This is a genomic window from Ralstonia sp. VS2407 (genome assembly GCF_052950655.1).
In genome coordinates, this window is record NZ_JBRFVG010000003.1 from 340878 (window position 1) to 397903 (window position 57026).

Below are 57026 nucleotides of genomic sequence, written 5' to 3' on the forward strand. Positions count from 1 at the left end.
AACACCAGCCAGTGATGATCGTGCCGGCCGCAGAAATCCACGGCGGGCGCGAGTTGGTGGCCAAACACCAGCACGTCGTACGTGTAGCCCCAGAGCTGCAGCAGCGCGATGCCTTGCTCGAATGCCGGGTCCGACAAGAATGCGGCCACGTCCGGTTCGTCCTGCACGGTGTGCCGGAAGCCGACCAGTTTGTGCTCACCGCTCCTTGCCTCGAGGCGCGACTCAAGATCGGTGGCATGCAAGTCTTCCCAACCGACCACGCCGACAATCCAGTCATGCGCAGCGGCAAGGTCGAGCAGGAAATCCGTTTCCTCACGCACGCCGCGCGCCTGCACGGCAATCGCCGCGTCCAGGCGTTGCGCGCGCAGTTGGGGCAGCAGGTCGGCAGGCAGATGGTCTCTGGCCAGGGCTTCCATGCCGGGGCCGATCCAGGAATACGCCTCGGGTTGATAGCGCCAGAAATGCTGGTGCGCGTCGATTCGGGGCACGGGCAGCGCGGGGTCCGTCATCGCATCAGCCCCGGAAGCGGTACTGCTCAAGCGATGCCGGTTTCATCGTGATGGAGAAACCCGGTGCCTGCGGCGGCAGATAGGCGGCGTTGCGCACCACACAAGGGTCGACAAAGTGCTCGTGCAGATGGTCGACGTACTCGACGACGCGGCCCTCGCGCGTGCCCGACACGCAGATGTAGTCGATCATCGAGAGATGCTGCACGTACTCGCACAGGCCCACGCCGCCGGCATGCGGGCACACCGGCAGGCCGTACTTGGCGGCCAGCAGCAACACAGCCAGGATTTCGTTCACGCCGCCCAGGCGGCACGCGTCGATCTGCACAACGTCAATCGCGCCGCGCATGATGAACTGCTTGAAGAGAATGCGGTTCTGACACATCTCGCCGGTGGCGACCTTGACGGGGGCAACGGCTTCGCGCACCTTGCGATGGCCTTCCACATCGTCCGGGCTGGTCGGCTCTTCAATGAACCACGGCTTGGCGAAACCGAGTTCGCGCACCCAGTCGATGGCTTCCTTGACCTCCCAGACCTGGTTGGCATCGATCATCAGTTCGCGGTCCGGCCCAAGCACTTCGCGGGCGATGGAGACGCGGCGAATGTCGTCCTTCAGATCGCGCCCGACCTTGAGCTTGACGTGGCGGAAGCCGCTGTCGACGGCCTCGCGGCAGAGGCGGCGCAGCTTGTCGTCGTCATAGCCGAGCCAGCCGGCGGACGTGGTGTAGCACGGGTAGCCTTCCTGCTCCAGCGTGCGGATCCGCTCGGCCTTGCCCGGCGCCTGCTTGCGCAGCAGGTCCAGTGCTTCTTCGGGCGTGATGCCGTCGGTGATGTAGCGGAAGTCGATGCAGCGCACGAGTTCTTCCGGCGTGAGATCGGCCACCAGGCGCCACAGCGGCTTGCCTTCGGCCTTGGCCCACAGATCCCACGCCGCATTGACGACCGCGCCGGTGGCCAGGTGGATGGCGCCCTTGTCCGGGCCGATCCAGCGCAACTGGCTGTCGGACGTGACATGACGCCAGAAGCGGCCCATGTCTTCACGAATCCAGTCGAGATCCAACCCTTCCACCAGATGGCGCATCGCCGCGATGGCCGCGCAGCAGACCTCGTTGCCGCGCCCGATGGTGAAGGTCAGGCCGTGGCCTTCCAGGCCAGGCTGGTCAGTCTCCAGGATCACGTAGGCCGCGGAGTAGTCCGGGTCCGGGTTCATCGCGTCGGAGCCGTCGAGATGCTGCGAGGTCGGAAAGCGCACGTCCAGCACGCGCAGGGATCGGATGATGGTCATGAGTATCGTGTTCGGGATTGCGGAATGCCTGCCCTTCAGCCTTGTGCGTCCACCGTGCGCTGGCGCTGCTCGCCCAGGCCCTCGATGCCCAGGCGCATGGTCTGGCCCGCGCGCAGATAGACCGGCGGCTTCTGCCCCAGCCCCACGCCCGGCGGCGTGCCGGTGGAAATCACATCGCCCGGCTGCAGGCTCATGAAGCGGCTCAGGTAGCTGACGAGATGCGCCACGCCAAACACCATGGTCGACGTCGATCCGTTCTGGTAACGATGCCCATCCACCTCCAGCCACAGATGCAGCGCCTGCGGATTGGGCACCTCGTCGGCGGTGACGAGCCACGGGCCGATGGGGCCGAAGGTGTCGCAGCCCTTGCCCTTGTCCCACGTGCCGCCGCGCTCGAGCTGGTATTCGCGCTCCGACACATCGTTGATGACGCAATAACCGGCCACATGCGCGAGCGCATCGGCCTCGCTGATGTACCGGCCGCCCTTGCCGATCACCACGCCAAGCTCGACTTCCCAATCGGTCTTGACCGAGCCGCGCGGAATTTCCACGTCGTCGTTGGGGCCGCAGATGGCGCTGGTCCATTTGCCGAAGACGACCGGCTCAGCCGGCACTTCAGCGCCTGTCTCGGCAGCGTGGTCGGAGTAGTTCAGGCCGATGCAGATGAACTTGCCGACGTTGCCCACGCAGGCGCCCAGGCGCAGGCCCGCTTGCGGCGTGCCATCGACGATGGGCAGGCGGCTGATGTCGAGCGTGCGCAGTCGAGCGAGGCTCTCGGGCAGCAGCGCAGCGCCGGCAATGTCGTCAATCACGCCGGACAGGTCGCGCACTTGACCTTGCGCATCGAGCAGGCCGGGCTTTTCCTGGCCCTTGGGGCCGTAGCGGAGGAGTTTCATCGTGTTGTCGTTGTGAACTGCAATCAATCAAGCCAAATCAGTTGGACCAGCCGCCGTCGATCACGCAGCAAGTGCCGGTCGTGAAGCGGGACTCATCCGAAGCCAGGTACGTGGCCAGCGCGGCAATCTCGTCTGCCGTGCCGACACGGCCCATCGGTTGGCGTGCAACGAAGGCCGCACGGATGGTGTCGATCGGCACGTTCTGTTCCTGCGCCTGCGCTGCAATGCGCTGCTCAAGCGACGGAGACTCCACTGTGCCCGGGCAGATGGCGTTGCAGCGGATGCCGCGGGCCACAAAGTCGGCGGCAATCGCCTTGGTCATGCCGATGACGGCGGCCTTGGTCGTGCCATACACGAAGCGGTTCGGCACGCCCTTCACGCTGGACGCGGCGGACGCCATGTTGATGATCGACGCCCCGCCGTTGTCGAGCATCTTCGGCAACAGCGCACGCGTCAGGCGGTACATCGACGTCACGTTGAGCTGCCAAGAGAACGCCCAGTCGTCTTCCGAACATTCGAGGATGCTGCCGGCGTGCACGAAGCCCGCGCAGTTGAACAGCGCATCGAAGGCGGCTTCTTCGCGTGCCAGGACGGCAACGGCGTTGGCGTCCGTCACGTCCAGGCGCAAGGTGCGAACGCCGGCGGTCTCTGCCAGCGTGGCCAGCGCCTGTGCGTTGATGTCGGTGGCGAGCACCTGCGCGCCTTCTTTTGCAAACATCATCGCGCTGGCCCGGCCAATACCCTGCCCAGCCGCCGTCACGAGGATGCGTTTTCCTTGGAGTCTCATTGCGTCTGCGTTCCGGCGCGGGCCACGTTGGCGATGGCCCATTCCGGCAATGGAGTTAAAACACTGCGCCGTTCAGGAAAGGGATTCAGCCGGCATGGCGGCGAACGACGCTCCGCCACGCCCCTTGTTGCGATGATTCGTCAGTACAGGACGTTCTTGGCCTCGGGCGAATCCAGGTTCTGCTTGTTGACCATCATCACGCCGGTGTCGACCTGCTTCTGCACGGGCTTCTTCTCGATCACGCTGACGACCGTTTCGATGCCCTTGTAGCCCATCTGGTACGAGCTTTGGACGGCGATGGCGCGGATCGTGCCGTCGCGCACGAAGCCCTGCAGATCCTGGTTGCCGTCAAAGCCGATGGCGGCCACCTTGCCGCTCTTGCCCGACTGCTGCAGCGCGCGTCCCATGCCGACTGCCGTCGGCTCGTTTGCACCGAAGATACCCTTCAGATCGGGGTTGGCGGCCAGCACGTCGGTCGTCTGGTTCAGCGCCGTTGCCATTTGCGATTGCGAGTAGAACGGCCCAACGATCTGCAGCTTCGAGTGCGCCTCGATGTATTTCTTGAAGCCGCCCACACGGCCGATTTCAGACCCAGCGCCCGGCACGTACGACATGATCGCGATCTTGCCGGTCTGGCCGACAGCGTCGATCATCGCCTTCGCGCACAACTCGCCCGCCTTCGCGTTGTCCGTGGAGAGGAACGATTGGTAGTACTGCTTGCCGGAGTCGGACACCATCGAGTCGATCAGCACCACGGGGATGTGCGCCTCCCATGCCTTCTTCATCGCCGGCACCAGCGCGTCCGGGTCGGACGGCGCCAGCACGATGCCCGCGACATGCCGGTTCACAGCGTTCTCGACCATGTTCACTTCGTCGGCAATGGCCGATTCTGCTGCGGGGCCCTGGAAGGTCATCGTGTAGCCCTTCGCTTTGCCCATGGCGGCCGTCGCGCCCTTCTGAACGTTCTGCCAGTAGTTGGAATTTGCCGATTTCACGATCACGGCAATTTCACCGCCTGCCGCCTGCGCATAGGCAGAGAACAGTGCACACGTTGCTGCAACCACCGCCAGTACGGAAAACTTCTTCATGTCTCACTCCTTGGTTTTGGTTTGAACTGCTCGACTTAGAGCCGCCAACAAAACCGCCCTGGCGTCGTTGCGCCTCCCGAGGTGACGAACATTCGGTACTACATGTACTGTCTGCGTCGGCACGCCTAGCCAGGACAATTTTGTTAGCGGCTCTTACAACTTGCGGTTTCTGAGCTGATCGATCCAGACGGTGCCAAGGATGACCACGCCGATGATGATCTGCTGGATAAAACTCGATACGCCGTTCATGTTGAGCCCGTTGCGCAACACGCCGATCACGAACGCGCCAATGGCCGTGCCCGAGACCGTTCCGACACCGCCCATCAGCGACGTCCCGCCGATCACGGCACTGGCAATCGCGTCAAGTTCGTACATCACGCCTTCGTTCGGTTGTGCGGTCACGAGACGAGACATCAGCACGCACCCCGTCATCCCTGCCAGCAGGCCCGACAGCACATACGTGAACAGCTTCACGCCCTGCACGTTCACACCGGACAGGCGCGCCGCTTCAGCATTCGAACCGACTGCATAGATGTGGCGGCCCAATGACGTGCGCGACAGCAGCACCGAGACAGCGATGAACAGCGCCAGCATGATCACCACCGGGTAAGGAATGCCGGGGAAGACCGTGTCCGGAAAGCCGTCTGCGCCGATGTGCGAGATGCGAAACAGTGCGCCGTTGCCGAGTTCGCCAAAGGCGTCACCCAGGCCCGAGACTGGACGGGCACCCGTGATCTGCAGGGCCAGGCCGCGCGCGACCAGCATCATGCCCAGCGTGGCAATGAATGGTGGCAGGCCCATCCGCGTGATGCAGATACCGTTGACCCATCCGCACATGGCACCGACCACCACGCCGGCCAGCATGGCAAACGGCACCGGTACGCCCATCTTCACGAGCAGCGCGGCCACCACGCCGGAGAGCGCCAGCACCGAGCCCACCGACAGATCGATGCCGCCGGTGATGATCACGCACGTGGCGGCCACGCCCAGGTAGGCAATCGATGTGACTTGCAGTGCGACGGTCATGAAGTTGCCGACCGAAAAGAACGCTGCGCTGGTGGCGGAAAACGCGATCACAAGCGCCACGAGGCTGCCGAGCGCGGCAAACTTCTGGATCAAGTCCCGATGGTGTTGCTTGCGCTGCGTTTTCACGGCCTGCGGCTGATCTGATGTCATTTCAAGCATGTGTTCGTCCTGATGCGTAATGCAGAATTTCTTCCTGGTTGGTCTTCCGTGTTTCCAGGACTGCGGTGATGCGGCCTTCGTGAAAGACGGCAATTCGATCGGTCATGCCCAGCAGTTCCGGTAGCTCCGAGCTGATCAACACGACACCGACACCGTCCGCGGCGAGTTCGTCCATCAGCCCATAGATCGCGTACTTGGCGCCAACGTCGATGCCCCGCGTGGGCTCATCGAAAAACAGGATGCGCGAACCGCGATACAGCCATTTGCCGATCACGATCTTCTGTTGATTGCCGCCCGACAGATTGCGCACGGTCTGCCCGACCGACGGCGTGCGGATGTTCAGCTCGCGCACGTAGCGCTGTGCCACAGCGGTCTCTTCGGAAAAACGCAGAAAGCCATGCGAGGAGATCGCCCGGACATTGGCCAGGGTGATGTTCACGGCCACCGGCATCGACAGCGCCAGACCATCTTTCTTTCTGTCTTCAGACAGGTAGGCAATGCCCTGCCGAATGGCCTCGCGCGGCGAACGGATCGTGACCGGCTGATCGCCCATATGGCCCAGCGTGATCGACCCGGAGTCGAGCCGCTCCGCACCGAAAATGGCCCGTGCCACCTCCGTGCGCCCCGCGCCCATCAAGCCGGCAAAACCGAGAATCTCGCCCTTGCGCAACTCGAACGACACCGGGCCGAAGACGCCAGCGCGGCTCAGTGCGTTCACACGCAACAACACCTCGTCGGTCGGTACCGACTTGCGCGCGGGAAATACATCGTCCAGCGAGCGGCCAACCATCCGCGCGACGATCTCGTTGACGCTGGTGGAAGCAAAATCGCTCGTGGCGATATGGCGGCCGTCACGCAGCACCGTCACGCGATCGACAATCTCGGCCATCTCATCCAGCCGGTGCGAGATATACAGAATCGCCACGCCATCGGCGCGCAACTCCTTGATGATGCGAAACAACTGAACGGTTTCGGATTCCGTGAGCGAAGACGTGGGCTCGTCCATGATCAGCACACGCGCGTTGAGCGAGAGCGCCTTGGCAATCTCCACCATCTGCTGCTGCGCAATCGATAGGGCGCTGACCAGCGTGGTCGGCTCCACGGCCAGGCCGATCCGCTGCAGATAGCTCCGTGCGTTGGTGTTGAGCTTGCGGTAATCGATGAACGGGCCGCGCTTGGGCTCACGCGCCAGGAAGATGTTCTCCGCCACCGACAAGTGCGGCACGAGATTCAGCTCCTGATGGATGATCGCAATGCCGGCCGCCTGCGCCTCGGATGTCGACGCAAAGCGCACCGCCTCACCCCGGTACGAGATGACGCCATCGTCTGCGGTGTACTGGCCACTGATAATCTTCATCAGGGTGGATTTGCCGGCACCGTTTTCGCCGCAGACGGCATGGACTTCGCCCACGCGCAGATCCAGATCCACACCATCCAGCGCAATGACGCCGGGAAAGCGTTTGCCGATGCGCTGCAAGCAAAGAATCTCTTGCGGCATCGACGATCTGGAGCTGCTTACGTGCGTAGGCACGGCATCAGCACTGCTCATCGTGGTCTCCGTTGTGTTGCGAGGCTCCGATCTTCCGCTCGACGCACTGGTAAGTCCAGTTCGGAGCGATTCGATCAGCCCAAGCATTTTTTGGTCAAGCCAATATCACTTACAACACACCTGCCTGACCACTAGTGCAAACCCTGAAGTGTTGCTGACACCAGTCTAGACAACGGCTGGCGGTGCCCATGCTAGACTCGAAACACACCCATGCGCGGCAACGCGCGCGCCAAAAACCACACCACAATGAAGCAGACAGAGCCAAAGCGGCTTTACCAATCTGTAGCCGCGCAAATTCTTGCGCTGATCCAACAGGAAAAGCTCGGACCGGGCACACGCTTACCTCCGGAGCGCGAACTGGCGCAGACGCTGGGCGTATCGCGCCCCTCGTTGCGCGAGGCGTTGATCGCCCTGGAGATTGGCGGCCAGGTTGAGATCCGCATGGGTTCCGGCGTATATGTGCAAGACGCAAGCGCGGCGAGCGAGAGTGCGGCCATTCCGTCGCTGGGCGAAAGCCCTTCCGAACTGATGCAGGCCCGGGCCGTGCTTGAGGGCGACGTGATCACGCTCGCCACAGGGCGGCTGACCGCGGCCACGCTCGATAAGCTCCAGCGCACCATCGACCGCATGAAGAAACTCGCATTGGGTGGAAAGTCGCCCACCGACGCTGACCGTCAGTTCCACATGCTGATTGCGGAGACCGCCGGCAATTCGGTCCTGAGCCGATTCGTGGCGGAGCTGTTCGACAGCCGCCATGACCCGCTCGCCATGGCGATCCGCGACCATGCGGAGGGCGAATCAAGCTGGCATGCGGCCGTGCACGAACACGAAGAGATTCTCAGGGCGCTGCAGGCCGGCGACCCCATCGCCGCGCAAACCGCCATGCGGGCGCACTTAAGGGCGTCGGAAGAGCGCTGGATCGCGGGCGCCATTCAGCAAGACAGCGCGCAGTAGCCGCACTCACCCATGCGCGGTCCGCTCGCGGCCGCGCAACTCCTCCCCGCCACCCACGCCGCTCCCACCCCAATGCGGCCTGACCAAATTTCAGGCCGCATCGCCTTGCCCCCTTGAAAACAAGGGATTTTCTGCATCAGGGTTTCCCCCATCAAGGATTTTCTCTCAAGATGTTAAATTGGTCTGACCAATAGGTGAGGCCTGTTTGGCATGACCAGTTGCCGGAGACGGAGTCCGCTTCCTCCAACTTGGCGCAGTACGCGCGCGCAATCCGACCTCACCTCTTCCACCCAAGGAGACCGGAAGGTGACCTACCGTTTGCCATTGCCACGCGCCCATACACACACGCTTCAACGACCCCATCGAGCCGACATCCGCGGCGCTACTCCGGCTGGAGCCGCATCATGCTGACCGTCGTTTGCGAAACACCGGGCACGCTGCTGGCCCTGGACCGGCCGGTCCCAAGCCCCGCCGAAGGCGAAGTGCTGCTGCGCGTCAAACGCGTCGGCGTGTGCGGCACCGACCTGCACATCTTCACGGGCAATCAGCCTTACCTGAACTACCCGCGCGTAATGGGGCATGAGCTGTCGGGAATCGTCGAGCAGGCACCGGCCGGAAGCGCGCTGGCCAAGGGCGACGTGGTGTACGTGATGCCTTACCTGTCATGCGGACACTGCGTCGCCTGCCGCCAGGGCCGGACAAACTGCTGCGTCAACATCCAGGTGCTGGGCGTGCATCGCGACGGGGCGTTCACGGAATACCTCAGCGTGCCGCAAGCCTTCGTGCACAAGGCGGACGGCGTCAGCCTGGATCAGGCCGCGATGGTGGAATTCCTGGCCATTGGCGCGCATGCCGTGCGCCGGGCGCAGGTGCGCGCCGGGCAGCGCGTGCTGGTGGTCGGCGCCGGCCCGATCGGCATGGCCGCCATGATCTTTGCCAAACTGCGCGGCGCGGTTGTCACGGCGCTGGACTCCCGTGCCGATCGCCTTGCCTTTGCGAAGGAGCAACTTGGTGTGGACGCCAGCGTTGCGCTGGGCGATACCGACGAAGCGCAACTCGCCGCGCTCACCGGCAATGAGTTTTATGACGTCGTGTTCGATGCCACGGGCAATCCGAAAGCCATGGAGCGTGGCTTGCGCTTTGTGGCGCATGCCGGCACCTATGTGCTGATCTCGGTGGTGGCGGCCAACATCTCGTTCTCCGATCCGGAATTCCACAAGCGCGAGACCACGCTGCTCGCCAGCCGCAACGCCACCACGGAAGATTTTGAGACCGTGCTCGACGCCATGCGCGCGGGCAAGATTCCGACCGCGCTGAACACCCACCGCATGGCGCTGGCAGACGTGCCCGAGCACTTCAAGACGCTGCTCGACCCCGCCGCCGGCGTGGTGAAAGCCATCGTGGAGTGCTGAGCGCATGACCGAGCCGATCCTCCAGTTCGGCACGAGCCGCTTCCTGCAGGCGCACGTCGACTTGTTCGTGTCGGAAGCGCTCGATGCAGGACACGCGCTGGGCGGCATCACGGTCGTACAGACCACGTCCAGCCCGGCCAGCGCTGCACGTGTGGCGGCGCTGGCTGGCGGCGCGGGTTACCCGGTGCGCATTCGCGGCTTGCGAGACGGCACACCCGTTGACCAGACCGTCACCTGCCGTGCCGTGCGGCGCGCCCTGCAGGCCGAGGCGGACTGGGAACAACTGCGTGACCTCATGGCAACGGAGGTGCGGGTCGTGGTGTCCAACACCGCCGACCAGGGCTACCAGTTGGACCCACGCGATGACGCCAGCTTGATACAGCAGCCATCGCGCGTGCCGCGCAGCTTCCCCGCGAAACTGGTGGCGCTGCTGCTCGGCCGCTGGCTCCGACAGCCGAAGGCACCGCTCTCGCTGTTTCCGTGCGAACTGATCGAGCGCAATGGCGACACGCTGTGCGCGACGGTCTGCGCGCTGGCGCAACAGTGGGCGCTGCCCGCCGCTTTCATCGATTGGCTGCGCACGCATTGCGTGTGGGCCAACTCGCTCGTAGACCGCATCGTCTCGGAGGCATTGCTCCCCGTGGGCGCCGTGGCGGAGCCGTACGCGCTCTGGGCCATCGAACGCCGCCCGGGATTGGTGCTGCCCTGCACGCACCCGGCCATCGTGCTAACGGACGAACTCGATCATCACGAGCGCCTCAAGCTCTTTCTGCTCAACGCAGGCCACACCTTTCTGGCCGAGCGTTGGCGCGAAGATGCGCATCCCGCCGATATGACCGTCGTGCAGGCCATGGAAGACCCGCACCTGCGCCCGGCGCTGGAAGCACTGTGGCGCGACGAGATCGTTCCCGTATTTGCAGCCCTCGGCAAGCGCGAGGCGGCCGAGGCCTATCTCGTCTCGCTGCGCGAAAGGCTATTGAACCCCTACCTTGCCCACCGCCTTGCCGACATCGCGCAGAACCACGCGCAGAAGAAGCAGCGGCGCCTGGCGCCCATCGTCGCGCTCGCGCGGCAGTTGGGCTTGCACCTCGCCCAGCCGCGCCTGAACGCCGCGCTGGCCAATCCGAATTGAACCTGCAAAGCACCATGTCCGACGCATCCCTCATTCTTCTTGCCCCCGACGACGACGTGGCCGTCGCGCGTGTGGCGCTCGCGCCTGGCGCGGCACTCAACGCCGGATTGACCACCCGCGACGCCATTCCCGCCGGTCACAAGGTCGCATTGCGCGACATCGCAGTGGGCCAGCCGGTGCACAAGTATGGGCAGGTCATTGGCGTGGCCACTGCGCCCATCCGTGCGGGTGAGCACGTGCATGTGCACAACATCGGCATGGCCAACTCCGCCGCCGAGCACGCTGTGGGCCACGCGTATCGCGCCACCATCCCCGTCGACACGCCTGCCACGTTCGAAGGCTACGTGCGGGCGGATGGCCGCGTCGGCACGCGCAATTTCATTGGCGTCATCTCCAGCGTGAACTGCTCGGCCACCGTGTGCCGGCATATCGTGCAAGCGGCGCAGGCAGAGGCGGCCGCGTTTCCCAATGTGGACGGCGTTGTTGCCATCACACACGGCAGCGGCTGCGGCATGGCCGGCAATGGCGAGGGGTTGGAACTGCTGCAGCGCACGCTGCGCGGCTACGCCGACCACCCCAACTTTGCCGGCGTGCTGATCGTTGGCCTCGGTTGCGAAGTCAACCAGGTTGCACCGCTCGTCCAGATGCTGGGCGCCCGCACACCGGGCCTGTTCGCATCGCTCACGATCCAGGAAGAAGGCGGCACGCGCGAGGCGATTGCGGCCGGCCTGTCCATGCTGCGCGACATGCTGCCGATCGCGAATCAGGCACAACGCAGCACCGTCCCGGCAAGCCACCTCACGGTGGGCCTGCAATGCGGCGGGTCGGACGGCTACTCGGGCATCAGCGCCAACCCCGCACTGGGCGCAGCGGTGGATCTGCTGGTGCGACACGGGGGCACCGCAGTGCTATCCGAAACGCCCGAGATCTATGGCGCGGAACACCTGTTGACTGCGCGCGCTGCAACGCCTGCCGTGGCCGACGCGTTGATGCAACGGTTGGCCTGGTGGGAGCACTACACCAGCACGCTGGGCGCCGACATGAACAACAACCCTTCGCCCGGCAACAAGGCCGGCGGCGTCACGACCATCCTGGAGAAATCCCTCGGCGCGGTCGCCAAAGGCGGCAGCAGCGGCCTGATGGCCGTGTATGAATACGCCCAACCAGTGCAGGCGCACGGCCTCGTCTTCATGGACACGCCGGGCTACGACCCCGTGTCCGCCACGGGCCAGGTCGCAGGCGGGGCCAACCTGATCTGCTTCACAACGGGCCGCGGGTCCACCTACGGCTGCAAGCCAGTGCCATCGTTGAAGCTTGCCACCAACAGCACGCTCTATCGGCACATGGAACTCGACATGGACTACGACTGCGGCGGCATCGTCGATGGCCGCCTCAGCATTGCACAAGCCGGCCAGGCGCTGTTCGAACTGATGCTCACTACCGCATCCGGCAGCCGCTCCAAGAGCGAACTCAATGGTCTTGGCGACAACGAGTTCGTACCGTGGCAGCTTGGCGCGGTGATGTAAGGGGGGGTACTCGGCACGCCTCAGGGCAATGCGGCACGCAGCATCAACAGCAATCCTGCCCCGATCGCAACGACGCCAATGTAGCGGGCCATACGCTGTCCCGCAGATGCCAGGCGCTCAAGCGTGATCGCCGCTGACACGACCGCCATTGCACGCAGATCCATGACGCCGGTCACCAACAGAATTGCAGTCAGGCCAGCGCACGACGCGGCGCAGCGCAGGCCGAGGCGCAAGCCAAATCGCCACGCATCGCCCCCAGGCGCTGGCCGTGCGCGGCATATCGCAAGCTGCCGCGCCTTCCATGCGCTGAACTGCAATGTGCCGGCTGCCAAAACCACCGCGCCGCTTGCAACCGGCGCCACACGTGCCAGCACGGGCCATGTCATTTCGAGCTGGGCCAACGCTGCACTCAGCGCAAAGACCATCGCGCCGATCAGCCCCCACACGGCAAAGTACGCCGTGCCTGCCAACGCGGTGTGCGCATCAACATTCGGCTTGCCCGCCACATGAAGCGCAACGCGATACCGCCGCAGCATCGGCAGCAATGACGGCAGCATCATCGCCGTCATCATCACCGTCCACATGCCGATGAACGACGCGGCAAAGCTCTGCCACGTCTGACCGCACATCGGCATCCACGCCATCGGCATCTCCGTCATGGCAGGCATGGCGTTGCACCACACCACCGTCGCCGTTGTGCTGGCGATGAACAGCAGTGCCGAGACGGCCAGGAAGCCGCGCTCGGACACTGCCTGCTCGCGCGACACCTCAACGCTGCTGAGTGTACTCGTCATGGCGACGCCACCAGACACCGGTTTCGTTGCGGCCGAGCGGTGCGCGGTCCAGCCACTGGTATGCACCCCACAAACCGTCGAGCCCACGCGCGTAGGTGGAATACGTGTGGTACACGACGCCATCTTCCAGCACGAAAGCGCTCATGCCGGGCCGGTCGCGCACATAGGTGGGCGCATCGGTGCCGCACATGCTGGCGAACTGCTGCACGGGTTCGGGCAAATCCGATGCATCCATCACGTGGCTGCCGCGCACGTAGTTGTAGTCGGCACTGCCTGCGCGCTGCTGGTCTTCCGTAATCGAGACATTGAAGTCGTAGTTGAAATCGCTGCCGACTGATGACGCCCACGGAAAGCTCCAGCCCATTCGCTCGCGATACTCGATCAACTTGGCCAGCGGCCCGCGCGACACCGCCATCAACGTCACGTCGTGGTTCGCCAGATGCGTGACAAAGCCGTCAAAGCCATCGGCAATCATCGAGCACGAGGGGCAGCCCGCCTTGTAGTCCGGCCCGAACATGAAGTGATAGACCAGCAGTTGCGATCGCCCGCCGAAAAGATCGCTCAACGTGGCGCTTCCGTTCTCCGTTTCAAAGCGATACGTTTTGTCGACGCGAACCCAGGGCAGCGCCTGTCTGCGGCGTGCCAACTCGTCGCTGCGGCGGGTGAGTTCCTTCTCCGCCTTGAGCAGTTCAATGCGCTCTGCCAGCCAGGTTGCGCGGGTTGCTGTGGGGTGTGTTGCACTCATGCTTGCCTCCGTTTTTGGGTGAGTGGTCGTGTGCTAGATTAGGCGCCGACCTCAAACGGCGGGAGTGACAAGTGTGGCGGGATTCGAATGGATTCATTGATCACGGCTGCAGCGCGCGCACTCGCTGCCGGTGACCCATTCGGAGCGCTGAACCGCGTCGCCTTGCGTGACGACGCGCCGGCACTCGCACTGCGCGGCATCGCCATGGCACAGCTCGGTGACCTGGCGCGGGCCAAGCTGTTGCTGCGTCGCGCAGCCCGTGCGTTCGGCTCACGCGAGGCCGTGGCACGCGCTCGCTGCATCGTCGCTGAAGCCGAAGTCGCCCTCGCCTCGCGCGATCTTGGCTGGCCCGAAAAAACCCTCGACACGGCACGCGCCACGCTTGAAGCCCATGGCGATCACATCAACGCTGCGCACGCGCGGTATCTCAGCATCCGCCGTCTTCTGCTAATCGGGCGCCTGGACGATGCAGAGGCCGCCCTCGCGGCGCTCAACCCGGCGCATCTTCCGCCGGTATTGCGGGCGGCTCACGCGCTTGTCGTCGCGGGCATTGCGATCCGGCGCTTGCAGACGACTTCCGCGCGCGCCGCTCTGGCCGACGCCGATCTCGCGGCGCGCCAGGCCGGCATCCCGACGCTCACCGCCGAAGTCGAACGCGCCGCCCTTGCACTGAGCGCACCGGCCGCGCGGCTGGTCTCACGCGGCGAGGAGCGCGTTCTGCGCCTTGAAGATGTCGAGGCCCTCTTTGCATCAGACACATTCGTTGTAGATGCGTGCCGGCTCGCCATCCGGCAGGCCGATACGGTTGTCTCGCTCGCCAAGCGGCCGGTGCTGTTCACGTTGGTACGTGCACTGGCAGAAGCGTGGCCGGAAGACATGCCCAGAGACGCCCTCATCGCCCGAGCATTCCGCACCCGGCATCCAGACGAATCGCACCGCGTGCGCCTGCGCGTAGAGATCGGACGCTTACGCACCGCGCTGGGTGCGTTAGGCACGATCAAAGCAACCCGACACGGATTCGCACTGCAAACGCACGAGACACAGCGCGTGGTCGTGCTCGCGCAACCCGTCGATGAGCAATACGCCGCCGTGTTGGCTTGCCTGGCCGATGGGGAATCGTGGTCCAGCTCCGCATTGGCGCTGGCGCTCGGTGCCAGTCAGCGCACCGTACAGCGCGCGCTCGACGCATTGGCAGCCGCCGGCAAGGTGCAGTTTTTCGGACGCGGCCGCGCGCGCCGATGGGTGACGCCTCCGGTACCTGGATTCGCGACCACCTTGTTACTCCCCGCACCGCTGCCAAGTGACTAGGATGAAGACTCCACAACCGATTCCAGCGAGCCCAACATGAAACGATCCACCGCCGAAGTCGTGCGCGAATACGGCCCCTTCCCTGGCGCAGAGAACGTCGGCGGCGTGACCTACGATGGTCAACACGTCTGGTTTGCTGCCGGCGGCCAGTTGAAGGAACTCGACCCCGACAGCGGCAAGACGCAGCGCGCCATCGACGTGCCCGCCCATGCAGGCACCGCATTCGACGGGCGTCACCTGTTCCAGATTGCCGAAGACCGCATCCAGAAGATCGACCCGCAAACGGGCACCGTGCTCGCCACGATTCCCGCGCCAGGCGCGGGCGGAGATTCAGGCCTCGCCTGGGCCGAAGGGACGCTGTGGGTTGGTCACTACCGGGAGCGCAAGATCCGCCAGATCGATCCGGACACCGGCAAGGTGTTGCGCACCATCGAATCCAACCGGTTCGTCACGGGCGTCACCTGGGTCGACGGTGAACTCTGGCACGCCACCTGGGAAGGCGATACGAGCGAGCTGCGGCATATCGATCCGCAAACCGGCGAAGTGCTGGAGCAGCTTGATATGCCGGCGGGCATCACTGTGTCGGGGCTGGAATCGAACGGTGCCGATCAGTTCTTCTGCGGCGGCGGCACCACCGGAAAGATTCGCGCGGTACGGCGGCCCCGCAAGCAGGCGGCATAGGCGCTCTGCGGAGCACTCGACAGCGCGTGCGTTTGGCCGCGAAAAAAAACCCCGCAGTGCGGGGTTTTTTCTTGGCAGATGCGACCGATCAGATCGCTTCAATCTTCGTAGCAGCCGGACCCTTTTGGCCAACGCCTGCAACGTAGCGAACCTTCTGGCCCTCTTGGAGGGACTTGAACCCGCTGCCCTGAACTTCAGAGAAGTGAGCGAAGAGATCGTTGCCGCCTGCGTCCGGGGTGATGAAGCCGAAGCCCTTGGAGTCGTTGAACCACTTTACTGTGCCGGTTTCCATGTTGGATATCCTAAAAAGTTCTGCATGAGCCTGTGCTCATCAGGCACGACAATCAAGGAAGAAACATGGAGCAAAGGAAGCACCGCTTGGTGTGACAACCCAGAACATCGGAGTAACTGCTTGAAGATCCTGCGAGGATGGTTTCTACAGGTGTTCCGTTCATGTGTCAACAAATATCACATAGCACGCCACCCTCCACCTCCTTGTGCAGGCACTGGAAAGAAAAAAGCCCGCATAACGCGGGCTTCTGTCCATCTTGAGAGAAAACCTCACTCCCACTCGATCGTCGCAGGCGGCTTGCCCGACACGTCATACACGACACGGCTCAAACCACGCACCTCGTTGATGATGCGGTTCGACACGCGGCCGAGCAGCGTGTACGGCAGATGCGCCCAGTGCGCGGTCATGAAGTCAGTGGTCTGCACTGCACGCAGCGCCGTCACGTAGTCATACGTACGGCCATCGCCCATCACGCCGACGGACTTGATCGGCAGGAACACCGCAAACGCCTGGCTGGTCAGGTCGTACCAGCTCTTGCCAACGTCGCCCTCGGCGCAAAGGCCGGCAGCGGCGTCCTGTGCCGTGGCCTTGGTGCCGCGCAATTCCTCGATGAAGATCGCATCGGCACGGCGCAGCAGGTCTGCATATTCGCGCTTGACCTCGCCCAGAATACGCACGCCCAGGCCCGGCCCCGGGAACGGATGGCGATACACCATTTCGTGCGGCAGGCCCAGCGCCACGCCCAGCTCACGGACTTCATCCTTGAACAAGTCGCGCAACGGTTCGAGCAACTTCAGCCCCAGCGTCTCCGGCAGGCCGCCCACGTTGTGGTGGCTCTTGATCGTGGTTGCCTTCTTGGTCTTGGTGCCGCCCGATTCCACCACGTCCGGGTAGATCGTGCCCTGCGCCAGCCACTTGGCATTGCTGAGCTTCTTGGCTTCGGCCTGGAACACCTCAACGAACTCGCGGCCGATGATCTTGCGCTTGGCCTCCGGGTCCGTCACGCCAGCCAGATGGCCGAGGAACTGCTCCGACGCATCCACGTGCACGACCTTGGCGTGCAGGCGGCCGGCGAACATGTCCATGACCATCTTGCCTTCGTCCAACCGCAGCAGGCCGTGGTCGACAAACACGCAGGTCAGCTGATCGCCAATAGCGCGGTGGATCAGCGCCGCTGCCACCGACGAATCAACACCGCCCGACAGGCCGAGGATCACCTCCTCATCGCCCACCTGCTCGCGGATGGCCTTGACGGCTTCGTCGATGTGGTCGCGCATGACCCAGTCGGCCTTGGCACCGGCAATTTCCAGCACAAAGCGCTCGAGCAGCGCGCGGCCCTGCACGGTATGCGTGACTTCCGGGTGGAACTGCACGGCGTAATAGCCGCGCGCCTCATCGGCCATGCCGGCAACCGGGCAGCTCGGCGTCGACGCCATCAGCTTGAAGCCGGGCGGCAGTTCCGTGACCTTGTCGCCGTGGCTCATCCAGACCTTGAGCATGCCGTGGCCTTCCGGCGTGGCGAAGTCCTGGATGTCCTTGAGCAGGCGGGTGTGACCATGCGCGCGCACTTCGGCGTAACCGAATTCGCGGTGGTCGCTCCACTCCACCTTGCCGCCCAGTTGCACGGCCATGGTCTGCATGCCGTAGCAGATGCCGAGCACCGGCACGCCCAGGTCCCACACGGCCTGCGGGGCGCGCAGCTGGTGGTCTTCGTACGTGCTGGCGTGGCTGCCGGACAGGATGATCGCCTTGGGCGCGAACTCGCGCACGAAGGCGTCGGACACGTCGTTCGGGTGAATCTCGCAGTAGACGTGTGCTTCACGCACGCGCCGCGCAATCAGTTGCGTGACCTGCGAGCCGAAATCAAGGATGAGGACTTTGTCGTGCATGTTGTGGAGGAATGGAATCGGCAATCGTGTCGACTTCAGTGCCGGGGCCGTAGCCCGGAGGCGGCATGTAGCCAGGTTCTTTGCGTTGCGCCTTTTCTGCGCGTTCGCGTTCGCGCGCGGCCGCGGCATCTTCACGGGCCTTTTGCGCGCGCACGCGCTCGTTGGTGCGCACGCGGCGCGACGCGGGAATCTGCACGGCAGAAAACGCCGCCAGCACCGCAGCAAACGTCGGCAGCCAGATGCGGCCGGCGCCGTCCACCGGCAAGTGGAAAAACAGCAGCCAAGCAATCACCAGCACGGCGACAGCCAGGTTCACATGACCGACCACCTGTGCCACGGCGGTGGTCAGTTGGCCGTTGACGGTGGCGTGCCACAGCAGCCAGGCCACGCCAATCAGCGTGACGCCGAGCAGTTGGCCGTACATCGCCGGCTCCGGCTGCGGCAATTGCAGCGCGCCAAAGATGGACGTCATCGGTGAAGCCAGCAGGACGAGACCGACGCACAGTGCGACAGCCGCATCCAGAAACAGAACGAGTCGCAAAAGCGCTTTCATCATCGTCTCCAGTTGCGGGCGGCCGCCCGTGCTTCGGCCGCCGGTTGATTCAGCCGGAGCGCCCGCGCACCCCGGCGGCAGTACTGCTTGCCTTCTATCTTGTTTGCGCTGATCAACAACCGATCAGTCGCGGTGATAGTTCGGCGCTTCCTTCGTGATCTGCACGTCGTGCACGTGCGATTCGTTCATGCCAGCGGCGGTGATCTCGACGAACTGCGCCTTCTCGTGCCATTCGGCAATCGAGGCGCAACCGCAGTAGCCCATCGACGAGCGGACGCCGCCCGTGAGCTGATGCACGATCGGCAACGCTGAGCCCTTGTACGGCACGCGGCCCTCGATACCTTCCGGCACCAGCTTGTCGACGTTGGCGGTGTTGTCTTCCTGGAAGTAACGGTCAGCAGCGCCGTCCTTCATCGCGCCCACCGAGCCCATGCCGCGGTAACTCTTGTACGAGCGACCCTGGAACAGGAACACCTCACCCGGAGATTCGTCCGTACCGGCAAACATGCCGCCCATCATCACGGTGTGTGCGCCGGCAGCCAGGGCCTTGGCGACATCGCCCGAGTAACGGATACCGCCGTCAGCGATGAGCGGAACGCCGGTGCCCTTCAGTGCCTCGGCCACATTCGACACGGCAAAGATCTGCGGCACGCCCACGCCCGCGACAATCCGCGTCGTGCAGATCGAGCCCGGGCCAATGCCGACCTTGACGCCATCTGCGCCGTGGTCGACCAGCGCCCTGGCTGCGTCGCCCGTGGCGATGTTGCCGCCGATCACCTGCACTTGCGGGTAGTTGTCCTTGATCCAGCGCACACGGCTCAGCACGCCCTGGCTGTGGCCGTGCGCGGTGTCGACCACGATCACGTCCACGCCGGCCTTGACCAGCAGATCGATACGCAGATCGTTGTCCGGGCCTACGCCCACCGCCGCACCCACGCGCAGCGAGCCGCGTTCGTCCTTCGACGCCAGCGGGTATTCGGTAGCCTTCTGAATATCCTTGACGGTGATCAGGCCGCGCAGCTCGAAGGCCTCGCCCACCACCAGCACGCGCTCCAGGCGGTGCTTGTTCATCAGGCGCTTGGCCTCTTCCAGCGTGGCGCCTTCCTTGACGGTGACGAGCTTCTCACGCGGCGTCATCTTGGCGCGCACCGGGGCGTCCAGTTCTTCTTCGAAACGCAGGTCGCGGTTGGTGATGATGCCCACCACCTTCTTGCCTTCCAGCACCGGGAAACCCGAGATGCCATGCTGCGCCGACAGCGCCATCACGTCGCGGACCTTCATGTCCGGACCAATGGTGATCGGATCGCGCAGCACGCCCGATTCAAAGCGCTTGACCTTGGCGACTTCGCGCGCCTGTTCTTCGGGCTTCAGGTTCTTGTGGACGATACCGATGCCACCTTGCTGCGCCATGGCGATGGCGAGCCGCGCTTCCGTAACCGTATCCATGGCGGCGGAGACGAGCGGAATGGCGAGTTCGATCGAACGGGTGAGCTTGGTGCGAAGGGACGTATCGCGGGGCAAGACGGCCGAATAGGCCGGGACGAGCAGCACATCATCGAACGTGAGTGCTTTCTGGACAAGACGCATAGCAATTTCCTCTAGGCGCAAAATCGGATTATACGGGAATTCGCCCCACGGTTGTAGAGACCCGTGCTATGCTCGATAAATTTTTCTTCGCGCACGCACCTCCAGCGCCCTGTGCCGCCAGTGGCCGCGCAGAATCAGCCTCGCGAGTGTTCGAATGGGAATTGGCGTATTGTGCGCCCTGCTGGCCGGGGCGATGTGGGGCATGGTGTTTATTGCGCCCCGCGCGCTGCCCGCGTTTTCACCGTGGGAACTGACCCTCGGCCGCTATCTCGCCTACGGCGTCATCGCAGCCGTTGCCGCTGCCCCGATCCTTCCCCGCATTGCCCGCAAGATTACCCGCGCCGATTGCCTGGCGCTGGTCACGCAATCCTGCAGCGGCAATCTTGTTTACTTCGTTTTCGTGGCGTTTGGCGTGCAACTGGCTGGCGTTGCCCCCACCTCCCTCATCGTCGGCATCCTACCCATCACAGTGACGATGCTTGGCCGGCGCGATCACGGCGCCGTGCCGCTCTCCCGGCTGATCTGGCCGCTGCTGGTTGTCGCTGCGGGCATCGCCTGCATCAACGTCGACCTGTTCGGCCATGAATCGGCAACGACAGCCACCAACGCCCGGCCGGTCTGGCAACGCATTGCCGGCATCGCTTGTGCCGTGGGCGCGCTTTGCAGCTGGACCTGGTACGCCGTGGACAATGCCCGCTACCTGCAGCGCAATCCGCATTTCTCCAGCAACGAATGGTCTGCGTTGTACGGCATTTCCAGCGGCATTCTGTCGGCGGCCTTGACCTTGGTGGCCCTGCTCACTGTTGGTACGAGCTGGATGCATGCCGGCGGGCGCGCCTGGGGCACGTTCTGGGCGGTCAATGCCGCCGTGGCACTCGGCGCGTCGCTGATCGGCAACAACCTGTGGAACATCGCCTCCCGACGGCTACCGCTCACGCTGTCGGGCCAGATGATCGTGTTCGAGACGCTGTTCGCGCTGGCATATGGCTTCGTGTACGACGGCCGCTGGCCGCGTCCGCTCGAGATCGCCGCAATCGCCTTGCTGGTTGCAGGTGTCGGCTGGTCGGTGCGCTTGCACGCCAACGACAAGTCTGCATAAACTGGGCGCCTTGCCGGGGGGCGAGTCGACAGGCCAAGCCAGGCCGTCGGCCTAAATTGGCGAGTGGCGATCACGCCACCGGGCTCCCGTGCGCGTCGAGGGGCCGTCGTCGGGTCGGCCAGCGCGCCGTCGGCAGTCCACGAATGAGAACTCCATGAAACGACTGCACGTCCTGTTGCCTGCCACCGCTGCCCTGATCGCCCTTGCCTGCCCGGTTGCCCAGGCGCAATGGGCCTGGCAATGGCGCGATGACAAGGGCCACATGGTCTACAGCGACGCCGCACCGCCGCCGTCAGTGCCGCCCAGCCGCATCATCCGCAACCCGAACAGCCGTACGGCTACTGCGTATGAAGCCCTTTCTGCGCCGGCCTCTGGCGTTAAAGCGGTGGACGCGAACGGGGCAGCCAAACCCGGCCAGCCAGCCTCGGGCGTCGCGGCATCCAACCCCGATGAAGAGCTGCGCAAACGTCTGTCCGATCGCGCCAAGAAAGAACAGGACGAAGCCAGGCAGGCAGAGGCTGCCCAGCGCAAACAAGCCGAATGCGCACGCCTGCGCAACGAAACCACGTATATGCAGGATGGCCGCCGCGTCGGCTCAGTGCAGGCCGACGGCTCGATCGCCTATATGGATGACAACCAGCGCGCCGCAGCCGTCCAGCGCAACCAGGCTGCCCTGAGCGCCAACTGCAACTGATTGCCCGCTACTCGAGGACGTCGTCTTTGGGCGGCGCCTCGTTGCGCAGCCACTTCAGCCCCTCGCGCGTGCCGGTGGCTCGCACCTTCTGCACGCGCCGCCGGCGTGCGGTTTTTGGATCGGCGATCAGCGGCCCCAGTATTTCTATCCGGTCACGTGCGTGCAACGGTGCATCGGGCGTCTTGCGCTTGCCGTAGATCCCCAGGCGGCAGGTATCGATCGTCAGCTCCAAGCCATCGAGCAGGCCAGAGGCACGCACAGCGTCAGCCACCGTCGCCTGCGCCGCCACCTGCACGTTGACAAGCCGCGGCGGCGTGACCGTCGCCAGGCAGACCATCACGTCGATCACGTTGTCGGACTCAGGATTCGCCATACACCGTCTCAGCGCGTTTGACGAACGAATCGACGAAGGTGTTGGCAATCATGCTGAACACCGGCCCGATCAGCTTTTCCAGAATCACGCTGGAAAATTCGTAATGCAGGTGGAAGTTGATCTTGCAGGCGTCCGCGCGCAGCGGCGTGAAGACCCAGAAACCGGTAAACGACTTGAAAGGCCCGTCTGCGAACGTCATATCAATGCGAGTGGGCCGCGTTTGCACGTTACGCGTGCGAAAGAACTGGTGGATGCCCTTGAAGGCAATATCCACGCGCGCGTCGAGTGACGTTTCGGTCTGCTCGTAGATTTCCACGCCGCCGCACCACGGCAGGAAGTTCGGATAGTCCTTGACGTCGGTGACCAGGTCGAACATCTGTTCGGCCGAGTAGCCAATCAACACGGTTTTTTCAACGTCTGCCATGCGTCATCCGAAAGCTTTGCGCGCCGCGTCCCGGTTTGGATTGCGGCGGATTTGTTAAACTCGGCATTTTATCGCAGCGCATGCAGGGATCGTCACCCCAAGGCGCGCACCGCATATTCCAACGTATGACCATCGCCGACAACAAGAAGGCCTTTTTCGATTACTTCATCGAAGAGCGCTACGAGGCAGGCATGGCTCTCGAGGGCTGGGAGGTGAAAGCCATCCGGGCCAACCGTGCGCAGATCAAGGAAGGCTACGTCGTCATCCGTAACGCCGAGCTGTTCCTGATCGGGGCCCATATCAGCCCGCTGCAATCGGCCTCCACGCATGTCCATCCAGACCCCGTGCGCACCCGCAAGCTGCTGCTGCACGCCGAAGAGATCAAGAAGCTCATCGGCAAGGTGGAGCAGCGCGGCTACACGCTCGTGCCGCTCAACCTGCACTACACGCGCGGCCGCGTGAAGTGCGAAATCGGTCTCGCCAAAGGCAAGAAGCAGTTCGACAAGCGCGAAACCGAAAAGAACCGCGACTGGCAGCGCGAAAAAGCCCGCCTCATGCGCGAGAAGGCTTGAGCCCTTTCGCTCGCCGAGCTTTTACGCGCTCGGCCGCTGCTGCTTCACAATCGTCAACGCTGACGCAATCATCGTGCTCAGGTCGCCCATGTTGCCCGGCACGATGAGCGTGTTGCCCTGCTTGGCCAGGTTGCCGAACGCACTCACATACTCTTCCGCCACTTTCAGGTTGACGGCATCGACACCGCCCTCGGTGCGAATGGCCTGACCAATCTTCTGGATCGCTTGGGCGTTGGCTTCGGCCACCGCCAGAATCGCCGCCGCTTCGCCCTGCGCCTTGTTGATGGCGGCCTGCTTTTCCCCTTCCGATTTCTGGATGGCCGCCTCGCGCGCACCGGATGCCAGGTTGATCTGCTCTTGGCGCTTGCCTTCGGATGCGGCGATCAGCGCACGCTTTTCGCGCTCTGCCGTGATCTGCGCCTGCATGGCGTGCAGGATTTCCTTCGGCGGCGTCAGATCCTTGATCTCGTAGCGCAGCACCTTCACGCCCCAGTTCGATGCCGCCTCATCCAACGCATTGACCACGCTGTGGTTGATGAAGTCGCGCTCTTCAAACGTCTTGTCCAGTTCCAGTTTGCCGACCACCGAGCGCAGCGTCGTCTGCGCCAGCTGGGTGATGGCGATCACGAAATTGCTCGAGCCATACGAGGCCCGCATCGGGTCGGTCACCTGGAAGTACAGAATGCCGTCCACCTGCAGCTGCGTGTTGTCCTTGGTGATGCAGATCTGGCTCGGCACATCAAGCGGGATTTCCTTGAGCACGTGCTTGTAGGCCACCCGATCGACAAAGGGCAGCACGATATTGAGCCCGGGCGAAAGCGTCGCGTGATACTTGCCCAGCCGCTCCAGAATCCAGGCGTGCTGTTGCGGCACGATCTTGATGCCTTGTGCGATCAGCACAATGGCGGCAAACAGGACGATGATCGCGAGAGTCCCCAGCTCGAACATAGAACCTCCGTGGTTGAGCTTGTTGGTTGTTTTGGATGCTATTTGCGTGCTATTTGGGTGCGACGACGAGCACGTTGCCGCGCACTTCGACGATGCGGAATTCGCCAGCGGTGGCCGGCGCGTGCGGTGCCAGTTCGACATCCCACGCGGCGCCGCGATACTGCACGCGCGCGCGGCGCTCTGGCGACCAGGCATCGACACGCAAAGTCTCGCCGATATCCAGATTGACGTTGCGATTGCGGGCGGCATTCTCGCGCGTGGTCCGCCCGTAGCGCGTGCGCCGCAGCCCGACGATGCCGAACACCGCCACAATCGCGGCCACGATGGCCTGGGCGGGAAACGTAAGGCCGATCAGCGCGCCAAGTCCGCCGGCGACCAAGCCGATGGCCACCATCAGCAGATAGAACGTCCCCGTCATTAGCTCGCCGATGACGAGCAGCACGGCCAGAGAAAACCAGACGGTCTGAGCCGACATACTCCCTCTCCCGAAATCCCATAAAAAAACCCCCGCGACGCTGCACGTCTGCGGGGGCATGTCGCTCGGCCCCCGCCAGCGTTGGACGCCACCGGGCACTTCGCGTTCTTGTTGGCGCATACCCGTCAGGATACGCGCCGTGTCTTACGACACTCTAGGCCGGCATTAAACCGAACCGAGCTTCTGCCACGTGTCAATCACCGAATCCGGGTTCAGCGAGATCGACGAGATGCCTTCCTTGGCCAGCCATTCGGCAAAATCCGGATGGTCGGACGGGCCTTGACCGCAGATACCGACGTACTTGTTCATCGACAGGGCCGTGGAAATGGCACGCTGCAGCATGAACTTGACCGCCGGATCGCGTTCGTCGAAGTCCTTGGCCAGCAGCTCCATGCCGGAGTCGCGGTCCAGACCCAGCGTGAGCTGCGTCAGGTCGTTCGAACCGATCGAGAAACCGTCGAAATGCTGCAGGAACTGCTCGGCCAGGATCGCGTTGGACGGCACTTCGCACATCATGATCAGACGCAGGCCGTTCTCGCCGCGCTTCAGGCCGTACTTGGCCAGCAGCTCGACAACCTTCTCGGCCTGGCCGAGCGTACGCACGAACGGCACCATCACTTCGACGTTGGTCAGGCCCATTTCGTCGCGCACGCGCTTCATGGCGCGGCACTCCATCTCGAAGGCTTCAGCAAAGTCCTCAGCGATGTAGCGCGAGGCGCCACGGAAGCCCAGCATCGGGTTTTCTTCGTCCGGCTCGTAGCGCGAACCGCCGATCAGCTTCTTGTACTCGTTGGACTTGAAGTCCGACAGGCGCACGATCACGGGCTTCGGATAGAACGCCGCCGCGATGGTGGCAATGCCCTCGGCCAGCTTGTCAACGTAGAAAGCACGCGGGCTGGCATGGCCGCGGGCCACGCTTTCCACGGCCTTCTTCAGGTCGCTGTCGACCTGCGGGTAGTCGAGGATCGCCTTCGGATGAACACCGATGTTGTTGTTGATGATGAATTCAAGGCGGGCCAAGCCCACGCCGCCGTTCGGGATCTGGCAGAAGTCGAACGCCAGTTGCGGATTACCGACGTTCATCATGATCTTGGTGCTGATCGTCGGCATTTCGCCACGCTGGACTTCTGTGATTTCGGTTTCCAGCAGGCCATCGTAGATCTTGCCTTCGTCGCCTTCGGCACACGAGACCGTCACCAGCGTCCCGTCCTTCAGCAGGTCGGTCGCATCGCCGCAGCCAACGACCGCCGGCACACCCAGTTCACGCGCGATGATGGCTGCGTGGCAGGTACGGCCGCCACGATTGGTGACGATGGCCGAGGCACGCTTCATCACCGGTTCCCAGTTCGGGTCGGTCATGTCGGCAACCAGCACGTCGCCTGGCTGCACGCGCTCCATTTCAGCCGGGTCGTTGATGACACGCACCGGGCCCGTACCGATCTTCTGGCCGATAGCGCGACCGGTGGTCAGCACCGGCGCCGAACCCTTCAGGCGGAAGCGCTGCTCGACCTTGCCGTGCGCCTGGCTCTTCACCGTCTCCGGGCGGGCCTGCAGGATGTAGATCTTGCCGTCCTTGCCGTCCTTGCCCCATTCGATGTCCATTGGGCGGCCGTAGTGCTTTTCAATGATGACGGCGTACTTCGCCAGCTCTGCCACGTCGGCATCGTTGATGGAGTAGCGGTTGCGGAGTTCGCCCGGCACGTCGACGGTCTTCACGCGGCCTTCTTCGCCCGGCGCGGTGAATTCCATCTTGATCAGCTTGGAACCGATCGAGCGGCGGATGATCGGGTACTTGCCGGCGGCCAGCGTCGGCTTGAAGACGTAGAACTCGTCCGGGTTCACAGCGCCCTGCACCACCGTTTCGCCCAGGCCGTAGCTGGAGGTGATGAAGACGACATCCTGGAAGCCCGATTCGGTGTCAATCGTGAACATCACGCCCGAGGCGCCGCAGTCCGAGCGCACCATGCGCTGGATGCCGGCCGACAGGGCCACCACGTCATGGGCGAAGCCCTTGTGCACGCGGTACGAAATCGCGCGGTCGTTGTACAGGGAGGCAAACACGTGCTTGATCTTATCGAGCACGTCGTCGATGCCGAGAACGTTGAGATAGCTCTCTTGCTGACCGGCGAACGAAGCGTCCGGGAGGTCTTCTGCCGTGGCCGAAGAACGGACCGCGAACGATGCCTCGGCGCCTTCGCGGGCGGCCACGCGAGCGTACGACTCGCGAATCTCCTGCTCCAGACGCGGCTGGAACGGTGCGGTGGCGACCCACTCGCGGATCTCCTTGCCGGCGGCAGCCAGCGCCTTGACGTCGTCGACGTCGAGGCTGGCCAGACGCTGCGAGATGCGTTCCGTCAGATTGTTGTGTGCAAGGAAATCGCGGAATGCCAGTGCCGTGGTGGCAAAACCGCCCGGAACGCGCACGCCGGCGCCATCCAGCTGGGAGATCATCTCGCCCAGCGAAGCGTTTTTACCGCCGACAACCTCGACATCGGTCATCCGCAATTGCTCGAACGGCAGCACATAGGCGCCGTCTTGCGACAGGTTAGTCATACAAGCCCCTAAACTAAGTGAAAAACCGGTCGGATGCGCACGGGGCTTTCTTCTTGTCGTCTGGCCGCGCGAATCGCTTGGCTAAATCATCCGGAAGCCCTGCCAGGACTGCCGCGGTGGCATTGCCTGGCGGGCGATTGGCCCGAATTGCTTAGCTAAACGATCGCCGCTATTCTACCGTGCCGCAGCACGATTTCCTGCCGGCGTGCTGGAAAAACCCCTCGTTTTCGATGACCGACCTCGCCACCGCATCTCCCAACCGCACACCGTTCCGCACCGTTTTCATCGTGTCGGATGGCACCGGGATCACCGCAGAAACCTTCAGTCACTCGATCCTGGCGCAGTTTGAGATGAAATTCCGCCAGGTGCGGATCCCGTTTGTCGACACGATCGACAAGGCGCACGTTGCAGTCGCAAAGATCAACGAGGCCTTCCACGTCGAAGGGGTGAGGCCGATCGTCTTCACCACGTTGGTGGATGCCGAGGCAAACGAGATCGTCCATCGGGCCAAGGCCACCATCCTGGACATGTTCCAGACCTTCATCGAGCCGCTCGAGAGGGAGCTGAACCTCAAGTCGACCCACGCCATCGGCCGGTTTCACCAGAACGCCGACACCGAGGCGTACAAGAACCGCATTGAAGCGATCAATTTTTCACTTGCCCACGATGACGGCCAGTCACACAAGAACCTCGCCGAGGCGGATGTGATCCTGGTGGGGGTATCGCGCAGCGGCAAGACGCCGACCAGCCTGTACCTGGCAATGCAATACGGTGTGAAATCGGCCAATTACCCGCTCATTCCGGACGACTTCGAGCGCGGCAAGCTGCCCACGGTGCTGTACGACTACAAGAACAAGATTTTCGGCTTGTCGATCGATCCACAGCGCCTGTCGGAAATCCGCAATGAACGTCGCCCAGGCAGCAAATACGCCGCGCTGGAAAATTGCCGGTATGAAGTCAACGAAGCCGAATCGATGATGCGGCGCGAGGGCGTCAAGTGGCTGTCGTCGACGCACAAGTCGATCGAGGAAATTGCCACGACGATCCTGCAGGACATCAAGATGGATCACAACAACTACTGAGCGAGCACGCTCAGACCTCAGACACAACGGCCGGCCTTGCACCGGCCGTTTTGCTTTTCTGCGGCCCAGTCAGGCGCGATCGCGCACCCAGTTACCGCCATGCGCCGCGGCTTGCGCAGCCGGCGATGTTTCCAGGTAGGCCAGCGCCTGCTCGGTCGATCCCTCGTGATGCGGCGTATAACTGGGCCGGAAATAGCGCAATGCGGCCCCCAGCATTTTCCAGAACGATGGCAGGCAGTTGCGCCGCGAGCCGTGCCACCACCCACGGACAAAGCCAGGGAACTTGCCCGCGCCCGGATCCCGCTTGTACATGAAGCGAAAGCCCGTCACCAGGAAGTACAGCAGCAACAGGATCGTGGTCAGCATGTGGAAGCAACGTTCGAGATACGTGCCGCCCATGTGCCGGAAGATGTCGAACGCGACGGTGCGGTGCTCGACCTCTTCTGCGCCGTGCCAGCGCAGCAGGTCGAGCATGACGGGATCGGCGCGGGCGGCATCCAGCCCCTTTGCGTTGAGCACCCAGTTGCCCAGATAGCCGAAAAAGTGCTCAAGCGCGGCGATGATGCCCAGTTGCTGCCGCAGCCAGAAGCGCGTGTGGCCAATCTTCAGGCCCAGCGGCTGTTCGCCGAGCACCTTGGAGAAGAGCCAATCGAGGCGCTTGGTGAAGGCCTGGGTGTCGATACCGTGGTCTTTGTAGTAATGCGTCAGCACGCCGCCATGCGAGCGCGAATGGACCGCCTCCTGGCGCAGAAAGCCCTCCGCGTCGGCGCGCAGCTTCGCGTCGGTAATCAGCGGCAGCGCCTTGTTGTAAACGCGGCAGAACCACAGTTCGCCGGCGGGAAACAGCAGGTTCAGGATGTTGATGATGTGCGTGCTGGACGGATCGCCGGGAATCCATTGGATAGGCGTGTCCTTCCAATCGAAACGGACGTGGCGGGCCTTGATGAAGTAATCGGGCGCGGTCATGGTGGTCTCCTGATGTTCTTGTCTGCGGGCTCAATGCCCCGCCATGCTCACGCGCGCGATCAACCGGCTGAGCCACTGCGCATAGCGCGAGATGAAGCGTGACGAATGCGCCTCGATGCCGATCGTGACAACAGGCTTGTTGCGCTGAACCGCCCTGAACATGGCTTTCGCGACGGTCTGGGGCTTGAGGCCGCGCAGCTGGTAGAGCTTGGTCGCGCGGGCGCGCAGTTGGGCCTGTTGCGCCTCGGTCGTGCCGGTGTAGACGGTGGAGGCCATGATTCCAGTCTCGGCAAAACCGGGGCAGATGGCCGACACGCCGATGCCCTGCCCGGCAAGCTCGCCACGCATGCATTCGGACAGCATCAGCACCGCGGCCTTTGTCGTTGCATAGGCGGCAAGATCGCGCGATGGTGCAAAGGCCGCCGCCGATGCAGTGTTCAGGATGTGCCCGCCCTGCCCGCGCGCCACCATCTGCTTGGCAAACAGCCGGGCGCCATGGATCACGCCCCACACGTTCACGTGCAGGATGCGTTGCCAATCGCGCTCGGACGTGTCGACAATGCCACCCGCCATGCCGATGCCCGCGTTGTTGACGACAATGTCGGCGCCACCCAACTCCTTGCCGACCCAATCGACCAGCGCTTCCATCTGCTCGCCGTTGCCGACGTCGACGGTACGCGCCCACGCCTTGCCGCCGGAGAGACGGATGAGTGTGGCCGTGCGTTCGGCATCTTCGGCGCGGATATCGACAGCCACGATCGCCGCACCCTGCTCCGCGAATTCCAACGCCGCGCAACGGCCGATGCCGCTGCCAGCCCCCGTAATGACGGCCAGCTTGCCGGAGAGCGGCTTGCGACCGCCGTGCTGACGCGCGCGTTGCAGTGCTTCGGATTCCGGCTTGCCCTCGGCATGCTCGATCAGCTCGCGCGCCATTTCCGCCATGCGTGCGGCATGCGTGACGGGCAGCCAGTGCCGCGCTACCACTTCACGGCGCCAATACTGCGGCACCCAGCGCGAGAGATCTTCAGACAACGCTGGGCTGACGTACTTGTCGAGCGTCGGCACGATCACCTGCACGGGCGCGTGTGCGACACGGTTGCGCGGCGTGAACAGGCTGCGGATGAAATTGGCACGATACAGCGAGACACCGCGCACGCCATCGGCCGTCTGCGTGGCGCGCGGCACGATGGCGGTCTTCTCCACGCGACGCAGCACACGCGGCCACGCGCGCCCGAGCCACAGGCGCCAGCTGAGCTCCGGCACGATCGGCAAATGGAACAGCAGCACGTACCACGAGCGCACGAGCTGCCCCAGCATCTTGCCTAGCGACGACGGTGTCGGCCGCAATAGCCGCGCGCGCATCCAGTGCCCGACGTGGTCCAGGCATGGGCCCGAGCACGACGTGTATGACGCGATGCGTCCACGCAGGCGCGCTTCCGTCACGAACTCCCACGACTGGATCGAACCCCAGTCGTGCGCGATCAGGTGCACGGGTTTGCCTGGGCTCAGCGCATCGATCACGGCGATGAAGTCGTCGGTCAATCGCGCGAAGGTGTAGTTGCGCATTCCCTTGGGCGAACTCGACTTGCCGGCACCGCGCACGTCGTAGGCAATGACGTAGTAATCGCGCGCGAGCAGCGGTGCCATCTCGTGCCAGACCTCGCTGTTGTCGGGGTAGCCGTGCACGAGTACGACGGTCGGATGCGCCGGGTCGCCCCAGGTCTTGGCGGCGAGTGAGACGCTGCCGGATTGCACGGTGCGCTGGGCGTATTCCTTGGTCGGAAACGCTGCAGCCGGCTCGAACAATGCCAGCGGAGCCTCTTCAAGAAGCGTCTTCATGTGAGCCTCCTCGCGCATCAGGCGGCGCGCTGCTGCGCAAGCTGGCGTTGCTGCCAGCGGCGCACGTGCGGCAGATCGTCGTCGAGCCAGTAGGCGTCGTCTTCGGTGATGACGAGCAGCTCTTCGAACTTGGCACCGACGCCATGGAAACCCAGGTGCGGCTCAACGGCCCACAGGCCCGGCACCGGTGCGTGTTCCGATCGACGATCGATCGACCACAGCGGCGACCATCCTTCCTGCTTGCCGCTACGCACCTGGTCGAGGATCAGGTTGCGCGTGGCATTCAACCCGAACCGCGCAACGAAACGCGGCTTGGATGGGCTGTCGAGCTTGGCCACGCGATGCGCCAGTACTTTGAATGGATACGCTTTGTGGCGTGGCTCCACGCCCTGCTTCATGCAAAGCTGGTCCACCGCACGGGCCACATCCGCCATCGACCGACGCTCGCGAATCAGGCGCACGATCAGCTCACGATGCGCCATCAGGTCGTCCTGCAGCTGGTCGAGGATGGCGTTTTCGCCGAGGCACATGGCATAGCCCACATCGGCGATCACGCCATTGCGCACGGGCGCCACGTCGAGGATGACCGGCATGTTCTCCTCCAGCCGCCGCGACGACGGAAAGAACGCCAGGTTAAAGCCGGCCATGTGCGTGAGGCCCGAAAAGCCCTGGAATGCCGTGCGATCGCCAAACCAGGCGAACGGCTTGTGCAGCCAGTCGTGCACGCCACGATCGCCGAGCCACTCAGAGAGCAGCTTGGCTGCGTCCTTCTCGGTCATACCCGGGCGAAGCATGCCGCCGACGGCTTCGACGCACGCGTAGGCGAGTTGCTGGATTTCGCGAAACTGGGCGAGTTCGTCGACATGGACGCGCGCCAGGGTGGGGTTCGGCATGCCGGTCTCCTTGAGTCTGGGTATCGAGGGTGCTCAATGGCACCGCACTCAATGTTCCATTACTCAATGGCAAAGTCAATGCGGGACTTTTCTGGCGTTTGAAAACACCATGTGACCGGTAATCGACAGCAAACGGAGAGGTTTAGCCCGCGCGGCGTTGTCGCACGGCCTCAAACAGACAGATGGCTGCTGCGGCAGCCACATTGAGCGATTCCATGCCGCCCGGTTGCGGAATCGTCACAGGCGTCGTCACGGCAGAAAGCCATTCTTCTGACACGCCCGCACCCTCGTTTCCAAACACCCAGCCGACGGGCGCCTTAAGCGGCACATCAAATACGGCCTGCTTGGCGTGCGACGACGTCGCCAACAGCGGCACCTGAAGGCGCGAATGCACGCTCTCGAACGTGCAGTGTTCAACGATGTTCAGGTGGAAATGCGCGCCCATGGCGGCGCGCAACGTCTTGGCCGACCACGCGAACGCGCAGCCCGGCGTCATGAACACATCACGCACGCCGGCAGCCGCCGCACAGCGCAGGATAGACCCGACGTTGCCAGCATCCTGAATGCCATCAAGAATCACGCAGTCCGCATCAATGGTTTGCGGCAACTTGCCTTCTGGCGTTTCAACCAGTGCCATCAGATCAATGCCGTTGACGACGGTGGTCAGTTGGCCAAACAGGTGGTCGGCCAGCAGGATGACGGTGTCCGGATCGACGCGATCCAGCACCGCAGCCACTTCCGGGTGCCGGATATGGCGCTCCGACACCAGGCATTGCGCCGGCGTGTGGCCGGCATCCAGATACGCCACGACCAGATGCACGCCATCGAGCACGGATTGCCCTGCACGCCGACGATGCTGGGTTGAGCCCGAAAGCGCCTTGAGATGCTTGAACACCGCGTTGTCGCGGGAAGTGATGTGCTTCACGAATGGGCCCAGCAGAAAAAGGTCAGTCGTCCCAGGCGCTGCCTGCAGCGGTGGTTTCGATGCTGATCGCGCTCATCCCCTCCAGCGCACGACGCACGGGCGCGAACGAACGGCGATGATGCGGCGTCACGCCATGCAGGTCGATCGCCGCCAGATGCTGCGGCGTGCCATAACCGGCATGGACGTCAAAACCATAGAGCGGAAACTCGACATGCAGCGCGGCCAATTGGCGGTCACGCGTGACCTTCGCCAGGATGGATGCCGCCGAAATAGCCGGCACCAGCGCATCGCCCTTGACGATGGCCTCCACCGCAAACGCCACCTGGGGGCACCGATTGCCGTCCACCTGCACGAGATCAGGCAGCGTGCCCAATGCGGCCACGCCGTGCACCGCACGCTGCATGGCGAGCATGGTCGCGTGCAGGATGTTGATGCGGTCAATTTCCTCGACGGTAGCTTCCGCGACATGCCAGGCGAGCGCCTTTTCGACGATTTCCTCGTAGAGCGCTTCACGCTTCTTGGCGGCCAGGATCTTCGAGTCGGCCAAGCCTTTAATTGGCTTGCGCGGATTGAGAACGACCGCCGCAGCCGTCACTGGTCCGGCCAAAGGCCCGCGACCAGCCTCGTCCACACCACAGAGGATGCGACGCGCACGCTTGGCCGCTGGCTCTTGCGAGAGCGCCAGGCCAAGCTGGTCGGGATCGGGTTTGCGGGACGCCATGGATTCAAAGCTTACCGCGACCGCGCAGCAGATCGACCACGACTTTCGCGCCGATCTCCGCCATGTTCTGCTTGAGCGTCAGGTGCATCTGGGTGAAGTGTTCACGCAGGAACATGGCGTTGCCATGGTCGCTCAGTTGCAGCAGCGTCTCGCGTGCGAGTGCCTCAGGCGTCGCGTCATCTTGCAGCAGCTCCGGCACGACAAAGCGGCTGGACAGGATGTTCGGCAGCCCCACGTACGGCAGATAGCCCTTGCGCTTCATGATCTGCGCCGTCAGCCAGGGCACCTTGTAGGTGATGACCATCGGCTTCTTGTACAACGCTGCTTCCAGCGTGGCCGTACCGCTGGCAAGCAGGATGACGTCAGCCGCTTCCATGGCGGCGTGCGACTGGCCATCGACGACCCACAGATGCAGGCCTGGGTGCTCCGCGCGCATCCCATCAATGCGTTCGCGCAGCGTCGCATTGGCCGCCGGCAGCACGAAAGCCAGATCCGGTTCGACCGCCTGCATGCGCGACATCGCCGCAAACAGCGTGGGCCCGAGATGCTTCACCTCGGAATTGCGGCTACCCGGCAGCACCGCCACGACCTTGCGGCCCAGCGGCAGCCCCAGGCGCGTGCGCGCGCCCTCCACGTCCGGGACCAGAGGAATCTCGTCCGCCAGCGGATGCCCGACGTACGTGGCCGGAATGCCGGCCTTGGCGTAAATCTCAGGCTCGAACGGGAACAGGCAGAGGATATGGTCGACGGCGCGGGCGATCGTCTTGATACGGCCGGCTCGCCACGCCCAGATCGATGGGCTCACGAAATGCACCACCGGCACACCCGCCTGCCGCATGGCGATCTCGACGTTGAAGTTGAAGTCGGGCGCATCGACCCCGATGAAAGCCAGCGGCGGCTTCTCCAGCAGATCTTGCTTCAGCTCCTTGCGGATCGAGAGAATCTCACGCAGTTGGCCGAGCACCTCAACATAGCCGTTGACCGACAGCTTGTGCATCGGCCAGTTCGACTGGAAACCCTGCTCCGTCATGCGGGCCCCGCCGATGCCGTTGTAGGCAATGTCGGCAGGCAGTTGTGCGTGCAACCCCTTGAGCAGCAGCGAGGCCAGCAAATCGCCGGAAGCCTCGCCGGCCACCATGCCGATGCGGCGCACCGGCGTGGTGTTCTGAGGCTGCTCGCTCAACGCACGATGCCGCGCTTGGTGGCGGCAATGAAATCAGCAAATGCGGTCAACACCTCGCGCGTGGGGGCGTCATCCGTCTGAGCGATCTGCGCGGCGATTTCCGTCTTGGCCTGATCAAAGCTCAGATCGCTCTTGTAGAGCAGCTTGTACGCCTGGCGCAGACCGGTGATCTGCTCGGCAGTAAAGCCGCGGCGGCGCAGGCCTTCCACATTGATGCCGTGAGGTGCGGCCTTGTTGCCGCCCTTGTCGCTGGCGGCAATCACGAACGGCGGTACATCTTGCACCAGCGCGGATGCGCCGCCCAGCATGGCATGCGCGCCGATGCGCACGAACTGGTGCACGCCCGACATGCCGCCGAGGATCGCCCAGTCGCCCACTTCCACGTGCCCCGCGATCTGCGCATTGCTCGAGAACACCGTGTGGTTGCCCACGCGGCAATCGTGCGCGATATGCACGTAGGCCATGATCCAGTTGTCGTCGCCGATGGACGTGATGCCGGCATCCTGCGCAGTGCCGGTGTGGATCGTGGTGAACTCGCGGATGGTATTGCGATCGCCGACGATCAACTGCGTCGGCTCATCGCGATACTTCATATCCTGTGGGCGGCCGCCCACCGATGCGAAGTGGCCGATGCTGTTGTCACGGCCCAGTGTCGTGTAGCCCTCGATCACCGTGTGGTGGCCGACGCGCGTGCCTGCACCCATCCGCACGTTCGGGCCCACGACCGTAAACGCTCCGATCTCGACGCTCGAATCGAGTTCGGCCTTCGGATCGATCTGCGCGGTCGGGTGGATCTTCTGTGCTTGCGTCATGCCTCGCCCTTGGACTTGTCTTCGCGCACGGCACACATGATTTCGGCTTCCACGGCGACTTCGCCGTCAACCTTGCCGTACACCTTGAACTTCCACATACCGCTCTTCGAGCGCAAAAGCTCAGCCGTCATCACAAGCTGGTCGCCCGGGATCACCTGCCGCTTGAAGCGCGCACCATCAATGCTCACGAACAGGTAGAGCTGGTTTTCCTTGCGCTCGTGATCGGCCTCGCCGAAGGTCAGCAGCGCAGCGGTTTGCGCCAGCGCCTCAAGCATCAACACGCCTGGCATCACGGGGTGGCCAGGGAAGTGCCCGTTGAAGAACGGCTCGTTGAACGTCACGTTCTTGATCGCCGTAATCGACTTGCGCGGCTCCAGCGAGATCACGCGGTCAACCAGCAGCATCGGGTAGCGATGCGGCAGCAGGTCGAGAATCTTTTTGATATTGAAATCGCTGACGACGCCGGGGGTCGCGCTCGTCGCATTCGTTGCTTCGGTCATGATTGTTGCTGCAGGTCTTTGACCCGCTGTTCGAGTTGTTGCAACCGTTCGCGCATGCGCGTCAGGCCTCGGACGATGGCCGCGTTACGCTCCCAGTCGCCATGCGGCATGAATGGGAAAACGCTGGTGAAATGGCCACCGGGCTTGGTGATGGATTTGGTAATGGAGGTGCCGCCCGAGACGGTCACACGATCAGCAATGGTCAGGTGGCCAGCAAAATTGGCCGCGCCACCGATGATGCAGTAGCGCCCGATCTTCGTGCTGCCCGAAATGGCAGCGCAGCCGGCGATCACGGTATAGGCACCCACGTGCACGTTGTGCGCGATCTGCACCTGGTTGTCGATCTTGCAGCCTTGCTCGACCACCGTATCGGCCATCGCACCGCGGTCGATGGCGGTGTTCGCGCCGATCTCCACGTCGTCGCCAATCACGGCCCGGCCGACCTGCGGAATCTTCACCCATTCGCCGCCCTGCGGACCGAAGTCGGGTGCAAAACCGAAGCCATCCGCACCGATCACGACGCCGCTATGCACAATGCAGCGCGCACCGACCACGCAGCCGTGGTAGATCGACACGTTTGCGTAGAGCAACGTGTCATCGCCAATGCGGGCACCAGCGCCAACGAAACTGTTGCCGGTGATGCGCACGCGCTCGCCGAGCACCGCGCCAGCTTCGATGGTCACGTTCGGGCCAATGGAGCACGACGCCGGCACCGTTGCGCCCTCTTCTACGCTGGCCGTCCGGTGAATGCCGGGCACAACGGGGCGCGCCGCCAGCGCAACAAAGCGTTGGGCGACACGAGCAAACGCAGCATAGGGGTTGGCAGCGATGAGCCAGTTCCGGCCAGCAGCGTGGCCCTGGCTTTCGAGCGTTTCCAGATCACGGGGCGACACGATGATCGCCCCCGCACCGGAACTCACAGCCTGATTGAGGTACAGCGGATTGGAAAGAAAAGCGAGCTGATCGGCGCCCGCTTGATCCAGCGGCGCGATCGACTTGACGATCAGGCCTGCGTCACCCTGGACGGTCGCGCCGAGCGACGCAGCAAGTTCACCAAGCGAAAACGACATGCGAACAACCTCATTTGGCCGATTGCGAATTCAGCGCCTTGAGCACTTCGTCCGTGATGTCGATGCGCGGGTTCACGTACACGGCTTCCTGCACGATCAGGTCGTACTTGCGCTGTTCAGCAATCGAGCGGATCACGCGGTTGGCGCGCTCGAGCACCTGGGCCAGCTCTTCATTGCGGCGCTGGTTCAGGTCTTCGCGGAATTCGCGTTGCTTGCGCTGGAAGTCACGATCCAGATCCGACAGTTCACGCTGACGGCGGGTGCGGTCGGAATCGGCCAGCACGGCCGAATCCTTGTCCAGCTTGTCGGACATGCCCTTGAGCTTGGCGGCCATGTCCTGCAGTTCGCGGTCGCGCTTGGCGAACTCGGTTTCCAGCTTGGCCTGTGCGGCCTTGGCGGGCTGGGAATCGCGCAAGATGCGCTCGGAATTGACAGCAGCGATGCGCGCTTCCTGCGCCGTGGCCGGCAGCGCAAAGCTGGCTGCGGCAAGTGCGGCGAAAGCAGCGGACACGCCCATGCGGGACAACGTGAGGCGCGTGGATTTCATGATGAATGCGGTCATTAGAATGCAGTCCCGATCTGGAACTGGAAGCGTTGCGTTTGATCTTCGGTCTTGCGCTTGATCGGGAAGCCCATGCTGATCTTGAGCGGGCCGATCGGCGACAGCCACGACAGACCGAAACCAGTCGAGTAGCGCATGTCGCCCAGCTTGTACGGCTGGCCTTCGGCGAACACGTTACCGTAGTCAAAGAACGTGAACAGGCGAACCGTGCGGTCCACGCCCGAACCCGGCAGCGGGAAAATGAATTCCACATTGCCAACGAACTTGCTGGCACCGCCGATGGCCACGCCATTGGCGTCGCGCGGGCCCAGCGTGCTGGTTTCGTAACCGCGCACCGAACCGATACCGCCGGCGTAGTAGTTCTTGAAGACCGGGAAGTCCTTGCCGCCGTAACCGTGGCCGTACCCGATTTCGTTGTTGAACGCCATCGTGAACGACTTCGACAGCGGATAGAAATACTGGTGCTGATAGTACGCGCGGAAGTACTGCAGATCGCCGCCCGGAATACCGAACTCCAGGTTGGCCTGCTGATAGCGACCACGCGTCGGCACCAGAGCGCTGTCACGCTGATCCTTAGACCAGCCGATGGTGATCGGGAAGTTGTTGGTGATACGGCCGTTCTTCGCGACGTAGTTCTGGTAGGCCAGCGGCGTGTTGGCCGTCACGTCGATGGTCGTGCGCTCGTAGCCGATGCCGAAGAAGACGGTGTCGGTTTCCGAGAACGGCACGCCGAACTTGACGTTGCCACCCTGTTGCACGACACGATAGTCCTGGTCACCCGTGTAGTACAGCGGGCGGTACGTGCGGTAGTACAGCTCGGTTGAACGGCTGATGCCATCCACCGTGAAGTACGGATCGAACTGCGTCACGGCAATGGTGCGGTTCGACTTGGACGTGTTCACATCCAGCCCGAGGCTCGTGCCCGAGCCGAACACGTTGTCCTGACGGATACCCGCCGACAGCACCAGCTTGTCGGTCGACGAGAAGCCCACGCCCAGGTTGATCTGGCCGGTCGGCTTTTCGGTCACGTTGACGTTCACATCGACCTGGTCGGTCGTACCCGGCACGTCTTCCGTCGTGATGTTCGCATCGGTGAAGTAGCCTGTGCGGTTCACGCGGTTCTGCGAAAGCTGCAGCTTCTCTCCGTCGAACCACGAGGCTTCCATCTGGCGCATTTCGCGGCGCACGACTTCGTCGCGGGTCTTGCTGTTGCCGACAACGTTCACGCGACGCACGTACACGCGGCGGCCCGGATCGACCACCAGCGTGAGCGCAACAGTGCGGTCTTTCTGGTTGATCTGCGGCTGCGGGTTGATGGTGGCAAAAGCGTAGCCGTACGTGCCCAGCAGATCGGTAATCGACTTGGTCGTCGACGACAGTTTGGCCGAAGAAAACACATCGCCCTGCTTGAGCTTGATGAGCTTCTCCATCTCGGCCTGCTTGCCCAGCAGCTCGCCGGTCAGCTTGATGTCCGATACCTTGTACTGCTCACCCTCGTGGATGTTCAGCGTCAGGTAGATGTCCTTCTTGTCGGGCGTAATCGACACCTGGGTCGACTCGATGGCGAATTCCAGGTAGCCGCGATCCAGATAGAACGAGCGCAGCGCTTCCAGGTCAGCCGTGAGCTTCTGCTTGGAGTACAGATCGTTCTTGGTGTACCACGACAGCCAGTTCGGCGTAGACAGCTGCATCTCGTCGCGCAGATCGCCTTCCTTGAAGGCCTTGTTGCCGACGATATTGATCTGGCGAATCTTGGCGGTGGGGCCTTCGTCCACCGTGAACGTGATCGACACACGGTTGGCATCGACCGGCGTGACGGTGGTCGTCACCTCGGCCGCGTAGTAGCCGCGCGAAACGTACTGGCGCTTGATTTCCTGCTCGGCGCGATCGATGAGCGACTTGTCGTAGTAACGGGCTTCAGCCACGCCCACGCCGCGCAGCGTACGACGCAGTGCTTCCTTGTCGAACTCCTTGAAGCCGATGAACTCAAGCTGCGAGATCGCCGGACGCTCTTCCACGCGCACCACCAGCACGTTGCCTTCGGAGCGGATCTGCACGTCCTTGAAGAAGCCGGTGTTGTAGAGCGCGCGAATCGATTCGGCGCCCTTCTCGTCGGTGAAGGTCTCACCCACCTTCACGGGCAGATAGCCGAACACGGTGCCCGGCTCGACGCGCTGCACCCCCTCCACGCGAATGTCCTTGACGACGAACGGCTCCACTGCATGAGCCTGACCGGCAGTAACGGTCAGCACGGAAGCCGCCAGCACGCTGAGCGGGAAGCGATGTTGTCTGATCAATCTAATCCCCTAGTTGGATTCAATCGGAATCCACTTCTGAGTGTTTTCAAAACCCTGAGTTGCCCGCTCACGCCGGTGGCAACGATCCGACTTACCGAACCCACTTGAATACGGTCTAGCCTCGAGTCAGAAACAACCGACTCAAATCGTTGTACAGGGCGAGCGAAGTGAGAAGCAGGATGCAGGCGACGCCGATCTTCTGAAGGACTGTTTGCCAGGATTCCGGCACGGGTCGGCCAGTCAAAAATTCCACGCAATAATACAGCAAATGCCCCCCATCCAATACCGGAACGGGCAATAAGTTCAGTACGCCGAGACTCACGCTGATCAACGCGAGAAAGCTCACAAACGTCTGCCAGCCAAGGCTTGCCGCCTTGCCCGCAAAGTCAGCCACCGTGATCGGTCCACTCAGGTTTTGCAGCGACGCCTGGCCAATGATCATCTTGCCCAGCACCTGCAGCGACAGCACCGAAGTCCGCCAGACCTCGCTCACGGCATGGCCCAGGGCGGCGACCGGCTCATCCCGGATCATCGCCGTTTCCACCTTCTGGTTGAGCTGCGCGCCGAGCTTGCCGATCTTCGGGCCAGTGGGGTTCTTGGGATCGGTGTCTGCATCGGGCCGAACCGGCAACGTCATGGGCTGATCGTTGCGCAGGATATCGATCGACGCGTTCTGCTCCGGCATGGCGCGGATCTGGCGGATGAGGTCCATTGCCTGATCGGCGGGCTGCCCCGCGAAGCGAACGATCTGATCGCCGGCCCGCAACCCGGCACGTGCCGCGGCACTGCCGGGCAGTACGCCGACAATGGTGACGGGACCGCCAAGCAGGCGCAAACCGATCTGGTCAATCACATCGGCTTGCGGCGTACGGGCGGCACTCGGCAAGCCCTGCAGGCGGACGGTACGCTCGACTCCGTCAGTCCCGCGCACTTGCACAAGCGCGTCGCGCCCTGCGATGCCAGCCGAATACAAGCGCATGCGGACATCGCTCCAGCTGCGCACGGGCGCAGGTGTTTCATCGTCCGTCCCGATGGCGATCACCCGGTCCCTGGCACGCAGGTCGGCCTGAGCGGCAATGCTGCCCGGCGGCGGCGCGCCGAGGATAGGCAACGGCTCGATTGCTCCGACCCATGCCAGCACCGCATAGAGCGCAATTGCCAGCAAGAAATTGGCGATCGGGCCAGCCGCCACGATGGCGAATCGCTTGTAGACCGGCTGATGATCGAAGGTACGCGGTAGATCTTCGGGGAGGATGGGCGGGTCTTTCTCCGGATCCCGGGAACCCTCGCCCAGCATCTTGACGTAGCCGCCCAGCGGAATGGCGCAGATCGTCCATTCGGTGTGGTCGGGCCCACGGCCGACACGGCGGAACAGCACCTTGCCAAAGCCAACGGAAAACCGGAGCACTTTCACGCCGCACAGACGCGCGACGCTATAGTGGCCCAGTTCATGAATGACGATCAGTACCGCGATCGCAAAGACAAACGCTAAAACGGTCTGCAAAACCTTCTCCGGATGCGCTGAAGGGCACGTGCGGGGCTGGCCCCGCACGAAGCCGCTATGTTACCCGCTTGCTCTGACGGGGCGCTTTCACGCGGCCGGCAGTTGCGCGCATACGGTCGCGATATAGCGTGCGGCCTGCTGACGTGCTTCGGCGTCGGCCGCAAAAACGGTGTCGAGCGAGTCGGCGGGCACGATGGAAGTGCGCGCGAGCGTATCGTCCACCACGGCAGCAATCTCTGTGAACCGGATGCGGCGCTGCAAGAATGCTTCAACAGCCACCTCGTTGGCCGCGTTCAGTGCAGCAGGCGCCGTACCACCGGCGCGCAATGCGTCAAAAGCCAGCGCCAGGCACGGGAAACGACGCAGGTCCGGCGCCTCGAACGTCAGCGCGCCCGTGGTGACGAGATCGAGCAGCGGAACACCGGCTCCGATGCGCTCGGGATACGCCAACCCGTAGGCAATCGGCGTGCGCATGTCGGGATTGCCGAGCTGTGCCAGCACCGAGCCATCGTCGTAGCCGACCATCGAATGGATGACACTCTGCGGATGGATCAGGACTTCGAGATGCTCGACCGGCACACCAAACAGCCAGTGCGCCTCGATCACCTCCAGCCCCTTGTTCATCATGGTGGCGGAATCGACAGAGATCTTGCGGCCCATCACCCAGTTCGGATGCGCGCAAGCCTGGTCTGGCGTGACATCCGCAAGAGAATCCACCGCGCGCGTGCGGAACGGACCCCCCGATGCTGTCAGCACGATGCGCGACACACCACGCGCGAACTGCGGAACTTGCTGCGGCAAGCATTGGAAGATGGCGTTGTGCTCGCTGTCGATCGGGAGCACGGTGGCGCCATGCTGACGCACGGCATCCATGAAGAGCGCGCCGGACATCACCAGCGCCTCCTTGTTGGCAAGCAGCACGCGCTTGCCGGCGTGCACGGCGGCAAGCGTCGGGCGCAAACCTGCCGCGCCAACGATGGCCGCCATCACGGCATCGCAGTCGGGGTGGGCGGCCGCCTCTTCCAACGCTTCAGTGCCAGAACGGATTTCGATGCCGGCAGCATCCGCGCCCAGCTGGTCTCGCAATGCATCCACTGCTGCTGCCGAACCGAGCACCGCCATCTTCGGGCGGAACTCGCGGCAGAGCACCGCGAGCTTGTCGGCCTGCGCATTGGCGGTCAGCGCAAAAACGCTGTACTTGTCGGGATGACGGCGCACCACGTCGAGCGTGCTGTCGCCAATGGAGCCAGTGGCGCCAAGAACGGTCAAACGCATCATGTTCGGACGCCTCAGGAAATCAGCAGCGCAGCCAGCGGAAACACCGGCAGCAACGCGTCGATACGATCGAGCACGCCGCCGTGGCCGGGCAACAGACGGCTGCTGTCTTTCATGCCGACTTGACGCTTGAGCAGGGATTCAAACAAATCACCACCGACGCTCGCGGCTACCAGCAAGATGGTCAGCCCAAGGGCGGCGACCGCGCCGCGCTGGTCGAACTCGTGAGAGAACCACGTCGGGGCAAACCAATGCGTGATGCCAGCCACGGCGGCAATCACCACAACCAGCACGGCACCGCCGATTGCACCTTCCCACGATTTGCCGGGGCTGATGGTCGGAGCAAGCTTGCGGCGACCAATGGCCTTGCCGACAAAATAGGCCCCCACATCGGCCGCCCACACGAGCAACGCCACCGAGAGCAAAAAGGCGACACCGTGCGTGCGCAATTCAACGGCGCCATGCACGAACGCCGGCAGCATCACCAAGCCCAATAGCGTGAACACGACGCGACGCGTGCCATGCAATTCGCGCACGCCGCCCGCGAGCAGCCCCCAGGCGATCACCCACGCGATCACCGCACCATGGAACAGCGGCTGCACATCACCCCGAACCGGAATGTCATGCCAGGCGATCGTCAGCATGACGACAAGGACCGCATAGAGAATCGGCCCCCACCAGCCCGGCAGGCGCACGAGACGCCCCCACTCCCACGCGGCGAGGGCTGCAAACACCGTCACGAGCCCGGCCAGTCCGGCGGGCGGCGCGAAAAACAGAATGGGCAGGATGACAATCAGCAGGCAGACAGCGGTAATGACGCGAGTCAGCAGCATGTGTCAGGCTCCGGCAGATAGCGCGGGGGGAACATCGGGCTCGAGCTGCGCGCTGGTACGGCCGAAGCGGCGCTCACGGTTGCGATACCACGCAAAGGCGCGATCGAGTTCTGCGGCATCGAAGTCGGGCCAGTAGCGATCGGTGAAATACAGCTCGGAATAGGCAAGCTGCCACAACAGAAAGTTGCTGATGCGCTGCTCGCCACCGGTGCGGATGAAGAGATCCGGCTCCGGCGCGTAAGACAGCGCCATGTACGGCGCAAGCATCTCTTCCGTGATGGCATCGGGCGCAATGCCGGGCTGTGCCGCCAACAAGGCGCGCATGGCTTGCAGGATGTCCCAGCGCCCGCCGTAGTTGGCGAGGATCGTGACGGTCAAACCGGGGTTGGCAGCCGTCTTGGCCTCAGCTTCGCGAATCAAAAGCTGGATGCGCGGGCTGAACGCAGACAGATCGCCCACCACGCGCAGGCGGATGCCGTTGTCGTGCAGCTTGCTCACTTCGCGGCGCAGCGCCGTCATGAACAGCTTCATGAGGAAGGTGACTTCCTCGGCAGGACGACGCCAGTTTTCGGAGCTGAAGGCAAACAGCGTCAGGTAACCGACACCACGGCGTGCCGCCGCTTCAACGGTTGCTCGGACGGCGTCGAGGCCGCGGCTATGCCCGGCCACGCGCGGCAGGCGCCGTTCGGTGGCCCAGCGGCCGTTACCATCCATGATGACGGCAACGTGACGCGGCGTATCGGCGGTGTCGGGCACCGCCAGTGTGGAACTGATATGCATGAATCGGGCTTCCCACCGCATGCGCCCAATGCGCCGACGGCGGGAGACGGCCTTACACCGTCATGATTTCCTTGTCTTTCTCGGCGACCAGCTTGTCGATCTCGGCGACGAACTTGTCGGTCAGCTTCTGAACGTCGTCTCCGCCGCGACGCTCGTCATCTTCGGAGATGGCCTTGTCCTTCACCAGCTTCTTGAGCTGTTCGTTGGCATCGCGACGCAGGTTGCGCACGGCGACCTTGGCATCTTCGCCCTCGCCCTTCACAACCTTGGTCAGCTCCTTGCGGCGCTCTTCGGTCAGTGCGGGGGTCGGCACGCGAATGATGTCACCCATGGTGGCGGGGTTCAGGCCAAGGTCCGCTTCACGGATGGCCTTTTCGACGGCTTGCACCATCTTCTTTTCCCACGGCTGCACGCCGATCGTGCGTGCGTCCACCAGCGTCACGTTGGCAACCTGGCTGATCGGCACCATCGAGCCGTAGTAGTCGACCTGCACGTGATCGAGCAGACCGGTGTGGGCACGACCAGTACGGATCTTGGCCAGATCCGTCTTCAGAGCCTCGATCGACTTCTGCATCTTCTGCTCGGCATTCTTTTTGACATCGGCGACGCTCATACTTCCTCCGAACGATAACGGCGGTCTGCCGAACTTGTGCCCCGGAAAACGACACAGGGCACCGGCAAGACCAAAAAGACAATAGGCGATTTTACATGGAAGCCGCTCGCCAACGCCATTTACGCTGGGTCAGCGAACGGTAAAAAAGGTGCCCGCAACTAGGCTTGCCGCCGGCTTTAGACGTGCACCAGCGTGCCTTCGTCTTCACCCAGGATCACACGCTTGAGCGCGCCCGGCTTCTGAATCGAGAACACTTTGATCGGCAGCTTCTGGTCGCGGCACAGCGCAAAAGCGGTCGCATCCATCACCTGCAGGTTGCGCGAGATAGCCTCGTCGAACGTGATGGTGGTGTAGCGGGTAGCGCTCGGATCCTTCTTCGGATCAGCGGTGTAGACGCCGTCCACCTTGGTGGCCTTGAGGACGATCTCGGCGCCGATTTCCGAGCCGCGCAGCGCGGCCGCGGTGTCGGTCGTGAAGAACGGATTGCCGGTGCCGGCCGCGAAAATCACGATCTTCCCCTCCTCCAACTGGCGGATCGCCCGGGGACGGATGTACGGCTCGACTACTTGGTCCAGGCGCAGCGCCGATTGCACGCGACCTTCGAGGTTGGCGTGGCGCATGGCGTCCTGCAGGGCCAGCGCGTTCATCATGGTGGCCAGCATCCCCATGTAGTCGGCCGTGGCGCGGTCCATGCCGGCAGCTCCGCCCGCAACACCGCGGAAAATGTTGCCACCGCCGATCACCACTGCCACTTGCACGCCCAGCTTCACGATTTCAGCGATGTCGTTGACCATCCCTTCGATGGTGCTGCGGTTGATGCCAAAGGCATCGTCGCCCATCAGGGCTTCGCCGGAAAGTTTGAGTAGAACGCGCTTATAGGCAGGCATGGAGATCCTCGTGACGATTCCTGGTACGGGAAACAGGAAAGGGGAAATGACGCTGCGGATATGACAACGATGGGCAAAGCGGGGACTTCGCACATCCCGCAACCTTCTTGCGCGGAAGCCGTCAGGAAATCCCCCAACGATGCCTGCGCAAGCAGGCTGCACCTGCAAACAGGGCACCTTTCGGTGCCCTGTTTGTTCGGCATTATACGGCTGCGCCGATGGTGGAAACGACGCCTCCCGGCCTGCGCCGGAAGGCGAATCGCCGCACCATTGGAAACGGCCGTCGCAGCATTACGCCTGTTGCTTGGCAGCGGCCACCTGGGCAGCCACTTCAGCAGCGAAGTCGTCCTGCTTCTTCTCGATACCCTCGCCCACCACGTACAGCGTGAAAGCCTTCACGGTCGTGTTGGCAGCCTTGAGCATCTGCTCAACGGTTTGCTTGTCGTTCTTCACGAACGGCTGGTTCAGCAGCGAGACTTCCTTCAGGTACTTCTGCACGCTGCCTTCCACCATCTTGGCAACGATTTCCGCCGGCTTGCCCGATTCCGCCGCCTTCTGCTCAGCAACGCTGCGCTCCTTGGCGACCAGCTCGGCCGGCACGTCGTCAGCCGACAGCGACACCGGCTTCATGGCGGCAGCCTGCATTGCTGCGTCCTTGGCCGCCACTTCGTTGCCTTCGAATGCCACCATCACGCCAATGCGGGTGCCGTGCAGATACGAAGTCAGCTGGGTACCTTCGAAACGCTGGAAGCGGCGGATCGTCATGTTTTCGCCGATCTTGCCGATCAGGCGGGTACGCACGGCTTCCACCGTCTCGTCGCCGATCGACAGGGCCGACAGAGCCGCCACGTCAGCCGGGTTCTTCTGAGCGATCAGCTTGGCAACATCGTTCGTGAAGGCCAGGAAATCGTCATTCTTCGAGACGAAGTCGGTTTCGCAGTTCACTTCGACCAGCGCGCCCGTGGTGCCCTCGACGAACGCGGCGACCACGCCTTCAGCGGTGACGCGGCTCGAAGCCTTGCCGGCCTTATTGCCCAGCTTCACGCGCAGGATCTCTTCGGCCTTTTCCAGGTTGCCTTCGGCTTCGGTCAGGGCCTTCTTGCACTCCATCATCGGCGCGTCGGTCTTCGCGCGCAGCTCTGCAACCATGCTTGCGGTAATTGCCGCCATTCTCATGCTCCTTGTTTCAGATCGTCGTCCGGTCGCAAGCGGATTCTTCGCTTCGCGCCGGCCTGTCGTCCGGTTTCCATCCGGCCGCCCCCCACGAAATACGACGCGAGCGGGGCATCCGAATGACAAATTTCAAAAAAAAGGGGCGTTTGTTACGCGCCCCTGTCTGGCCTTAGGCCCGATGCTTTGCACCGGGTGCGGCCTGGCACGCGTCCCGCGCAATCAAGCCGCGGGCGCACGCCTTCTTGTCTTTAGCCTTCTTGGACTTCGACGAAGTCGTCACCACCGCGAGCGGCTTCAACCACTTCCTGGACCGCGTTGGCGCGGCCTTCCAGAATCGCGTCGGCCACGCCGCGCACGTACAGTGCAACAGCCTTGCTCGAGTCGTCGTTACCCGGGATGACGTAGTCGATGCCTTCCGGCGAGTGGTTCGTGTCCACCACGCCGATCACCGGAATACCCAGCTTCGCAGCTTCGGTCACGGCAATCTTGTGATAACCAACGTCCACCACGAAGATGGCGTCCGGAATGCCGCCCATGTCCTTGATGCCGCCAATGGACTTCACCAGCTTGTCCATTTCGCGCTCGAACATCAGCGCTTCCTTCTTGCTCATGGTTTCGGTCGCGCCGGCTTCCTTGGCGACTTCCATGTCCTTCAGGCGCTTGATCGAGGTCTTGACCGTCTTGAAGTTGGTCAGCATGCCGCCAAGCCAGCGGCTGTCGACAAACGGCATACCTGCGCGAGCAGCTTCCTCAGCCAGGATCTCGCGCGATTGACGCTTCGTGCCGACGAACAGAATGGTGCCCCGGTTGGCTGCCAGCTGGCGCACGTACTTCAGTGCGTCCTGGTACATCGGCAGCGTCTTTTCCAGGTTGATGATGTGAATCTTGTTGCGATGGCCGAAGATGAAGGGGGCCATCTTGGGGTTCCAGAAGCGGGTCTGGTGGCCAAAGTGGACACCGGCTTCCAGCATTTCGCGCATGGTCACGGACATGAAATTCTCCAGTCGGGTTAGGTCTAAAGCCGCCTCAGACATCTTTCGCATGCGATACGAAAAACACCCGCGGTGAAGCGGCTCGCGATTTCAAGCGCCACCGGCCACACGGCCAGCGACTGCTTAGCCAGCGATTATAGCGGCAAAAACCCAATCGACTCAAGACCTTCCAAGCATTCGCAACGAACGGGCTGAGGCTGGCGCCCAGCGCCCGAAAACCCCGGCCGGGGCGCTTTGGTGCGATAATTCACACTTTAGCCACGACGCGGCGCTTCGCGCGCCTGCGTGCAGAAAGAGTCACAGCATGGCCGTTACCATTCACACCGCCGAAGACATTGCGCACATGCGCGTAGCCTGCCGGCTTGCGTCCGAAGTTTTGGACTACATCACCCCGTTCGTCGTGCCCGGCGTGACCACGGGCAAGCTGGACCAACTTTGCCATGCCTACATGCGTGACGTGCAAGGCACCGTGCCGGCACCGCTGAACTATGCGCCGCCGGGCTACCCCCCATTCCCTGCATCGATCTGCACGTCGGTCAACGATGTGATTTGCCACGGCATTCCGGGCGACAAGGTGCTCAAGAGCGGCGACATCGTCAACCTCGACATCACGGTCATCACCAAGGAAGGCTATTACGGCGATACCAGCCGCACCTTCGTTGTTGGCGAAGGATCGATTTTGGCCAAGCGCCTGACGCAGGTGACGTTCGAATGCATGTGGAAGGGCATCGCCGCGGTGCGCCCGGGCGCACGCTTGGGCGACATCGGCCACGTGATCCAGCAACATGCTGAAGCCGCCGGCTATAGCGTGGTGCGCGAATATTGCGGCCACGGCATCGGCAAGAAATTCCACGAAGATCCGCAGATCCTGCACTACGGCCGCCCCGGCACGGGGATGGAGCTGAAGGCGGGCATGATCTTCACGATCGAACCGATGATCAACGCGGGCAAGCGCGACATCCGCACGATGCCTGACCAGTGGACCGTCAAGACGCGCGACCGCAGCCTGTCGGCGCAGTGGGAACATACGCTTCTGGTGACGGAAACCGGCCACGAAGTGCTAACCGTGTCGGCATTGACGCCCCCGGCACCGGAATTCGTACACGAAGGCGCGCCGGCCACGGCCTGATCCTCGCGGGCGAGCCGCACCGTCAGCGGCAGCACCGTCACGCTGATCTCGCCTCGCACCGGCTCAACTCTTGCAGCGACCGGCTCGTTCCGGTCGCTGTTTCATTCACGCTCCGCTCATGCCCTCCGCTGCCGCCGCCCCTGCCGAAGACGCCCATCCGCGCGACGCCCTGAAAGCTGAGCGCGCGCACCTGTTCGCGCAGTTCGACCAGCACGCCAATGTTCAGCAGCTCGTGACCAAGCTGGCGCGCGCGGTCGACCGTGCGCTCGTGCGGCTCTGGCAGGAAGAGCAGATGCCTGCCGACTGTGCGCTGATTGCCGTGGGCGGCTACGGGCGCGGCGAGCTGTTTCCGCACTCCGATGTGGACATCCTTCTGTTGCTGCCGGGCACCGCAGACAAGGCATTGGAGGCCCGGCTGGAGGCCTTCATCGGCCGCTGTTGGGACATGGGATTGGACATCGGCTCGTCGGTGCGCACGGTCGACGAATGCATCAGTGAGGCCGCACAAGACGTAACGGTACGCACGTCCTTGCTGGAAGCGCGCCTGCTGACCGGCGACGAAGGCTTGTACCGCACGTTTGAGACGCACTATCAAGGCCACCTCGACGCGGCAGATTTCTTCCAGTCGAAACTGCTGGAAATGCGCCAGCGGCATGCCAAGTACCAGGACACGCCCTACTCGCTCGAACCGAACTGCAAGGAAAGCCCTGGCGGCCTGCGCGATCTGCAGGTGATTCTGTGGATGACGCGCGCAGCCGGCTTCGGTTCGAGCTGGAACGAGCTGCTGGCCAACGGCCTGCTCACGCGCCGCGAAGCGCAGGAGCTGGCAAGCAATGAGCGCCTGCTCAAAACCGTGCGTGCGCGCCTGCACCTGCTTGCCGGGCGTCGGCAAGACGTGCTGGTGTTCGACCTGCAGACGCAACTGGCCGAATCGTTCGGCTACCGCCCGACCACCGCCAAGCGCGCGAGCGAACAGCTCATGCGCCGCTATTACTGGGTCGCCAAGGCCGTCACGCAGCTCAATACCGTGGTGCTGCAGAACATCGAAGCGAAGCTGTTCCCGAGCGAGCTGGGTATCACGCGCAAGATCAACGATCGTTTTGTCGAACGGCAAGGCATGCTCGAAATTGCCGACGCCGATCTCTACCAGAGCGAGCCGACGGCCATTCTTGAAACGTTCCTGCTGTACGAGCAGACGCGAGGCATCAAGGGATTGGCAGCCAGCACGATGCGCGCGCTCTACAACGCGCGGACGTTGATGGATGCCAAGTGGCGCAAGGATCCGGCCAATCGCGCTCTGTTCCTGTCAATCCTGCAGCAGCCGCAGGGCATCACACACGCGCTGCGCCTGATGAACCAGACCAGCGTGCTCGGCCGCTACCTGGTCAACTTCCGCCGCATCGTCGGGCAGATGCAGCACGACCTGTTTCACGTCTACACGGTCGATCAGCACATCCTGATGGTGGTGCGCAACATCCGCCGCTTCGCCATCGTCGAGCACACGCACGAGTTCCCGTTCTGCAGCCAGTTGATGGCGAACTTCGACAAGCCGTGGGTGTTGACCGTGGCGGCGCTGTTCCATGACATTGCGAAAGGACGCGGCGGTGACCACTCCGTGCTCGGCATGTCCGACGCGCGGCGCTTCTGCAAGGAACACGGCATCGCCAAGGAAGACGCCGACCTGATCGTCTGGCTGGTCGAACACCACCTGACCATGAGCCAGGTGGCGCAAAAGCAGGACCTGGGCGACCCGGACGTCATCCGTCAATTTGCCGATCTGGTCGGCACTGAGCGTCGGTTGACCGCGCTGTATCTGCTGACCGTTGCCGACATCCGTGGCACCAGCCCGAAGGTGTGGAACGCTTGGAAGGGCAAGCTGCTGGAAGATCTGTATCGCATGACGCTGCGTGTGCTAGGCGGCGCCACCACCGACCCGCACGCCGTGCTCGAAGGCCGCAAGGAAGAAGCGCGCGCCCTGCTGCGGCTGGCCGCGCTGGACGACACCGCCCACGAGGCCCTGTGGAAACAGCTCGACGTGGGCGTGTTCCTGCGCCACGACGCGCGCGACATCGCGTGGTTCACGCGGCATTTCTACAACCGCGTCGACACGACGATCCCGATCGTGCGTGCGCGCACTTCACCGGCGGGCGTCGGCCTGCAGGTGGCGGTGTATTCGCCGGACCGGCCCGATCTTTTCGCACGCATCTGCGGCTACTTCGAGCGCAAGAGCCTGACGATTCTGGACGCGAAGATCCACACCACCAAACACGGCTACGCGCTCGACACCTTCCAGGTGGCCGACCCCAGCAGCGGCCTGGTAGAACCCGGGCATTACCGCGACATCATCACGCTGGTCGAGCACGAGCTGGCCGAGCAGATCTCGCGCGAAACCGCCCTGCCCGAGCCGCCGCGTGGGCGCATCTCGCGCCAGTCGCGCAGCTTCCCGATCAAGCCCCGCGTCGACCTGCGTGCGGACGAGCGCGGCCAGTATTACCTGCTCTCCATTTCTGCCACGGACCGCACCGGTCTGCTCTACGCCATTGCCCGCGTGCTCGCGCACCGTCGCGTGTCGGTGCACACCGCGCGTATCAACACGCTCGGCGAGCGCGTGGAAGACATCTTCCTGGTCGATGGCACTCGCCTGACCCAGGACAACAAACTGCAGCTCGAGCTTGAAAGCGAGCTGCTTGATGCGCTCGCCATCTGAGCGCCAGCCTTACCGGTCTAGATTCATGACTACCGATTCCGATGATTTCCCCGGCGACGACGACAAGCGCGGCGCCAGCGACCCGACTCAGCGCGCTACCCGCCCGGGCAAGCGCGCCACGCTCGGCGTGCGCCGCGACGACGAAGGCAATGCCGTACGTTCCACGGGCAAGCCGCTGCGCTCGTCCGACCTGAACCGGGAGCGCCAGCCGCTGCGTCCATCGCAGCGCCGCCCCAAGCCGGAAGAAGGCGCCGGTAAGCCGCCGCGCCCCGCACGTCCTCCGCGCCGCGACGACGACGGCCAGACGCGCGACGCCAAGCCGCGCCGCGCGCAAGTCGATCGCCCACCGCGACGCTTTGATGACGAGCGTCCTCCGCGTCGATTCAATGACGAGCAACGCCCGCCCCGTCGCGCTGACGATGAGCGTCCTCCGCGCCGCTTCGAAGATCGGCCGCCTCGCCGCTTCGACGACGAACGTCCGCCGCGTCGTTTCGACAACGACCGCCCTCCCCGACGTTTCGACGATGACCGTCCGCCGCGCCGGTTCAACGACGATCAGCGCCCGCCCCGTCGATTCGATGAAGAACGCCCGCGCCGCTATGGCGACGATCAACGCGCGCCGCGCCGTGACGGCGATCAACGTCCTCCACGACGCTTTGACGATGAGCGCCCGCCACGCCGGTTCAATGACGAACAGCGTCCACCGCGTCGGTTCGACGACGAGCGTCCTCCACGCCGGTTTGAGGATCGCCCGCCGCGTCGCTTTGACGAGGACCGGCCCCCGCGCCGGTTCGATGACGAGCGGCCGCCGCGCCGGTTCAGCGACGACCAACGTCCGCCCCGTCGCTTTGATGACGAACGTCCGCGCCGCTACGGCGACGATCAACGCGCGCCCCGCCGGTACGGTGACAACCAACGCCCGCCGCGCCGATTCGACGATGAACAACGGTCACCGCGGCGCTATGGCGACGATCAGCGCGCGCCTCGTCGTGATGGCGACCAACGCCCGCCGCGTCGTTTCGATGACGAACGCCCGCCGCGTCGTTTTGACAACGATCGTCCGCCGCGCCGCTTCGAAGATCGTCCGGCCCGTCCGCAACGGCCCGAGCGCGAGCGTGAGGAACGCGCTCCGCGTCACGCCGAGGAGCAGGCACCGCGCCCGGCGCAGCAAACCGAATCGAGCGGGTTGGTCCGCCTGTCCAAGCGCATGTCCGAACTGGGTCTGTGCTCGCGCCGCGAGGCCGATGAATGGATTCCGCGCGGCTGGGTTCTGGTGGACGGCGAGCCCGTCACCGAACTGGGGTCGCGCGTCAAGCCGGATGCGATGATCGAGATCCATCAGTCGGCGCGCTCCGAGCAAGGCGAGCGCGTGACCGTGCTGATGCACAAGCCGGTCGGCTACGTGTCGGGCCAGGCAGAGGACGGCTATCAGCCTGCTGTTTCGCTATTCGTGCCGGAAAACCAGTGGGAAGGCGACCCCACGCGCAAGCGCTTCGCGCCCTGGCAGCGTCGGGCGTTGGCGCCGGCTGGCCGACTGGATATCGATTCCACCGGCTTGCTGGTGTTGACGCAGGACGGCCGCGTGGCACGCCACCTGATCGGCGAGGATTCGACGGTCGAGAAGGAATACCTGGTGCGCGTGGTGTGGGATTCGCCGAACGGCCTGGTTGAGCGCGATATCTCCAAGGTTTTCCCGGAAGAGTTGATGGAGAAGCTGCGCTTTGGCCTGTCGCTCGACGGCGAAGAACTGAAGCCCGCGAAGGTGAGCTGGCAGAACGAAGAGCAGTTGCGTTTCGTGCTGCGCGAAGGCAAGAAACGCCAGATCCGCCGCATGTGCGAACAGGTGGGACTGGAGGTGGTGGGCCTCAAGCGCATCCGCATGGGCAGCATTGTGCTGGGCGACCTGCCGGTCGGTCAGTGGCGCTTCCTGGGGCCGTTCGAGAAGTTCTGAGGCTGCCTCAGCCACAAAGAAAAAACCGGCCAGCGCGCAATGCGCCGACCGGTTTTTTTATGCCTGCCGTCTAGGTCACAGACGCGGAGCCTGGCAGGCTGCCCCCGTGGTGTTGGCCGATGCGGGCATGCCAAACACCGCTTGCGCACCGCAACGCGAGCCGAACATCTTCGCCTGGTCGTGGCCCACGCCAACCACTTCGTGCGCTTGGTGGTTGATGCGCCTGCGCCCCGCCATGTGCCGCTCGTAGCGCCAGTAGTTGCGTGCGCGATCCAGGCGTGTCGGGCCTTCGGCTTCGGCACCGCAGAGCTTGTCGAGCACGCGGTGGTTCGGGTCGTTGTCGCTGGTGCCGGCGAGGTAGGTCACGTGGCGCTGTGCATATCGGTTGAACAGCTGCCGGCCAGTCTTACCGGCTGCATACGGGACCATGTCGACCATGCCGTACTTGTAGTGATCGTAGTCCGGGCAGACGCGGGTGCTGTAACGCGCGAAGCCCTTGCCACGCGGACGCTCCGGAGTGAAATACAGATACGACGACGGATTGGCGACCACGTATTGCAGATCGATGCCGCGCTTGCGAATGGCTTCGTCCACGTTGTTGAGCACGGCGTAGCGCTGCACGATCTGGCCGCCGCCCGAGTGACCTGCCACCGTAACGCGCTTGACGTTAGGTGCACGCGCCGGGTCAGTCACGTACCCGATCAGGTCATCAAGCACCTTGAGCGAGCTCAGATCGGTGTACGGTGCGTTGGTGGCGTTGAAGCCGCCGATCCAGCCATCCACCGACCAGACCGGCATGCCGTCGAAACCCTTGCCTTCATCGGGCGTGCCAGGAAAGTTCGGGGCAATCAAAAGGACTTCGTCGGGGTTGCGGCCGCTGGCCTGAAGCAGATCGGCGCCCGCGGTGTAGTAATCGTTGCCGTTGCGCTGCAGACCGTGCTGCACGAATACGACTTCGCGGATGCTGCTCAGATCACCATCGAGCGGATGGTTGGCGTAGACGGGAAAATCATAGGCCCCGGCATCCGTGCCCAGATGCACGCGTTGCCAGACCGGGCCCTGAGGCTTCTGGGCGACCGGTGCGGCCGCCGTCGTTTCAGGTGCCTGCGGCCCCGCGCACGCTGCCAACCCCAGCATCGCCGTCATGGCGACCCCAAGCGCCAGCCCGCGCCAGCCCCTCAAACCATCGCGCTTCATATCGTCTCCGTTGTGGATAAAACACGCGCCCACCCGCCCCCGCAGGTGCGACGCTCCCGCAATCTCGATCAGTCGTCGTAATTGGCGGGCAATTCCGGGAACAGCACTTCGGTAAAGCCGAATCGGGTGAAATCCTTCACGCGCATCGGGTACAACACGCCCTGCAGGTGATCGCATTCGTGCTGCACGACACGGGCGTGGAAACCCTCGGCTATGCGGTCGATGGCATGACCGTGCTGATCGAAGCCGGTGTAGCGCAGGCGCGTGTGGCGCGGCACGACGCCACGCAGGCCCGGCACAGAGAGGCAGCCCTCCCAGCCGTCTTCCATCTCGTCCGACAGCGGCTCGATGGTGGGGTTGATCAACACCGTCTTCGGCACCGCCGGTGCATCCGGATACCGGTCATTGCGATCGAACCCGAAGATGACGACTTGCAGATCCACGCCGATCTGGGGCGCCGCCAGGCCAGCACCCCGCGCCGCGTCCATGGTGTCGAACATGTCTTCAATCAAGGCCGTCAGTTCGGGCGTATGGAAACGCTCGACCGGCTTGGCGACGCGCAGCAGACGGCTGTCGCCCATCTTGAGGATGTTTCGGATCATGCCTGGTCTCCCGCCGGTTTTTTTAACAGCGCGAGCATACCCGCTTCGTCCAGAACCTTCACGTTCAATTCTTCGGCTTTGGCGAGCTTGCTGCCGGCTTCTTCTCCGGCGACCACATAGTCGGTCTTCTTCGACACCGAACCCGATACCTTGGCGCCCGCCGCTTCCAGCATGGCCTTGGCTTCATCGCGCGTGAGGTTCGGCAATGTGCCGGTCAACACGACAGTCTTGCCGGCCAGCACGCCTTCTTCGGCGGCTTCAGCCGGCATGGCGGCAAGCAGTTCGTCGCGCAGTGCGTCGAGCCGCTCCAACTGCGTGCGATGGTCGTGCGAGCCCAGCCATTCGAGCAGCGATGCAGACACATCCGCCGGCAGCCCGGCCAACTGATCGGACTCCACGCTGGCCAACCGGGCAAGCGTTGGCGCTGCCACAGCCAATTGCTTGGCACGCGCGGCTGTCAGCTTGGGCACGCCAAGCGTGGCGTACAGCTCGGCTGGCTCCAGTTTCTCGCGCAGCTTCGCGTTTGGCGCGTGCTCGCCCTGCGGTGCAACACCGGCTTCCAGCAGCGCATCGAGCGCCTGCTGGTTCTTCTGTTCGGCAAAGAAATCGGCGATGGCTTCGGCCACCGTGGCACCCACGTCGGGCAGTGCCAGCAGCAGCGGCGCCGGCGCGCGCCGGATGACGGCCAGACTGCCGAGCCAGTCCGCGAGCGTCTTGGCGGTCGATTCGCCCACGTGGCGAATGCCGAGCGCAAACAGGAAACGCGCCAGCGGCGGCGTCTTGCTGGCCTGGATGCCTTCCAGCAGATTCTCAGCCCACTTGGTGGCGATCTTGCCGGCAGCGACGGTTTCCGGTGTCGCGCCATCGCGCTCATCTGCGCGGCGCTTCATTTCCAGGAAATCTTCGAGCTTGAGTTTGTACAGGTCCGCGATGCCGTGTACGTAGTCCAGCTCGACCAGGTTGTCGATGTATCGCTCGCCCAGGCCTTCGATGTCCATCATGCGGCGGCCGGCAAAGTGGCGGATCGCCTCTTTACGCTGTGCCGAGCAGAACAGCCCGCCTGAGCAGCGGGCCACCGCCTCGCCCTCTTCGCGCACGACGTGCGAACCGCACACCGGGCACGTCTTCGGCAGTTCGAACGGCGGGTACTTCGGCCGCTGCTGCGGACTGAACAAATCGCTGCCCGGTACGTCATCCATTGGGCGGCGATCAAGCACCACACCCAC

General features: G+C 63.5%; 53 protein-coding genes (2 of these 53 cut by a window edge). 13 read left to right on the forward strand and 40 right to left on the reverse strand.

What is annotated here, in order from left to right:
• The 7 genes from ACU8YE_RS07255 to ACU8YE_RS07285 form a co-directional block, all read right to left on the reverse strand.
• Positions 1–494, reverse strand: partial view of an amidohydrolase family protein gene (locus tag ACU8YE_RS07255; protein WP_316869004.1) — the 5' portion only. 388 nt of this gene lie to the left of the window's left edge; only the first 494 of its 882 coding nucleotides appear in the window; its start codon is at positions 492–494; the stop codon falls past the left edge of the window.
• Positions 495–513: 19 nt separating this feature from the next.
• Complete coding sequence (locus tag ACU8YE_RS07260) at positions 514–1791, reverse strand: L-fuconate dehydratase (protein WP_232042755.1); 1278 nt, start codon at positions 1789–1791, stop codon at positions 514–516.
• Between the two features lie 35 nt (positions 1792–1826).
• The gene (locus ACU8YE_RS07265; protein ID WP_104566896.1) at positions 1827–2687 is read right to left on the reverse strand and encodes an ureidoglycolate lyase; all 861 of its coding nucleotides are present in this window, start codon (positions 2685–2687) and stop codon (positions 1827–1829) included.
• Between the two features lie 37 nt (positions 2688–2724).
• Positions 2725–3474: an SDR family oxidoreductase gene (locus ACU8YE_RS07270; RefSeq protein ID WP_232042753.1), complete on the reverse strand. Its 750-nt coding sequence runs from the start codon at positions 3472–3474 to the stop codon at positions 2725–2727.
• Between the two features lie 140 nt (positions 3475–3614).
• The gene (locus tag ACU8YE_RS07275; RefSeq protein ID WP_232042752.1) at positions 3615–4562 is read right to left on the reverse strand and encodes an ABC transporter substrate-binding protein; all 948 of its coding nucleotides are present in this window, start codon (positions 4560–4562) and stop codon (positions 3615–3617) included.
• Between the two features lie 153 nt (positions 4563–4715).
• The gene (locus tag ACU8YE_RS07280; RefSeq protein ID WP_232042751.1) at positions 4716–5747 is read right to left on the reverse strand and encodes an ABC transporter permease; all 1032 of its coding nucleotides are present in this window, start codon (positions 5745–5747) and stop codon (positions 4716–4718) included.
• The gene (locus ACU8YE_RS07285) at positions 5740–7245 is read right to left on the reverse strand and encodes a sugar ABC transporter ATP-binding protein (RefSeq protein ID WP_260802726.1); all 1506 of its coding nucleotides are present in this window, start codon (positions 7243–7245) and stop codon (positions 5740–5742) included. The genes ACU8YE_RS07280 and ACU8YE_RS07285 overlap by 8 nt, the downstream gene beginning before the upstream one ends.
• A 297-nt stretch (positions 7246–7542) precedes the next feature.
• On the opposite strand from ACU8YE_RS07285, the gene ACU8YE_RS07290 reads away from it, so the two are divergent.
• From ACU8YE_RS07290 to ACU8YE_RS07305, 4 genes are all read left to right on the forward strand, one after another.
• Positions 7543–8250: a FadR/GntR family transcriptional regulator gene (locus ACU8YE_RS07290; protein WP_232042750.1), complete on the forward strand. Its 708-nt coding sequence runs from the start codon at positions 7543–7545 to the stop codon at positions 8248–8250.
• A 404-nt stretch (positions 8251–8654) separates the two neighbouring features.
• Positions 8655–9662: a zinc-binding alcohol dehydrogenase family protein gene (locus ACU8YE_RS07295; RefSeq protein WP_232042749.1), complete on the forward strand. Its 1008-nt coding sequence runs from the start codon at positions 8655–8657 to the stop codon at positions 9660–9662.
• A gap of 4 nt (positions 9663–9666) precedes the next feature.
• Positions 9667–10794 (forward strand): mannitol dehydrogenase family protein, encoded by a 1128-nt coding sequence (locus ACU8YE_RS07300; protein ID WP_440077042.1) that lies wholly within the window; start codon positions 9667–9669, stop codon positions 10792–10794.
• A 14-nt stretch (positions 10795–10808) separates the two neighbouring features.
• Positions 10809–12320, forward strand: a complete 1512-nt coding sequence (locus ACU8YE_RS07305; protein ID WP_446928414.1) for a UxaA family hydrolase — start codon at positions 10809–10811, stop codon at positions 12318–12320.
• A 20-nt stretch (positions 12321–12340) separates the two neighbouring features.
• Here the strand turns inward: ACU8YE_RS07305 and ACU8YE_RS07310 are convergent, their stop codons facing one another.
• Together ACU8YE_RS07310 and ACU8YE_RS07315 are read right to left on the reverse strand one after the other, a co-directional pair.
• Positions 12341–13114 (reverse strand): DUF2182 domain-containing protein, encoded by a 774-nt coding sequence (locus tag ACU8YE_RS07310; RefSeq protein ID WP_446928415.1) that lies wholly within the window; start codon positions 13112–13114, stop codon positions 12341–12343.
• Entirely contained in the window at positions 13089–13859 is a 771-nt protein-coding gene (locus ACU8YE_RS07315) for a DUF899 domain-containing protein (protein WP_446928416.1), read from the reverse strand. The genes ACU8YE_RS07310 and ACU8YE_RS07315 overlap by 26 nt, the downstream gene beginning before the upstream one ends.
• An 87-nt stretch (positions 13860–13946) precedes the next feature.
• Here ACU8YE_RS07315 and ACU8YE_RS07320 point away from each other — a divergent pair, with 87 nt between their 5' ends.
• Entirely contained in the window at positions 13947–15167 is a 1221-nt protein-coding gene (locus tag ACU8YE_RS07320) for a helix-turn-helix domain-containing protein (protein WP_446928417.1), read from the forward strand.
• A gap of 36 nt (positions 15168–15203) precedes the next feature.
• On the forward strand, positions 15204–15848 hold the full coding sequence (locus ACU8YE_RS07325) for a Vgb family protein (RefSeq protein WP_446928418.1): 645 nt from the start codon (positions 15204–15206) through the stop codon (positions 15846–15848).
• A gap of 88 nt (positions 15849–15936) precedes the next feature.
• Here ACU8YE_RS07325 and ACU8YE_RS07330 read toward each other — a convergent pair whose 3' ends face one another.
• The 4 genes from ACU8YE_RS07330 to guaB all read right to left on the reverse strand — a co-directional run bounded on the left by ACU8YE_RS07330 (position 15937) and on the right by guaB (position 20169).
• Positions 15937–16140 (reverse strand): cold-shock protein, encoded by a 204-nt coding sequence (locus tag ACU8YE_RS07330; RefSeq protein ID WP_027677448.1) that lies wholly within the window; start codon positions 16138–16140, stop codon positions 15937–15939.
• 269 nt (positions 16141–16409) lie between these two features.
• Entirely contained in the window at positions 16410–18029 is a 1620-nt protein-coding gene (guaA, locus tag ACU8YE_RS07335; protein WP_343619697.1) for a glutamine-hydrolyzing GMP synthase, read from the reverse strand.
• Positions 18004–18582, reverse strand: a complete 579-nt coding sequence (locus ACU8YE_RS07340) for a hypothetical protein (RefSeq protein WP_045204090.1) — start codon at positions 18580–18582, stop codon at positions 18004–18006. Before ACU8YE_RS07340 ends, guaA begins: the two co-directional genes overlap by 26 nt.
• 123 nt (positions 18583–18705) lie before the next feature.
• Positions 18706–20169 carry an IMP dehydrogenase gene (gene guaB, locus ACU8YE_RS07345; protein ID WP_232042737.1) on the reverse strand — a complete coding sequence of 488 codons (1464 nt, stop codon included), beginning with the start codon at positions 20167–20169 and terminating at the stop codon, positions 18706–18708.
• A 154-nt stretch (positions 20170–20323) separates the two neighbouring features.
• Between guaB and ACU8YE_RS07350 the strand changes: the two genes are divergently transcribed.
• Positions 20324–21268, forward strand: coding sequence for a DMT family transporter (locus ACU8YE_RS07350; protein WP_446928419.1), 945 nt, complete (start codon positions 20324–20326; stop codon positions 21266–21268).
• 154 nt (positions 21269–21422) lie between these two features.
• Complete coding sequence (locus tag ACU8YE_RS07355) at positions 21423–21962, forward strand: DUF4124 domain-containing protein (RefSeq protein WP_232042735.1); 540 nt, start codon at positions 21423–21425, stop codon at positions 21960–21962.
• Positions 21963–21969: 7 nt separating this feature from the next.
• Here the strand turns inward: ACU8YE_RS07355 and ACU8YE_RS07360 are convergent, their stop codons facing one another.
• Complete coding sequence (locus ACU8YE_RS07360; RefSeq protein ID WP_260802530.1) at positions 21970–22335, reverse strand: RnfH family protein; 366 nt, start codon at positions 22333–22335, stop codon at positions 21970–21972.
• Positions 22322–22759 carry a type II toxin-antitoxin system RatA family toxin gene (locus ACU8YE_RS07365; RefSeq protein ID WP_232042733.1) on the reverse strand — a complete coding sequence of 146 codons (438 nt, stop codon included), beginning with the start codon at positions 22757–22759 and terminating at the stop codon, positions 22322–22324. The genes ACU8YE_RS07360 and ACU8YE_RS07365 overlap by 14 nt, the downstream gene beginning before the upstream one ends.
• Positions 22760–22884: 125 nt before the next feature.
• Between ACU8YE_RS07365 and smpB the strand changes: the two genes are divergently transcribed.
• Entirely contained in the window at positions 22885–23331 is a 447-nt protein-coding gene (gene smpB, locus ACU8YE_RS07370) for an SsrA-binding protein SmpB (RefSeq protein ID WP_232042732.1), read from the forward strand.
• Positions 23332–23352: 21 nt separating this feature from the next.
• Here the strand turns inward: smpB and ACU8YE_RS07375 are convergent, their stop codons facing one another.
• The 3 genes from ACU8YE_RS07375 to ppsA all read right to left on the reverse strand — a co-directional run bounded on the left by ACU8YE_RS07375 (position 23353) and on the right by ppsA (position 27307).
• A complete protein-coding gene (locus tag ACU8YE_RS07375; RefSeq protein WP_102067135.1) occupies positions 23353–24279 on the reverse strand; it encodes an SPFH domain-containing protein in 927 nt (308 codons plus the stop codon).
• A 49-nt stretch (positions 24280–24328) separates the two neighbouring features.
• The gene (locus ACU8YE_RS07380; RefSeq protein ID WP_260802531.1) at positions 24329–24754 is read right to left on the reverse strand and encodes an NfeD family protein; all 426 of its coding nucleotides are present in this window, start codon (positions 24752–24754) and stop codon (positions 24329–24331) included.
• 165 nt (positions 24755–24919) lie between these two features.
• Positions 24920–27307 (reverse strand): phosphoenolpyruvate synthase, encoded by a 2388-nt coding sequence (ppsA, locus tag ACU8YE_RS07385; RefSeq protein ID WP_316868936.1) that lies wholly within the window; start codon positions 27305–27307, stop codon positions 24920–24922.
• Between the two features lie 230 nt (positions 27308–27537).
• Here ppsA and ppsR point away from each other — a divergent pair, with 230 nt between their 5' ends.
• On the forward strand, positions 27538–28389 hold the full coding sequence (ppsR, locus tag ACU8YE_RS07390; protein WP_232043002.1) for a posphoenolpyruvate synthetase regulatory kinase/phosphorylase PpsR: 852 nt from the start codon (positions 27538–27540) through the stop codon (positions 28387–28389).
• 69 nt (positions 28390–28458) lie between these two features.
• Here ppsR and ACU8YE_RS07395 read toward each other — a convergent pair whose 3' ends face one another.
• The 19 genes from ACU8YE_RS07395 to rpsB form a co-directional block, all read right to left on the reverse strand.
• The gene (locus ACU8YE_RS07395) at positions 28459–29355 is read right to left on the reverse strand and encodes a metal-dependent hydrolase (RefSeq protein WP_260802532.1); all 897 of its coding nucleotides are present in this window, start codon (positions 29353–29355) and stop codon (positions 28459–28461) included.
• A 30-nt stretch (positions 29356–29385) separates the two neighbouring features.
• The gene (locus ACU8YE_RS07400) at positions 29386–31194 is read right to left on the reverse strand and encodes an SDR family oxidoreductase (protein ID WP_446928420.1); all 1809 of its coding nucleotides are present in this window, start codon (positions 31192–31194) and stop codon (positions 29386–29388) included.
• 17 nt (positions 31195–31211) lie between these two features.
• Complete coding sequence (locus ACU8YE_RS07405) at positions 31212–32087, reverse strand: M24 family metallopeptidase (RefSeq protein ID WP_260802534.1); 876 nt, start codon at positions 32085–32087, stop codon at positions 31212–31214.
• Positions 32088–32229: 142 nt separating this feature from the next.
• Positions 32230–33012 carry a TrmH family RNA methyltransferase gene (locus tag ACU8YE_RS07410; RefSeq protein WP_446928421.1) on the reverse strand — a complete coding sequence of 261 codons (783 nt, stop codon included), beginning with the start codon at positions 33010–33012 and terminating at the stop codon, positions 32230–32232.
• A 22-nt stretch (positions 33013–33034) separates the two neighbouring features.
• Positions 33035–33733: a ribonuclease HII gene (rnhB, locus tag ACU8YE_RS07415; RefSeq protein WP_446928422.1), complete on the reverse strand. Its 699-nt coding sequence runs from the start codon at positions 33731–33733 to the stop codon at positions 33035–33037.
• Positions 33734–33737: 4 nt separating this feature from the next.
• On the reverse strand, positions 33738–34871 hold the full coding sequence (gene lpxB / locus ACU8YE_RS07420; RefSeq protein ID WP_446928465.1) for a lipid-A-disaccharide synthase: 1134 nt from the start codon (positions 34869–34871) through the stop codon (positions 33738–33740).
• Between the two features lie 41 nt (positions 34872–34912).
• Complete coding sequence (lpxA, locus tag ACU8YE_RS07425) at positions 34913–35728, reverse strand: acyl-ACP--UDP-N-acetylglucosamine O-acyltransferase (RefSeq protein ID WP_232042723.1); 816 nt, start codon at positions 35726–35728, stop codon at positions 34913–34915.
• On the reverse strand, positions 35725–36228 hold the full coding sequence (gene fabZ / locus ACU8YE_RS07430) for a 3-hydroxyacyl-ACP dehydratase FabZ (RefSeq protein ID WP_232042722.1): 504 nt from the start codon (positions 36226–36228) through the stop codon (positions 35725–35727). Before fabZ ends, lpxA begins: the two co-directional genes overlap by 4 nt.
• Positions 36225–37298, reverse strand: coding sequence for a UDP-3-O-(3-hydroxymyristoyl)glucosamine N-acyltransferase (gene lpxD / locus ACU8YE_RS07435; protein ID WP_232042721.1), 1074 nt, complete (start codon positions 37296–37298; stop codon positions 36225–36227). Before lpxD ends, fabZ begins: the two co-directional genes overlap by 4 nt.
• A 10-nt stretch (positions 37299–37308) precedes the next feature.
• Positions 37309–37860 carry an OmpH family outer membrane protein gene (locus ACU8YE_RS07440; RefSeq protein WP_232042720.1) on the reverse strand — a complete coding sequence of 184 codons (552 nt, stop codon included), beginning with the start codon at positions 37858–37860 and terminating at the stop codon, positions 37309–37311.
• The gene (gene bamA / locus ACU8YE_RS07445; protein ID WP_232042719.1) at positions 37860–40157 is read right to left on the reverse strand and encodes an outer membrane protein assembly factor BamA; all 2298 of its coding nucleotides are present in this window, start codon (positions 40155–40157) and stop codon (positions 37860–37862) included. The genes ACU8YE_RS07440 and bamA overlap by 1 nt, the downstream gene beginning before the upstream one ends.
• A gap of 115 nt (positions 40158–40272) precedes the next feature.
• Positions 40273–41661, reverse strand: a complete 1389-nt coding sequence (gene rseP / locus ACU8YE_RS07450; RefSeq protein ID WP_446928466.1) for an RIP metalloprotease RseP — start codon at positions 41659–41661, stop codon at positions 40273–40275.
• Between the two features lie 87 nt (positions 41662–41748).
• A complete protein-coding gene (gene ispC / locus ACU8YE_RS07455; RefSeq protein ID WP_446928423.1) occupies positions 41749–42939 on the reverse strand; it encodes a 1-deoxy-D-xylulose-5-phosphate reductoisomerase in 1191 nt (396 codons plus the stop codon).
• An 11-nt stretch (positions 42940–42950) separates the two neighbouring features.
• Positions 42951–43769, reverse strand: a complete 819-nt coding sequence (locus tag ACU8YE_RS07460; RefSeq protein WP_433867247.1) for a phosphatidate cytidylyltransferase — start codon at positions 43767–43769, stop codon at positions 42951–42953.
• A 3-nt stretch (positions 43770–43772) separates the two neighbouring features.
• Positions 43773–44549, reverse strand: coding sequence for a polyprenyl diphosphate synthase (gene uppS / locus ACU8YE_RS07465; protein WP_316881217.1), 777 nt, complete (start codon positions 44547–44549; stop codon positions 43773–43775).
• Between the two features lie 52 nt (positions 44550–44601).
• Entirely contained in the window at positions 44602–45162 is a 561-nt protein-coding gene (gene frr / locus ACU8YE_RS07470; RefSeq protein WP_092970556.1) for a ribosome recycling factor, read from the reverse strand.
• A 176-nt stretch (positions 45163–45338) separates the two neighbouring features.
• On the reverse strand, positions 45339–46049 hold the full coding sequence (gene pyrH / locus ACU8YE_RS07475) for a UMP kinase (RefSeq protein WP_009238238.1): 711 nt from the start codon (positions 46047–46049) through the stop codon (positions 45339–45341).
• 291 nt (positions 46050–46340) lie between these two features.
• On the reverse strand, positions 46341–47219 hold the full coding sequence (tsf, locus tag ACU8YE_RS07480; RefSeq protein ID WP_024975795.1) for a translation elongation factor Ts: 879 nt from the start codon (positions 47217–47219) through the stop codon (positions 46341–46343).
• A gap of 251 nt (positions 47220–47470) precedes the next feature.
• Positions 47471–48214: a 30S ribosomal protein S2 gene (gene rpsB, locus ACU8YE_RS07485; protein WP_004626667.1), complete on the reverse strand. Its 744-nt coding sequence runs from the start codon at positions 48212–48214 to the stop codon at positions 47471–47473.
• Between the two features lie 304 nt (positions 48215–48518).
• Between rpsB and map the strand changes: the two genes are divergently transcribed.
• The 3 genes from map (at position 48519) to ACU8YE_RS07500 (ending at position 54001) form a co-directional block, all read left to right on the forward strand.
• Positions 48519–49343 (forward strand): type I methionyl aminopeptidase, encoded by an 825-nt coding sequence (gene map, locus ACU8YE_RS07490; RefSeq protein WP_260802539.1) that lies wholly within the window; start codon positions 48519–48521, stop codon positions 49341–49343.
• A 118-nt stretch (positions 49344–49461) separates the two neighbouring features.
• Positions 49462–52050 carry a [protein-PII] uridylyltransferase gene (locus ACU8YE_RS07495; protein ID WP_446928424.1) on the forward strand — a complete coding sequence of 863 codons (2589 nt, stop codon included), beginning with the start codon at positions 49462–49464 and terminating at the stop codon, positions 52048–52050.
• On the forward strand, positions 52034–54001 hold the full coding sequence (locus ACU8YE_RS07500; RefSeq protein ID WP_446928425.1) for a pseudouridine synthase: 1968 nt from the start codon (positions 52034–52036) through the stop codon (positions 53999–54001). The genes ACU8YE_RS07495 and ACU8YE_RS07500 overlap by 17 nt, the downstream gene beginning before the upstream one ends.
• A gap of 75 nt (positions 54002–54076) precedes the next feature.
• Here ACU8YE_RS07500 and ACU8YE_RS07505 read toward each other — a convergent pair whose 3' ends face one another.
• From ACU8YE_RS07505 to ligA, 3 genes are all read right to left on the reverse strand, one after another.
• Positions 54077–55198 carry an alpha/beta fold hydrolase gene (locus ACU8YE_RS07505; protein WP_446928426.1) on the reverse strand — a complete coding sequence of 374 codons (1122 nt, stop codon included), beginning with the start codon at positions 55196–55198 and terminating at the stop codon, positions 54077–54079.
• A 68-nt stretch (positions 55199–55266) separates the two neighbouring features.
• Positions 55267–55800, reverse strand: coding sequence for a peptide deformylase (gene def, locus ACU8YE_RS07510; protein ID WP_045204116.1), 534 nt, complete (start codon positions 55798–55800; stop codon positions 55267–55269).
• Positions 55797–57026, reverse strand: partial view of an NAD-dependent DNA ligase LigA gene (gene ligA / locus ACU8YE_RS07515; RefSeq protein ID WP_260802543.1) — the 3' portion only. 1212 nt of this gene lie beyond the right edge of the window; 1230 of the gene's 2442 nt are visible here — the last part of the coding sequence; its start codon lies off the right edge, out of view — the gene reads right to left on this strand; it ends in the stop codon at positions 55797–55799. Before ligA ends, def begins: the two co-directional genes overlap by 4 nt.

Coding starts and splice junctions, on each gene's coding strand:
- ACU8YE_RS07260 (WP_232042755.1), bottom strand. CDS start 1,791: ATGACCATCATCCGATCCCTGCGCGTGCTGGACGTGCGCTTTCCGACC.
- ACU8YE_RS07265 (WP_104566896.1), bottom strand. CDS start 2,687: ATGAAACTCCTCCGCTACGGCCCCAAGGGCCAGGAAAAGCCCGGCCTG.
- ACU8YE_RS07270 (WP_232042753.1), bottom strand. CDS start 3,474: ATGAGACTCCAAGGAAAACGCATCCTCGTGACGGCGGCTGGGCAGGGT.
- ACU8YE_RS07275 (WP_232042752.1), bottom strand. CDS start 4,562: ATGAAGAAGTTTTCCGTACTGGCGGTGGTTGCAGCAACGTGTGCACTG.
- ACU8YE_RS07280 (WP_232042751.1), bottom strand. CDS start 5,747: ATGCTTGAAATGACATCAGATCAGCCGCAGGCCGTGAAAACGCAGCGC.
- ACU8YE_RS07285 (WP_260802726.1), bottom strand. CDS start 7,245: ATGCCGCAAGAGATTCTTTGCTTGCAGCGCATCGGCAAACGCTTTCCC.
- ACU8YE_RS07290 (WP_232042750.1), top strand. CDS start 7,543: ATGAAGCAGACAGAGCCAAAGCGGCTTTACCAATCTGTAGCCGCGCAA.
- ACU8YE_RS07295 (WP_232042749.1), top strand. CDS start 8,655: ATGCTGACCGTCGTTTGCGAAACACCGGGCACGCTGCTGGCCCTGGAC.
- ACU8YE_RS07300 (WP_440077042.1), top strand. CDS start 9,667: ATGACCGAGCCGATCCTCCAGTTCGGCACGAGCCGCTTCCTGCAGGCG.
- ACU8YE_RS07305 (WP_446928414.1), top strand. CDS start 10,809: ATGTCCGACGCATCCCTCATTCTTCTTGCCCCCGACGACGACGTGGCC.
- ACU8YE_RS07310 (WP_446928415.1), bottom strand. CDS start 13,114: ATGACGAGTACACTCAGCAGCGTTGAGGTGTCGCGCGAGCAGGCAGTG.
- ACU8YE_RS07315 (WP_446928416.1), bottom strand. CDS start 13,859: ATGAGTGCAACACACCCCACAGCAACCCGCGCAACCTGGCTGGCAGAG.
- ACU8YE_RS07320 (WP_446928417.1), top strand. CDS start 13,947: ATGGATTCATTGATCACGGCTGCAGCGCGCGCACTCGCTGCCGGTGAC.
- ACU8YE_RS07325 (WP_446928418.1), top strand. CDS start 15,204: ATGAAACGATCCACCGCCGAAGTCGTGCGCGAATACGGCCCCTTCCCT.
- ACU8YE_RS07330 (WP_027677448.1), bottom strand. CDS start 16,140: ATGGAAACCGGCACAGTAAAGTGGTTCAACGACTCCAAGGGCTTCGGC.
- guaA (WP_343619697.1), bottom strand. CDS start 18,029: ATGCACGACAAAGTCCTCATCCTTGATTTCGGCTCGCAGGTCACGCAA.
- ACU8YE_RS07340 (WP_045204090.1), bottom strand. CDS start 18,582: ATGAAAGCGCTTTTGCGACTCGTTCTGTTTCTGGATGCGGCTGTCGCA.
- guaB (WP_232042737.1), bottom strand. CDS start 20,169: ATGCGTCTTGTCCAGAAAGCACTCACGTTCGATGATGTGCTGCTCGTC.
- ACU8YE_RS07350 (WP_446928419.1), top strand. CDS start 20,324: ATGGGAATTGGCGTATTGTGCGCCCTGCTGGCCGGGGCGATGTGGGGC.
- ACU8YE_RS07355 (WP_232042735.1), top strand. CDS start 21,423: ATGAAACGACTGCACGTCCTGTTGCCTGCCACCGCTGCCCTGATCGCC.
- ACU8YE_RS07360 (WP_260802530.1), bottom strand. CDS start 22,335: ATGGCGAATCCTGAGTCCGACAACGTGATCGACGTGATGGTCTGCCTG.
- ACU8YE_RS07365 (WP_232042733.1), bottom strand. CDS start 22,759: ATGGCAGACGTTGAAAAAACCGTGTTGATTGGCTACTCGGCCGAACAG.
- smpB (WP_232042732.1), top strand. CDS start 22,885: ATGACCATCGCCGACAACAAGAAGGCCTTTTTCGATTACTTCATCGAA.
- ACU8YE_RS07375 (WP_102067135.1), bottom strand. CDS start 24,279: ATGTTCGAGCTGGGGACTCTCGCGATCATCGTCCTGTTTGCCGCCATT.
- ACU8YE_RS07380 (WP_260802531.1), bottom strand. CDS start 24,754: ATGTCGGCTCAGACCGTCTGGTTTTCTCTGGCCGTGCTGCTCGTCATC.
- ppsA (WP_316868936.1), bottom strand. CDS start 27,307: ATGACTAACCTGTCGCAAGACGGCGCCTATGTGCTGCCGTTCGAGCAA.
- ppsR (WP_232043002.1), top strand. CDS start 27,538: ATGACCGACCTCGCCACCGCATCTCCCAACCGCACACCGTTCCGCACC.
- ACU8YE_RS07395 (WP_260802532.1), bottom strand. CDS start 29,355: ATGACCGCGCCCGATTACTTCATCAAGGCCCGCCACGTCCGTTTCGAT.
- ACU8YE_RS07400 (WP_446928420.1), bottom strand. CDS start 31,194: ATGAAGACGCTTCTTGAAGAGGCTCCGCTGGCATTGTTCGAGCCGGCT.
- ACU8YE_RS07405 (WP_260802534.1), bottom strand. CDS start 32,087: ATGCCGAACCCCACCCTGGCGCGCGTCCATGTCGACGAACTCGCCCAG.
- rnhB (WP_446928422.1), bottom strand. CDS start 33,733: ATGGCGTCCCGCAAACCCGATCCCGACCAGCTTGGCCTGGCGCTCTCG.
- lpxB (WP_446928465.1), bottom strand. CDS start 34,871: ATGGTGGCCGGCGAGGCTTCCGGCGATTTGCTGGCCTCGCTGCTGCTC.
- lpxA (WP_232042723.1), bottom strand. CDS start 35,728: ATGACGCAAGCACAGAAGATCCACCCGACCGCGCAGATCGATCCGAAG.
- fabZ (WP_232042722.1), bottom strand. CDS start 36,228: ATGACCGAAGCAACGAATGCGACGAGCGCGACCCCCGGCGTCGTCAGC.
- lpxD (WP_232042721.1), bottom strand. CDS start 37,298: ATGTCGTTTTCGCTTGGTGAACTTGCTGCGTCGCTCGGCGCGACCGTC.
- ACU8YE_RS07440 (WP_232042720.1), bottom strand. CDS start 37,860: ATGACCGCATTCATCATGAAATCCACGCGCCTCACGTTGTCCCGCATG.
- ispC (WP_446928423.1), bottom strand. CDS start 42,939: ATGATGCGTTTGACCGTTCTTGGCGCCACTGGCTCCATTGGCGACAGC.
- ACU8YE_RS07460 (WP_433867247.1), bottom strand. CDS start 43,769: ATGCTGCTGACTCGCGTCATTACCGCTGTCTGCCTGCTGATTGTCATC.
- uppS (WP_316881217.1), bottom strand. CDS start 44,549: ATGCATATCAGTTCCACACTGGCGGTGCCCGACACCGCCGATACGCCG.
- frr (WP_092970556.1), bottom strand. CDS start 45,162: ATGAGCGTCGCCGATGTCAAAAAGAATGCCGAGCAGAAGATGCAGAAG.
- pyrH (WP_009238238.1), bottom strand. CDS start 46,049: ATGCCTGCCTATAAGCGCGTTCTACTCAAACTTTCCGGCGAAGCCCTG.
- tsf (WP_024975795.1), bottom strand. CDS start 47,219: ATGGCGGCAATTACCGCAAGCATGGTTGCAGAGCTGCGCGCGAAGACC.
- rpsB (WP_004626667.1), bottom strand. CDS start 48,214: ATGTCCGTGACCATGCGCGAAATGCTGGAAGCCGGTGTCCACTTTGGC.
- map (WP_260802539.1), top strand. CDS start 48,519: ATGGCCGTTACCATTCACACCGCCGAAGACATTGCGCACATGCGCGTA.
- ACU8YE_RS07495 (WP_446928424.1), top strand. CDS start 49,462: ATGCCCTCCGCTGCCGCCGCCCCTGCCGAAGACGCCCATCCGCGCGAC.
- ACU8YE_RS07500 (WP_446928425.1), top strand. CDS start 52,034: ATGCGCTCGCCATCTGAGCGCCAGCCTTACCGGTCTAGATTCATGACT.
- ACU8YE_RS07505 (WP_446928426.1), bottom strand. CDS start 55,198: ATGAAGCGCGATGGTTTGAGGGGCTGGCGCGGGCTGGCGCTTGGGGTC.
- def (WP_045204116.1), bottom strand. CDS start 55,800: ATGATCCGAAACATCCTCAAGATGGGCGACAGCCGTCTGCTGCGCGTC.